This is a genomic window from Chryseobacterium sp. WG14 (assembly GCF_024586945.1).
Taxonomy (GTDB): domain Bacteria; phylum Bacteroidota; class Bacteroidia; order Flavobacteriales; family Weeksellaceae; genus Chryseobacterium.
Genome location: NZ_JALCZD010000010.1, coordinates 115,343 through 173,013 on the forward strand (window position 1 = coordinate 115,343; position 57,671 = coordinate 173,013).

The 57,671-nt window shown below is 36.0% G+C and carries 40 protein-coding genes (2 of these 40 running past the window's edge); 14 read left to right on the top strand and 26 right to left on the bottom strand.

What is annotated here, in order from left to right:
- Window positions 1-83, top strand: partial view of a hypothetical protein gene (locus MP478_RS16490; RefSeq protein ID WP_257201047.1) — the 3' portion only. Its footprint begins 73 nt before the window's first position; 83 of the gene's 156 nt are visible here — the last part of the coding sequence; the start codon falls outside the window, past its left edge; it ends in the stop codon at window positions 81-83.
- Between the two features lie 4 nt (window positions 84-87).
- The gene (locus tag MP478_RS16495) at window positions 88-471 is read left to right on the top strand and encodes a hypothetical protein (RefSeq protein ID WP_257201048.1); all 384 of its coding nucleotides are present in this window, start codon (window positions 88-90) and stop codon (window positions 469-471) included.
- Here the strand turns inward: MP478_RS16495 and MP478_RS16500 are convergent.
- The gene (locus MP478_RS16500) at window positions 448-798 is read right to left on the bottom strand and encodes a hypothetical protein (RefSeq protein ID WP_257201049.1); all 351 of its coding nucleotides are present in this window, start codon (window positions 796-798) and stop codon (window positions 448-450) included. The genes MP478_RS16495 and MP478_RS16500 overlap by 24 nt on opposite strands.
- 417 nt (window positions 799-1,215) lie before the next feature.
- On the opposite strand from MP478_RS16500, the gene MP478_RS16505 reads away from it, so the two are divergent.
- Window positions 1,216-2,604, top strand: a complete 1,389-nt coding sequence (locus MP478_RS16505; RefSeq protein ID WP_257201050.1) for a hypothetical protein — start codon at window positions 1,216-1,218, stop codon at window positions 2,602-2,604.
- Between the two features lie 12 nt (window positions 2,605-2,616).
- Here the strand turns inward: MP478_RS16505 and MP478_RS16510 are convergent, their stop codons facing one another.
- The 4 genes from MP478_RS16510 to MP478_RS16525 form a co-directional block, all read right to left on the bottom strand.
- A complete protein-coding gene (locus tag MP478_RS16510; protein WP_257201052.1) occupies window positions 2,617-3,072 on the bottom strand; it encodes an HAD domain-containing protein in 456 nt (151 codons plus the stop codon).
- A 3-nt stretch (window positions 3,073-3,075) separates the two neighbouring features.
- The gene (locus MP478_RS16515; RefSeq protein ID WP_257201053.1) at window positions 3,076-3,501 is read right to left on the bottom strand and encodes a hypothetical protein; all 426 of its coding nucleotides are present in this window, start codon (window positions 3,499-3,501) and stop codon (window positions 3,076-3,078) included.
- Window positions 3,502-3,665: 164 nt separating this feature from the next.
- Window positions 3,666-4,622 (bottom strand): IS1595 family transposase, encoded by a 957-nt coding sequence (locus MP478_RS16520; protein WP_373691720.1) that lies wholly within the window; start codon window positions 4,620-4,622, stop codon window positions 3,666-3,668.
- Between the two features lie 114 nt (window positions 4,623-4,736).
- A complete protein-coding gene (locus tag MP478_RS16525) occupies window positions 4,737-5,039 on the bottom strand; it encodes a hypothetical protein (RefSeq protein WP_257201054.1) in 303 nt (100 codons plus the stop codon).
- A gap of 181 nt (window positions 5,040-5,220) precedes the next feature.
- Here MP478_RS16525 and MP478_RS16530 point away from each other — a divergent pair, with 181 nt between their 5' ends.
- The gene (locus MP478_RS16530) at window positions 5,221-5,433 is read left to right on the top strand and encodes a hypothetical protein (RefSeq protein WP_257201055.1); all 213 of its coding nucleotides are present in this window, start codon (window positions 5,221-5,223) and stop codon (window positions 5,431-5,433) included.
- Between the two features lie 42 nt (window positions 5,434-5,475).
- On the opposite strand, the gene MP478_RS16535 is transcribed toward MP478_RS16530, so the two are convergent.
- On the bottom strand, window positions 5,476-5,781 hold the full coding sequence (locus MP478_RS16535; RefSeq protein ID WP_257201056.1) for a hypothetical protein: 306 nt from the start codon (window positions 5,779-5,781) through the stop codon (window positions 5,476-5,478).
- A 236-nt stretch (window positions 5,782-6,017) separates the two neighbouring features.
- Between MP478_RS16535 and MP478_RS16540 the strand changes: the two genes are divergently transcribed.
- From MP478_RS16540 to MP478_RS16565, 6 genes are all read left to right on the top strand, one after another.
- Window positions 6,018-7,418 carry a glycoside hydrolase family 28 protein gene (locus tag MP478_RS16540; protein WP_257201057.1) on the top strand — a complete coding sequence of 467 codons (1,401 nt, stop codon included), beginning with the start codon at window positions 6,018-6,020 and terminating at the stop codon, window positions 7,416-7,418.
- Between the two features lies 1 nt (window position 7,419).
- The gene (locus MP478_RS16545; protein WP_257201058.1) at window positions 7,420-11,022 is read left to right on the top strand and encodes a DUF4450 domain-containing protein; all 3,603 of its coding nucleotides are present in this window, start codon (window positions 7,420-7,422) and stop codon (window positions 11,020-11,022) included.
- Between the two features lie 106 nt (window positions 11,023-11,128).
- Window positions 11,129-13,264, top strand: a complete 2,136-nt coding sequence (locus MP478_RS16550) for a hypothetical protein (protein WP_257201059.1) — start codon at window positions 11,129-11,131, stop codon at window positions 13,262-13,264.
- Between the two features lie 184 nt (window positions 13,265-13,448).
- The gene (locus tag MP478_RS16555; RefSeq protein WP_257201060.1) at window positions 13,449-14,537 is read left to right on the top strand and encodes a twin-arginine translocation signal domain-containing protein; all 1,089 of its coding nucleotides are present in this window, start codon (window positions 13,449-13,451) and stop codon (window positions 14,535-14,537) included.
- Window positions 14,538-14,835: 298 nt separating this feature from the next.
- The gene (locus tag MP478_RS16560; RefSeq protein ID WP_230038362.1) at window positions 14,836-15,882 is read left to right on the top strand and encodes a GntR family transcriptional regulator; all 1,047 of its coding nucleotides are present in this window, start codon (window positions 14,836-14,838) and stop codon (window positions 15,880-15,882) included.
- Between the two features lie 80 nt (window positions 15,883-15,962).
- A complete protein-coding gene (locus MP478_RS16565; protein ID WP_257201061.1) occupies window positions 15,963-16,406 on the top strand; it encodes a nuclear transport factor 2 family protein in 444 nt (147 codons plus the stop codon).
- Between the two features lie 393 nt (window positions 16,407-16,799).
- On the opposite strand, the gene MP478_RS16570 is transcribed toward MP478_RS16565, so the two are convergent.
- The 14 genes from MP478_RS16570 to MP478_RS16635 form a co-directional block, all read right to left on the bottom strand.
- On the bottom strand, window positions 16,800-17,951 hold the full coding sequence (locus MP478_RS16570; protein ID WP_257201062.1) for an alpha-hydroxy acid oxidase: 1,152 nt from the start codon (window positions 17,949-17,951) through the stop codon (window positions 16,800-16,802).
- Between the two features lie 3 nt (window positions 17,952-17,954).
- On the bottom strand, window positions 17,955-19,343 hold the full coding sequence (locus MP478_RS16575; RefSeq protein ID WP_257191307.1) for an FGGY-family carbohydrate kinase: 1,389 nt from the start codon (window positions 19,341-19,343) through the stop codon (window positions 17,955-17,957).
- Window positions 19,344-19,779: 436 nt separating this feature from the next.
- The gene (locus MP478_RS16580; protein ID WP_257201063.1) at window positions 19,780-21,060 is read right to left on the bottom strand and encodes a sugar isomerase; all 1,281 of its coding nucleotides are present in this window, start codon (window positions 21,058-21,060) and stop codon (window positions 19,780-19,782) included.
- Between the two features lie 182 nt (window positions 21,061-21,242).
- Complete coding sequence (locus tag MP478_RS16585) at window positions 21,243-23,345, bottom strand: bifunctional aldolase/short-chain dehydrogenase (RefSeq protein WP_257201064.1); 2,103 nt, start codon at window positions 23,343-23,345, stop codon at window positions 21,243-21,245.
- Window positions 23,346-23,654: 309 nt separating this feature from the next.
- Entirely contained in the window at window positions 23,655-25,733 is a 2,079-nt protein-coding gene (locus MP478_RS16590; protein ID WP_257191304.1) for a RagB/SusD family nutrient uptake outer membrane protein, read from the bottom strand.
- Window positions 25,734-25,746: 13 nt separating this feature from the next.
- The gene (locus MP478_RS16595; RefSeq protein WP_257201065.1) at window positions 25,747-28,785 is read right to left on the bottom strand and encodes a TonB-dependent receptor; all 3,039 of its coding nucleotides are present in this window, start codon (window positions 28,783-28,785) and stop codon (window positions 25,747-25,749) included.
- Between the two features lie 338 nt (window positions 28,786-29,123).
- A complete protein-coding gene (gene rhaT, locus MP478_RS16600) occupies window positions 29,124-30,212 on the bottom strand; it encodes an L-rhamnose/proton symporter RhaT (protein WP_257201066.1) in 1,089 nt (362 codons plus the stop codon).
- A gap of 425 nt (window positions 30,213-30,637) precedes the next feature.
- Complete coding sequence (locus MP478_RS16605; protein ID WP_257201067.1) at window positions 30,638-31,801, bottom strand: glycoside hydrolase family 88 protein; 1,164 nt, start codon at window positions 31,799-31,801, stop codon at window positions 30,638-30,640.
- A gap of 218 nt (window positions 31,802-32,019) precedes the next feature.
- The gene (locus MP478_RS16610) at window positions 32,020-33,894 is read right to left on the bottom strand and encodes a rhamnogalacturonan lyase (protein ID WP_257201068.1); all 1,875 of its coding nucleotides are present in this window, start codon (window positions 33,892-33,894) and stop codon (window positions 32,020-32,022) included.
- Window positions 33,895-34,196: 302 nt separating this feature from the next.
- On the bottom strand, window positions 34,197-35,000 hold the full coding sequence (locus MP478_RS16615) for a hypothetical protein (RefSeq protein ID WP_257201069.1): 804 nt from the start codon (window positions 34,998-35,000) through the stop codon (window positions 34,197-34,199).
- A gap of 11 nt (window positions 35,001-35,011) precedes the next feature.
- Entirely contained in the window at window positions 35,012-37,789 is a 2,778-nt protein-coding gene (locus tag MP478_RS16620) for a glycosyl hydrolase (RefSeq protein ID WP_257201070.1), read from the bottom strand.
- Window positions 37,790-37,899: 110 nt separating this feature from the next.
- On the bottom strand, window positions 37,900-39,222 hold the full coding sequence (locus tag MP478_RS16625; RefSeq protein WP_257201071.1) for a rhamnogalacturonan acetylesterase: 1,323 nt from the start codon (window positions 39,220-39,222) through the stop codon (window positions 37,900-37,902).
- Between the two features lie 2 nt (window positions 39,223-39,224).
- Entirely contained in the window at window positions 39,225-42,080 is a 2,856-nt protein-coding gene (locus MP478_RS16630; protein ID WP_257201073.1) for a glycoside hydrolase family 2 TIM barrel-domain containing protein, read from the bottom strand.
- On the bottom strand, window positions 42,077-43,456 hold the full coding sequence (locus MP478_RS16635) for a glycoside hydrolase family 28 protein (protein WP_257201074.1): 1,380 nt from the start codon (window positions 43,454-43,456) through the stop codon (window positions 42,077-42,079). Before MP478_RS16635 ends, MP478_RS16630 begins: the two co-directional genes overlap by 4 nt.
- A gap of 504 nt (window positions 43,457-43,960) precedes the next feature.
- On the opposite strand from MP478_RS16635, the gene MP478_RS16640 reads away from it, so the two are divergent.
- The 4 genes from MP478_RS16640 to MP478_RS16655 all read left to right on the top strand — a co-directional run bounded on the left by MP478_RS16640 (window position 43,961) and on the right by MP478_RS16655 (window position 49,794).
- Complete coding sequence (locus MP478_RS16640; RefSeq protein WP_257201075.1) at window positions 43,961-45,448, top strand: xylulokinase; 1,488 nt, start codon at window positions 43,961-43,963, stop codon at window positions 45,446-45,448.
- A 67-nt stretch (window positions 45,449-45,515) separates the two neighbouring features.
- Window positions 45,516-46,844, top strand: coding sequence for a xylose isomerase (gene xylA, locus MP478_RS16645; RefSeq protein ID WP_257201076.1), 1,329 nt, complete (start codon window positions 45,516-45,518; stop codon window positions 46,842-46,844).
- Window positions 46,845-47,032: 188 nt separating this feature from the next.
- Entirely contained in the window at window positions 47,033-48,454 is a 1,422-nt protein-coding gene (gene xylE, locus MP478_RS16650) for a D-xylose transporter XylE (RefSeq protein ID WP_257201077.1), read from the top strand.
- A gap of 311 nt (window positions 48,455-48,765) precedes the next feature.
- Complete coding sequence (locus MP478_RS16655; protein WP_257191292.1) at window positions 48,766-49,794, top strand: LacI family DNA-binding transcriptional regulator; 1,029 nt, start codon at window positions 48,766-48,768, stop codon at window positions 49,792-49,794.
- A 321-nt stretch (window positions 49,795-50,115) separates the two neighbouring features.
- On the opposite strand, the gene MP478_RS16660 is transcribed toward MP478_RS16655, so the two are convergent.
- The 6 genes from MP478_RS16660 to uxaC all read right to left on the bottom strand — a co-directional run.
- Complete coding sequence (locus MP478_RS16660; RefSeq protein WP_257191416.1) at window positions 50,116-51,729, bottom strand: UxaA family hydrolase; 1,614 nt, start codon at window positions 51,727-51,729, stop codon at window positions 50,116-50,118.
- A gap of 5 nt (window positions 51,730-51,734) precedes the next feature.
- Complete coding sequence (locus tag MP478_RS16665) at window positions 51,735-53,198, bottom strand: tagaturonate reductase (protein WP_257201078.1); 1,464 nt, start codon at window positions 53,196-53,198, stop codon at window positions 51,735-51,737.
- 182 nt (window positions 53,199-53,380) lie between these two features.
- On the bottom strand, window positions 53,381-54,910 hold the full coding sequence (locus MP478_RS16670) for an MFS transporter (RefSeq protein WP_257201080.1): 1,530 nt from the start codon (window positions 54,908-54,910) through the stop codon (window positions 53,381-53,383).
- Between the two features lie 170 nt (window positions 54,911-55,080).
- Window positions 55,081-55,740 (bottom strand): bifunctional 4-hydroxy-2-oxoglutarate aldolase/2-dehydro-3-deoxy-phosphogluconate aldolase, encoded by a 660-nt coding sequence (locus MP478_RS16675; protein WP_257201081.1) that lies wholly within the window; start codon window positions 55,738-55,740, stop codon window positions 55,081-55,083.
- Between the two features lie 236 nt (window positions 55,741-55,976).
- Complete coding sequence (locus MP478_RS16680) at window positions 55,977-56,984, bottom strand: sugar kinase (RefSeq protein ID WP_257201082.1); 1,008 nt, start codon at window positions 56,982-56,984, stop codon at window positions 55,977-55,979.
- Between the two features lie 179 nt (window positions 56,985-57,163).
- On the bottom strand, window positions 57,164-57,671 hold the 3' portion of the coding sequence (gene uxaC / locus MP478_RS16685; protein WP_257201083.1) for a glucuronate isomerase. 890 nt of this gene lie beyond the right edge of the window; 508 of the gene's 1,398 nt are visible here — the last part of the coding sequence; the start codon falls outside the window, past its right edge; the stop codon is at window positions 57,164-57,166.

Consider the following 57,671-nt stretch of genomic DNA (forward strand, 5'->3'; position numbering starts at 1 on the left):
AAAAACAAGTTGACGAAAATAACAACCTAGAAGAGGGACAAGAAGAAACTAAGTCCAATGAAGAACTAGCTAAAGAAAACTAATGCTATGAGTTTACAAATAAAGCAAAAGCATCAGTTTTTCTCAAAAGAGTATGATGTAAATTTAGATGTTCTTGAAATGTCAAATGGTGAAATGTATTTAAATCTTGAACAAGTAGAATCATTATTTCAAGAAAGATTTGAAGATTATATGATTGACCAATGCAAGAATACTACTTATAGAACTACTTATCCAAAGGCATGTCAATATTTTGATATTTATGGATATGCAAGTCCAGAAGATTTTGAAAAAGATATGATATTAGAAATTGAAAATGCTAAATGGTATTCATTTTCTTATTTATGTCCATATATTGCTAAGCATAATGATGCATTCAGTGAAAACTTATGTGAGTTTTATAGAACATCAATAATCATATTTCATATCTAATATCTCCTTATTTTCTTCATATAACTGTAAATATTTTTCAAAAGAATATTTATCAATTGTATGGTTCTTCAAACATTGTAAGATTTCAAAGTTTCCAGATGCCATGTCATAGGAAGTTAATTTTTTTTGTTGACTTGTTGCATCTTTAATTATTTCAGTATAATCATAATCCGTAAAATCTACATCTTTAGGCCACCTAACAAATTTTTCAATTTCTATACCAGAATAATTCATCATTGGAGATATGTCAAGATGAATAGAAGTATTTTGTATTGCTAATATAATGTTTAATCTGCTTAATAGAGCTAATTTATCAATTTCTGTCATTCATTATTTTTTGCTAAAGTAACACTATAATTGCCTATAAACAATCCGTATTTTTACGGAAAACCATATTCAAATTAAATATTTTCTAATATAGCAAACCCTCTATTTAAGAGGGTTTATCCTTTTCAGCCTTAACAATTTTTATTATATTTGTGGTAATAAAGTATCATTCTTTAAGAATGTGAAAATAAATCGTGCTTAATTGCATTATTGTCAACCTAAAATTACCACAACGAAGTTTTTAACTTCACCATAGAAAAGACAAATAATGTATATAAGGTACGCCTGTATTGGCGTGGCTTTGTATCATTGTTTTTTAGGGTGTGGTAATCCTAAGGTTGCGTGGTACATTGTCCACGCTTTATTTTTCATTCCTCTTTAGGAATGTTTTTATGTTAAACCTTAAATTACCACACAATGAAATTTGAATTATCTACATTCAAAGCTATAACATCATGTTCAATATTGATATTTGCAAACCTATCAGCACAAGCAACTTTTAGTATCAATTCCGAGGTTATCAGCAAACTTAAAGCTGAACAAAGCATGGTTTATCCTATTACAACAAAAGAAGTAGAATATCACCCTTTTGTTAAAGGGAAAGTTCCTACAAATCAATATCAACAATTGATAGACCTTAAAGAATTAAGAGAAAAAGAATACGATGAATATATGACCGTTAAAAATCTAGATTCGTCTTATTATGATAAAGCAAATTCGATTATCGAAAGCCTTTTGGATTATATTAAGACTAATGATAAGAACCTACTTAATAAGGCTAATGCCTTAGTAAAAGAATTGAAAATACCCGAATCGACTTTTTCAATACCTGATAGTTCATACAATCCATCACCAAGACCAAAACTAAATATTCAATTATTTCTTATTGATGAAAAAGGTAAATCAGCATCTAAGCAAACAATCAAGTTATATATTAAAGAACTAAGAAGTTATATTCGTCTTAAGAAGAATGGTGAATACAATGCTTATATACCATCAGTTGTGACTGAATATCCTGAATTAGTAGAAGAACTTAAAAACTTTCCTGAAGAAGAAAAGTACACTGATGGACTCGTAAAATCAAATATGATAGCAAAAAGAAATGCATATATGATTGATATGGAAAAACCTTTGGTGAACCTCGAGGAATTGAAAGGTAACTATAAAGAAATATCAAGCACTATGCTTATTTCAGCAGATGATGTTGAAAACCGATTTTTAAAGAATGAATTGTCGGATGATTTACGTAGTTACTTAGGGTATCCATCAGGTAAATCTAATACTTTGATAGAAAACATTGAAACAGGTAAATTCTATATGTTACTTTATGATACATTTCAAAATATCCTTGTAATAAATGATACCGTAAACGTTGAGAAGTTATTAACCTCTATAGGTTATAAAACTTCCGAGCAAAATGGTCATAAGTACATTATCACAAAACATTATAAAGTTCCATGTGATGCTATTTTATACAATACCTTGAAAAAGGATAATCAATATCTAAAGAAAATAGATACATGGTTTGATCAAATGCAAGGATTAAGAAAACAAGCATTGTTATATAATCCCAAGTTTGATAATTATATCAGAATATATAGATTACAAAGAAACCGAATGTCAAAAGCTGATATTTCAGCCTGGACAACCTTAACTAAATCAGCAATGGATTTGAACAAACAATTCGTTGCTTTGAATGATAAGTTATGGGGAGTTGATTATGAAACTTTAGATAAAAGCTACTTGAAGAATTCTAATGAGTTTGATAATTATCTGGGTGCTTCTATGGGAGTGCTTGGGTTGTAAAATGAAAAGGAGCTATTTATAAGCTCCTTTTTCTAATATTTTTTTTATTTCATTATCATCATCCAATCCTCTGTATGGACTTGTTAAAACAACTCTATCTTTTAGATGTTTAGGTAGAGCATTTAAAGATTTATCATCATCAATAATAATAATCTCATTAACGCTATAATGTTTAAATTCTACCCACTTTTCAATTTCTTCTCGTCTTGAAATTTTATAGGAATTTTCAGTTTCAATTATAGAAATAGATATAAAGTGAACACCTCGTTTTACAAACATTTTTTCCCAAATATTAATTGTAAATCTATGTCTGTGAGATGTTGATAAAATAATCTCAGCATTTTCAATAGAATTAATAGCAGATATTGCCTTATATGCAAATCTGTAAAATCCATCATCCTCTAACTCTACTTTTCTATGAGGATTAGCATGAACCATTACTCCATCTATGTCTAAAAATACTTTCATTATTTAATCTCTATCGAAATCTTTTAAAAAGTCGTCATTACAAAACTTTCTTGTATGAGGGTGACCCATGTCCCAATCAACCTCATAATCAACCTCAAATGTTTTAATATCTCTATATGGTGGTTTGTCACAATGATTCTTATTTTGTGGAATAATTTCATAATCGAAACCAGCCATTTCATATGCTATATATCTATGATTGCCATCTATAATTAAATTCTCTTCTATATTCACTTTTACACCACCAAAATGTCGACCATATCCTAGCTTAACTCTCCTATATATTCTTTCTATAACATGAACACAAACTAATGATTGAATTGTTTTATATTTATGTTCGGCATTAGCTAAAAAGTCATCTAATTGTTTATGAAATTCAGGTTTTATATAATTATCCTCATTAGATAATTCACTTTCATTAGTTATCAAGGCTATTAATTTTCAACAAAAGTAATCACAACCATCTAATAATCAAAACATTTATAGTGAAAATTTATAAATGTTGCTATATTTTACATATACTACAATATTTATACCTAATATATAACTATGTCATTCTGTCATTATTTTATTAATATAACAACTTTCAAAACCTAACCAATCAACTCTTCGTAAGTAAGCCTTTCAGTAGCAGTAAGCAATGCAAGGTTAAACCTATCTCCCTCTTTGTAATTTTTTGTATTATATCTGAAAGCAAATTCATCACAATATTTTTGTAGATGTTTAGGACTAACAGAATGATAGATGCCTAAAATACCTCGTTTTAACAAACTCCAAAATCCTTCAATGCTATTTGTATGAAAGTTATCTTTCACATATAATCCCTCATTATGGGGAATCTTTTTATGAATGAAATTTTTATAAAGTTTTGAATATCCAACCCAACCATCACTAACTACAATTGAGCCTTCTTCAACCATATTTTTGATAACATTAATTAAAGTTTTTCCTTTTGTATTTGGAACAATTTCGGTTGTTACAATTCCATTACTCAAAAGACCAAATACAACAGTTTTTGTTTTAGTGCTACGACCTTGAGTATTTTCTGTTCTATTTTTCTTTGACTTCTTTTGGTTCTTTCCTCCAACGAATGTTTCATCAACTTGAGTAATACCATCAAATTTTCCCAATTTATCAGCTTTAAAGGCATTTCTTATTCTTGATAGCATAAACCAAGCGGTTTTCTGAGTCACATCAATATCCTTAGCTAATTGATGACTACTAATTCCTTTTTTGTGGGAAGCAAATATATAGATTGCTAGAAACCATTTTTTGAATTTAATATTTGAATCTTCAAACATAGTTCCAACCCTTACAGTAAAACGTTCTCTGCAATCCTTGCATTTATAAAGACCTTTAAATTTTCCTGCCTGTTTTAGCTTGTAATGGTTTTCTCTGACGCTTCCACAATGAGGGCAAACTGGTTCTCCATTCCAACGTAATTCTTCAAGATATTCTCTGCATTTATGTTCGGTATCTAAGACCTCTATCATTTTAATTAGAGAATTGAATTCTGTATTGTTAAATTCTGATTTTGAATAACTTAACATCTTTGTTTTATTAAAATTATAAAAATTTGGTGAGGCTGAACAATGCAGCAAAACTTATTTTTAGAAAGTTTTACTGCATGAATTTCAGCTAGTTGTAAATCGAAAGTTGTTTAATTAAACATTAAGAATTTGAGTGATACTTAATTTAATAAATAGTAGAAAGCTGATAAAAGCTGGTTCTTTTAGATAACAGCAAAAAGATATTAAACCTTCTACTTTAAGAATTAAATTAAGTGGCTTGTTAAAAAATGAAAAATATCTTGAAAAACTAATTGATGAAAGTGTAGGAGCTTGTTCAATAGTTTTAAATTCAGTATAACTTTCATTTTGTATTTCTTCAATTAAATAGCCCTGAGAAGAGAAAGTTCTGTTAGTTGTTCTACTATAACTTTTGGTTGAATTAATGAAATTTTTCATAATGCTATAATTTAAAATTTCTTGAATTCAACTAACTTTAAAAAACTAAAGCACTTACTTTCTCAAGTTAAAAAACGAGCATTGTACAATGCTCGTTTTCAACCATTTGCATTTAATGGGGTTGAGGCATCAAAAACAGAAAGTTGTTATATTAAACTTTAATCATTAAAATTTTAAAATTATGACAACAGAAAAATTAACTAACAGAGAGTTATTCAATGAATTGAAAAATAGGGGATTTTTTGTTTTTCCAGAAGAAATTAAAGAGAATAAAATTCCAAATTGTGTTGTTGTCTCGGTAGAAAAACCAGACAAAGATATTTATATTACATGGCAAGCAAATTGGGAAGAAGATCGAGATGGTTCTAATGCACATACAAATTCTGAAGAATAGAAAAAACATCTCCTACATGAGATTTTATGTAGGAGATATAAATTAATTCTTTATTCTGAGATTGTGCCATTTCAAAGCATCTGTTCTGCTTGTTATAGCTCTAAATGACTTATTAGTTTTATTAGCTGCTTTAATAGCTTTGTTTAAAACTGCATCAAAATCTTTTTCATAAGCATTAATATGAATAGGTTTATCATAAAAATATTCACCATCAGGTAAATGAAATTTTTGACCATCATCACCTATAATAGTTTTTTCAAATCCTTCTTTTTCCATTTCTGCATGAAGTTTTTCATAATCATCAGAATCAGCATATTGTAATTCTATACGAGTAATAAATTTTGCCATAAATAAAATATTAAATTAGTTATAAAAATAAATTAATATTTTAAGGTTGCTTTACGGAAATCCGTAGTTTGTTAAATTTAAAGGAAATAGATTGGTACATTTAAGTATATCATTATCTTAAAAAATTTAATACCGACAGTGCAGGATAATTTTTAATCATAATTATTTTAGATTGCGATAAAGAAAGAGATTCTTACTATTGATGTGCTTTCTTAAATTAATATTTCTCTAACATTATGAAAAAATATGCTTTAATACTTTTCGCATTCATTATATCAATTCCCGCTTCGGCGCAATACAAACCGTGGACTTCCTCAGAACAACCTTTAAAGGAAATTGAGGCACTTAAAAAACAAATGGTAAAGCCAAATTTCAGAAATAAGGATTATCTTATTACAGATTTTGGAGCCATTGGTGATGGAAAAACAAAAAATACGGAAGCATTTAGAAAAGCTATTGAAAAGTGTAATGCAGAAGGCGGCGGAAGAGTTGTTGTTCCAAACGGAATATTTTTAACCGGGGCTATTTATTTAAAAAGCAATGTTAATCTTCATTTAAGCGACGGATCTACTATTTTATTCAGCCAGGACAGCAATGACTACCCTATCGTTTTCACAAGATGGGAAGGCATGGAGTGTATGAATTATTCATCTTTAATCTACGCTTACGAAGAAGAAAATATTGCCGTAACAGGAAAAGGAACATTAGATGGGAATTCTGATAACGACCATTGGTGGTTTTGGTGCGGTGCAACAAAATATGGATATAACGAATCCCGTCCGGGAAGACAAAATCCTGCCCGCGCAAAACTTCACGAGTATATGGCTCAGAGAAAACCTGCCCGAGAAAGAATTTTTGGAGACGGATATTATTTAAGACCCAATTTCGTTCAGCCTTATAAAAGTAAAAATTTCTATATGGCGGATGTTTTGGTTAAAAATTCTCCCATGTGGAATTTGAATCCTGTGCTGTGTGAAAATGTTTTGATTGAAAGAGTAAAAGTAATCAGCCACGGTCCTAATAATGATGGTTTCGATCCTGAAGCTTGTAAAAATGTGTGGATCAAAGATTCATATTTTGATACAGGAGATGACTGTATTGCCATCAAATCCGGAAGAGATGAAGACGGAAGGGATATCGGCAAACCAGCAGAGAACCACATCATCGAAAACTGTGAAATGAAAGACGGACACGGCGGTGTTGTGATCGGAAGCGAAATCGCAGGCGGAGCAAAAAATATTTACGCCATTGGAAATGTGATGGACAGTAAGAATCTTGATAGAGCCTTAAGGATTAAAACAAGCTCAAGCCGCGGCGGAATCATTGAAAATGTATTTTTTTACAACACAAAAGTGGGCGCTTATAAAGAAGCTGCGGTACGTTTCAATATGCATTACGAAAAACCTGGAAATTATATTCCGATCATCAGAAATATTTGGGTAGAAAATTTAACCGTAGAAAAAGGCGGAAAATATGCCGTTCTTTCCGATGCTTACGAAACTTCTCCGGTAACGGGTTTCACCATGATCAATGCAAAAATGAACGGCGTTGAAATTCCATATAAAGTTGATTTCTTAAAAAATGTAACGCTGAAAAACGTAACCGTAAACGGAAAGCCTTTAACTGAATTAAAATAAAATGCGAAAAAAAACCATTTTAGCCGGACTGATTGTTTTATCATTCTATTCTTTTTCCCAGTCTAAACATTGGCAAGGAAACGAAAGAGAACTGCATTATAAAGAAGACAAAGGCGATTTTTTGTTGGTCAACGGAAAATACAGATTCAACCGTGCTTTGTATGGAGACAATCGTGCTTCGCGGGTGGAAGCCGGAGATTTACCTGAATTTGCATTATATCTTCCGGGTATGGGAGGAAATCTTCAGTTCGTTATTCAGAAAGGAAACTCAATTAAAAAATTAATTCAAGCCGATAAAATTGAAACCCGCCATCGTCCCGGATCGATGCTTTATACCATTAAAGATCCGATTCTTGGAAATGGGAGCTTAAAATTAACCGTTTTAGCTCAATCAAAAGAAGAAGGTTTGGTTTTAAAAATGGAAACCGAAAACGTAGATTCTTCAACTAAAATTTATGCCGTTTATGGCGGTGCAAGCGGAACGACATTCAGCAGAAATGGAGACATCGGTGCCGATCCGGAGTCAGGATTTTATCTGCTTCCTGAATATTGTGAAGGCAATCAGTTTCAAATCAATAAAAACCAGTTTGAGCTTACTTATTTAAACAAGAAAAAAGAAAATCAGCTTATCAACGGAAGTTTTTCAAATGCTAATTCATTACAATTGACAGATGCGAAAACGTTGGAAAAACTGTCTGATTTTACACAAAATAAAGCAGAGCAATCTCCAATAATTTACGCAACTTATTCTGCACAGAAAAATCCTGTTTACATTCAAATTAAAAAAGGTAAATCAGATAAAAATTTTTCAGACGACCAACTTGCAACTATTTTTAAAGAAGCCGAACAATCCCGATTAAATTTAATCAATAGAATTCAGCTAAAAACTCCAGATGCAGATTTGAATAATTTCGGAGCAACATTGGCGGTTGCCGCAGACGGAATCTGGGAAAGCCCGACCTTTATGCACGGCGCCATTGCCTGGAGGATGAGATTAAATGCGTGGCGGGGAGCTTATGCAGCTGATGTTCTCAGTTGGCACGACCGCGCAAAAGAACATTTTGAAAGCTATGCAAATTCTCAGGTTTTGAAGCCGGATTCTGCGCCCGTTGAAATGGATACACTCTTGCATTTGGCAAGACATAAAGAGAAAATGGGAACTTCGGTGTTTTCCAGCGGATATATTTCAAGAAACCCAAATGACAATTCAAAACCACATCATTATGATATGAATCTGGTGTTTTTTGACCAGATGTTTTCGCATTTCAATTACACCGGAGATAAAGAATTTCTGAAGAAAATGTGGCCAACAATGGTTCGTCACATGGATTGGGAAAAAAGAAATTTCAAACGGGGCGACCTTTATGATGCTTATGCTGCAATTTGGGCAAGTGACGCATTGCAATATTCGGGTGGAAAGGTGACACATACTTCCGCCTATAACTACAGAGCCAATCGTGAAATGGCGAAACTGGCGAAATTGATTGGTGAAGATTCTACTCCTTACGAAAAAGAAGCTGAATCTATTTTAAATGCTATGAAAAACCAGCTTTGGATCAAAAAGAACGGTTATTTCGCTGAATTTAAAGATGCTTTGGGCAATCAAATTCTTCATGACAAGCCAGGAATCTGGTCAATTTATCATGTTTCGGATGCTTATATTTTAAATGAATTTGAAGATTATCAAAACACACAATATATTAATAATTACATCCCGAAGATTCCGGTAACGGTAAAGGGAGAAGCTGATAAAAACTATTATACACTTTCGACAACAAACTGGCAGCCTTACGATTGGTCACTCAATAATGTTGCTTTAGCAGAAAACTTACAGACGGCTTTAGCCTATTGGCAATCAGGGAGAAACGAAGATGCCTTCCGACTTTGGAAGGGAAATATTGCCGAAAGTATGTACTACGGAATCAGTCCGGGAAATTTCGAACAGTTATCGCATTATGATGCTTTTCGCGGAGAATTGTATAGAGATTTTGCCGATCCGATCGGTGTTGCTGCAAGAACTTTAACGGAAGGACTTTTTGGAGTTTATCCAAAATTATTAGAAAATAAAGTTAACATAAAACCTGGATTTCCAAAAGACTGGAATTTTGCAGAACTGAAAATTCCGGATTGGGAATTTAAACTTAAAAGAAATTCTAAAAAAACGAATTACTGGTTTAAATCAAAATTTACAAATCCTGTTTCACTTGAATTGTTGATTCCGGTAAACCATTCTCAGATAAAATCAGTAACGGTAAACGGTAAAAAAGTGAAATGGGCGATACAGCCTAATTCTATTCTACAGCCTTTTGTAAAACTGGAAACAGAAAAAGGGAAAGAATTTACCATTGAAATCACCTATTCTGGGGAAGAATTAACAGCTGAAAAGGCAGATTATATAAATTATATTTCTGAAAATCTTCAATTGAATTTAGATCCAAAAAAGAAAATCACCCAAATCTACGATCCACAAGAGCTGATTAAAAATTCCCCTCCTCTGGAAGGGTGGATTCGACCGAAGAGAGAAGACGGGGTGGTTAACCACAAGTTTGAATTAAATCAACAGGAAAGAAAGGGAACTTTTTTCGTTCAATTAGAACAAAACGGAACGAAATGGTGGCAACCTATAAATGTTGATATTCAATATCCTTTACAAATTAAATGGGTGAATAAAAAGTTCCAGATTCAATCCAAATCATCAAACCCGATTAATGGAAAATTGATTATTAATGGTTTTGTTGATCCTTTTTCTGTTAAAAAAGATGAAATGAAATTCATTGAGATTCCAACAAGTTCTTTAAGTAAAGGAACCAATTCTATTGAACTTGAATATAATGGAATCAAGCAAAATGTAGAAATCACAGACTGGAAAATTGAAACTCAAGGTGAATTTAATCCTGTTTCGTTACAGTCAAAATATAATGAAAAAGTTACCCAAATTTTTAATCAAAAATATCTTTCACCAAGACTCAGCGTCCCTACTCTACAGCTTCCGTGGCAGGGAATCGGGAATTGGTGTTATCCGTTGATCACTGCTCAGATTGACGACAGTGGATTGATGAATAAGAGAAAAAACGGTAAAGTTGATTTTCTCGGAATTCCTTTTTTAATTGATAATGCAGATAAAAATATTGTCTTTACCAGCCAGTGGGATAATTTCCCGAAATCAGTTGAAATTCCGTTGAAAGGAAAAGGGAAAAAAATCTATTTTCTGATGGCGGGTTCTACCAATCCGATGCAGTCACAGATTACCAACGGAACAATTACCGTTCAATATGCTGACGGTTCACACACAGATTTAGAATTAAAAAATCCGGTAAACTGGTGGCCTATTGAGCAGGATTTACTGGATGATAATTTCGCTTTTGAAATTCCGGATGATAAAATTCCGTACCGGGTAAAATTGAAGACCGGAGAATTATACAAAGGAGGAAGCTTAACCAAATATTCGGGCATCAAAGGATTCACAGACCGTGCTGTAGAAGGTGGTGCTGCAACTATTCTTGATTTGCCGATTGATCCGAATAAAGAATTAAAATCAATACAATTAACAGCAGTAAGCAACGATGTCGTCATCGGATTGATGAGTGCCACTGTCCTTAAATAAATATAAAATATCAATAGAGACGTTATACATAACAAAAATATCAAGGCTTTAGCCGAAACTTATTTCAAGTTCGACAACGCCTGATTCAATAAAATAAATTAAAAAAATGAAGAAATTAGTCATATATCTGAGCCTTTTTTGCATTGGATTTTCTTCTCTCAATGCTCAAAAAATTGACCGTAAAAAAGTCGTTCAGCGACATAATATCGTCAACACAAAAGCTGATACTTTATCTTCTTTAACGGTTGGTAACGGGAAATTTGCGTATACGGTCGACATTACCGGAATGCAGTCGTTTCCTCAATATTACAAGAAAGGTGTTTCTCTCGGAACTCAGTCTGAATGGGGTTGGAACAGCTTTCCAAACACTCAGAATTATACATTTGATGAAACATTAAAAGCTTATGATTTTAATAATGACGGGCGCAAAGCATTGTATAGTGTTCAATTAAAAGAACCGGAGCGAAACAAAGGCGCTGTAGAATATTTCCGCGTGAATCAACACCGTTTGCAATTAGGAAATATTGGTCTTGAATTGATTAAAAAAGACGGTCAGAAAGCGAAGATTTCAGATTTAACAAACATTAATCAAAAAATTGATCTTTGGACAGGAATTATCACGAGTGAATTTTCTCTGGACGGAATTCCAGTAAAAGTCTGGACTGCTTCTTTTCAAAATTCCGATAAAATTGGAGTTAAAATTGAGTCGGATTTAATTTCTCAAAACAGATTGAAAGTTTTTGCACGTTACCCTTCTCCGACAGGACAATTTTTGGATGACGCTGCTTTTTACGGAAATGAAAATGATCATTCAACAAAAATTATTTCATCAAATCAAACTCAGGGATTGATTGAACACCAATTGCAGAGTTCTGATTATTATACTCAATTTTATTTCACAGATGGAAAACTACGGGAAACGGGGAAACATTATTTCGTATACGAACCTTCTTCTAAAAATAAAACAATAGAATTAAGTGTTGAATTTTCATATAAGAATCCAAAAAGCAGTAAAACACTATTTGCTGATGCAGAAAAAGAAAGCACTTCAGGATGGGAATCTTTCTGGAAGAGCGGTGCTGCCGTTGATTTTGAAGGAAGTACAGATCCAAGAGCGACTGAACTGGAACGCAGAGTTGTGTTGTCAGAATATTTAACAAAAGTTCAATGCGGAGGAAGCAATCCGCCACAGGAAACGGGGTTGACATTCAACAGCTGGTACGGAAAACCGCATACAGAAATGCATTGGTGGCACGGTGTTCATTACGCTTTATGGGGAAGACCTGAAATTTTGGAAAAACAACTAGATTATTATTTCAGATCGTTTGACAAAGCAAAAAAACTAGCCGAAAGACAAGGTTACAAAGGCGTTAGATGGATTAAAATGTCTGATAATGATGGAAATGAAAGTCCTTCTTCTGTTGCTGCATTTTTGATCTGGGAACAACCGCATCTTATTTATATGACCGAACTTTTGTACCGTGACAAGCAGGATAAGAAAGTTTTGGAAAAATATAAGGACCTGATTTTTGCAACAGCAGATTTTATGGCAGATTTTGCTACTTATGACAAAGAGAAAAACCGTTATAATCTAGGTAAAGGAGTCATTCCTGCACAGGAAGTTTTCCCTGCAAAAGATACTTACAATCCGACTTATGAAGTGGCCTATTGGGATTGGGCACTGAAAACAGCGCAACAATGGAAGGAAAGATTGGGACAGCCGAGAGATAAGAAATGGGATGACGTGATTTCAAAATTAGCTCCACTCCCGGTTCAGGATGGTGTTTATCTGTCTACCGAATCGGCAAAAGACTCTTTTACATTTCCAAAATGGATGACCGATCACCCTGCGGTTCTCGGTGCGTTGGGAATGGTTCCTGAATCTCCGAAACTGGATAAAAAAATTATGAAAAACACGTTGGACATCGTTTGGGAAAGATGGAATTGGGAGCATACCTGGGGTTGGGATTTTCCGATGACAGCGATGAATGCTGCAAGACTTGGACTTCCAAATAAAGCTCTGGATGCGCTTTTTATGAACATTCAGACAAATACGTATCTGAAAAACGGACATAATTTTCAGGATGGTCGCTTGAGAATTTACCTTCCGGGAAATGGCGGCGTTTTAACAACCGTTGCCATGATGCTTAAAGGTTGGGACAATTCTAAAGGTGAATTTCCAGGTTTTCCAAAAGACGGTTCATGGAAAATAAAAGCGGAAGGTTTCAAGAAAATGCCTTAAAAAATTTCACATTCATATAGTTGAAGTCTGCTGAAAGGCAGACTTTTTTATGCCCTGACTTTAAATTTTCAAAATCAAACCAAATAAAGATAGAATAGATATAAGTTCAGATTAAAGAATTCACCGAAAGTACAGGACAGTCTGCTTATATGTTTATGCTAAATTAGCAGTAAATCGATATAAGATGGACAAGCCAAGACACTTTACACGCAGAGATTTTTTACAGACTTCAGCCCTTGGGATCACAGCTGCGGTTCTGGGGTTGTCATTTACAGGTTCATCTTCCGACAAACCTTATTTCAACCTAAAACCAATCGGGCGAACCTTTTCATTAGAGAACTATTACATTTGGTGTAATTCTCCGATTTGGGGCGAAGACGGTAAGGTTCATCTTTTTTATTCCAGATGGGAAAAAGAAAAAGGAATGGGTGGCTGGCTTAACGGTTCTGAGATTTGCCGTGCAGAAGCCGAGTCCCCTTATGGAGAATTCAAGCATAAACAAGTTATTCTCGCTCCCAGAGGTGGCGAATTTTGGGATGCCACCACTTGTCATAATCCTTTAATTACCAAAGTAGAAGACGAATATTATCTTTTCTACATGGGCAACCAAAATGGAAAAACAAATACCAAAAGAATAGGCCTTGCCACTTCAAAAACCCTTGACGGAGATTGGATAAGGCCTGAAAAACCGCTGCTTCTTCCCGGAGAAAAAGGCTCGTGGGATGACCATTGTACTACAAACCCAGCTTTTATAAAAGGAAATGACGGCAAATTCTGGCTTTTTTATAAATCATGGAACACTGAAGAATATGAAAATCAGAAAGGTCCGGTAAGGGGAAACCGAAAATATGGACTGGCAAAGGCTGATCACCCTTCAGGTCCGTATGAGAAAATAAAGGAAAATCCTATCATTGATTTTTCATTGCTGCCCGGCAATGCCCAGCTGGAAGATGCCTTTATCTGGAAACAAAACGGGAAATTCCATATAGTGGCCCGTGATATGGGATTTTTTAATCATGAATACGGTTTACATCTAACTTCCAGGAACGGTCTTCAATGGTCCCAACCGGAAATCGCTTATCTTAATATGAAAACTTATATTAAGGAGCCTGCACCACCTAATCATTTAAAACGATTCGGGAGATTAGAACGCCCCATGATTTTAATGGACAAAGACGGTAAGACCCCTAAATTTCTATTCGGAGCCACGCAGGGAGGAAAGTTCGAAACGTCTACCTCTTTTGTCTTTGAAATTATAAACACTAAAATTTAATTCCAAAATCCATTTTTGTGTTTTTTTGCTTTACAGGAAATAAACTTCAGATTAAGTATAATCAAACGGCTTTATTATAGTAAGCTATACTTAAGTTTTTACACCTTTATATACTAAAATTGTATTTTTCCGTTATATTATATACCGGGATAGTCACAATTATAATAAATATGTAAACATTTACAATCATTAAAAGCATATCAAAAAAGTTATTATAAAATTTTTGTAACTTGCCTTACACCGTTCGTAACTTTTGAATTATTTTTAAACTGAAACAAATATCTCCTATCTTAATATCATGTCAGAAACATTTGAAATAATAATCAATGAGCATTCCCGAGTTCCTAAATACAAACAGATTGTAGATTCTATCCTTAATGGAATTGACAGTGGGGAGATCAAAATTGGGGAAAAGATTCCTTCTATAAATGAACTCAGCGAATCCTGCTTTCTTTCAAGAGATACTGTAGAAAAAGCTTATAAAGAGCTCCGGAAAAGGCAAATTATAGAATCTGTAAAGGGAAAAGGTTATTATATCTCCCGTATTAATAAAAATGATGTCATCAATATTTTCTTTCTAATCAATAAGCCGAGCACTTATAAAATGATGATCTATAATTATTTCGTCAATGCAATCGGTACCAAAGGCAATGTTGAGATGTATATTTATCATTGTGACGAAACACTTTTCATTAATTCCTTAAAAAAGAACCTGGGCGGATTCGATTATTATGTGATCATGCCCCATTTTAGGGATGAACAGTCTAAGCACACCAGCTCCACACAGCAGGTGTTGGATATGATTGAACAAATACCGAAAAATAAATTACTATTGCTGGATAATACCAAGCCTAATATTTCCGGGGAATACGGCTCTATTTTTCAGGATTTCGAACATGATATCTACAACGCTTTAAAAGAAGGTTTAGATAAAATAAAGAAATATGAAAAAATAATTTTAGTGTATCCCGATAAATCCATTCACCCCTATCCTTTCCGTATTGTGCGTGGTTTTGAGAAGTTTTGTAAGGATTTTAAGCTTGATTATGAAATTCTTGACGAAATTTATCCCGACATGGAACTGCAGGATAAGGATATTTTCATCACCATTCGGGAACGTGATCTGGTGAATTTAGTTAAACAAATCAGACAGAAAAATCTGAAATTGGGTGAAGACATCGGCATTATTTCCTACAACGAAACTCCGCTTAAAGAATTGCTTGGAATTACTGTGATTACTACAGATTTTAAAGCCATGGGAGAATCCGCAGCCTATATGATTTTAAAAAATAAAAAGGAATCTGTAAATAATGTTTTTAAATTTATTCAAAGGGATTCTTTGTAGATTTTTTTTAAAATTAAAAGCGCAATCGATTGCATTTTAATACCTACTATATAAGCTTACTACTTAAATATTGCTTAATTATGATTAAAAAATTAATTTTTGCCACGACTTTTTTAATGGCACTTTCTGTATTCGGACAGAAAAAGAATGATAAAGACGCGGTTTCTGATGCTGCTGAAAAATTAAGATCAGCAATGATAAGCGGTGAAAAATCGGCCTTAGAATCTTTGATTTTACCGGAATTAACGTATGGGCATTCAGGAGGTCACATAGACGACTCAGCAGAATTTGTCGATAAATTAGTCAGTAAAAAATCAGATTTTGTAACCATTGATATTACCGATCAAACGATCAATATTGTCGGCAATACAGCAATTGTTCGCCACCATTTTTATGCAACGACTGCTGATTCTGGAAAAGCTCTAGGTGATGTAACATTAGATGTATTGTTGGTTTGGGCAAAAATGAAAAACGACTGGAAATTGTTGGCAAGACAGGCTGTGAAATCTGAGAAGAAGAAATAAACTTCTAAATTGTAATAAACAAAATTCGCAAGGTTGTCTTTGCGAATTTTTATTTTGCCCTGCTTAGTTTTTTGACGCAAAGTTTTATTTAAGATCCTGAATATTTTAAGTTAGCAAAAAATGGAATCAATAAATTGATTCTTACGAAGCTAGCTTCATCAGCGACTTTGTCGCCTTACTTTGCTTCTTAAAATTATGTGTTCTTAAAACTAATCTTTGCGTTTAAAATATTTTGAAACCAGCAACAGAATGATAAGTTTTGGCTAAAGCCAATCAGAATTTTTTACAATGAAAAACGGGCTAAAGCACATTTCTATTGATAAATTTATTCTATAAACTTTAAACTTCCGACTTCCATCTTCCATCTTCCATCTTCCATCTTCATATCAAAAATTACTTCACTCTGAAGTTTTGTAAATCCTCCGGTTTTTCGCAACAAACCTGTTCCATCACCTGTCTGAACTGCATTTTAAGCATTTCAATAATATGATCCCCTCCTTTATCGCCTAAGGCACCAACTGCATACATAAATGTTCTTCCCATAAAGGTAAATTCTGCGCCGCAGCTCAAAGCGCGGGCAACATCCGGACCGGTTCTTACGCCGCTGTCCATCATTATTTTGATTTGACCTTTGTATTTTTCACTGATGTCTTTCACAACAGCAATCGTAGATTCTCCTGCATCCAATTGTCTTCCGCCATGGTTTGAAATAATCATTCCGTCGAACCCTAAACGAACAGCTTCTGCAGCATCTTCATCTGATGCAACGCCTTTAATGACCAATTTCCCTTTCCATTTATCACGGATAGCTTTTATTCTGTCTGAATTTAATCTACCGGAAAAAGTGGAATTCATGAACTGTCCCAATTGCTTCACACCCATATTTTTATCCATGTATTTTTCCATGGTCTTAAAACCGGGAACGCCATGTTTCAGTATTTCCAGACACCATTCCGGTTTTGCCAACGCCTGGGAAACGTTTCTGAAATTCAATTGAGGCGGCATTGCCAAACCATTTCTGATTTCCTTTGCTCTGTATCCGAAAGTTGGAACATCAGATAACACGCACAACACGTCATATCCTGAAGCTTCGCAACGGTCGAGAATATCGTCACGCAGCCATTCTTCTCTCGGATGGTATAATTGATACCAGGCTTTTCCTTCCGTTAATTCAGAAATCCGCTCAAGACTGCTTGTCGTAACCGTACTTAAAATGAAAGGAATATTATGTTTGAAAGCTGCTTTTGCTAAAATTTCGGGTGCATTGGGCCACATCAAACCTTGCAAACCAACCGGAGAAATTCCAAAAGGTGCGGAATATTTAACTCCAAACAATTCGGTTTCCATATTGGCTTCCGCATAATTATTATTTAGATATCGCGGACGAAGCAAAACTTCCCGCAATTCGCTTGTATTCCTGTCTCTGTTAATGTTTTCATTACAGCCGCCATCGAGATATTCGAACGCGAAGCGGGGCATTCTTTTTTTTGCTTTTTTAATCAACAATTCAAGCGAAGCATAACGGGTATCAAATGGAAATGACATGATTTATAAATTAAGAATTAACGGTTGAAGCACTTTCATCTGATAATGCTGCTGTAAAAAAGTTTCGTCTATTTTCTTGTTGGAAATCACCATGGAAGCTCCCAACGCAGAACCTAACGGAGAATGTGTAGACATCACATTATAATGCTGAAAATGGTGAGACATCAGTTTCATAAATACATCATTATCGGTGAATCCCCCATCAATGTAAATATTTGTAATTTCTGAATTTCCAATGGCATTTGTGATCGTATGAATCTGTAAATCCATCAGTTCGATCATCAATTGATGATAGGCTTCTTCAAAAGTTGCAAATGAATTTAAATCTGTTGCGGTAATCATTTTCCGTTTTAAAATAATTCCTTCAAAGCGAAAATAGATATTTTTATTTTTCATTAAACGCAGATACAAATCCTGATCAAACTGCACTTCTCTGTGGAAACCATATTCTTTTCCGTAATACGCACATAATTTTTCAACCTGAATTTTATATTCATTTCCCATGAAAAAACGGGAGGCTTTTACGCGTTTTCCATCGATGCGCATATAATTCAGGCAATTGTTTTCTATATCTTCATCGGTAAGACTTTCATCATTAAATGGATTTAAAGAAATACTCCATGTTCCTGTTGAAACTAATAAAAAAGGTTCTTTTTTGCTTAAAATATAAGGTAATAACGCTGAAGAACTGTCGTGAATTCCAACACCGATTTTAATTTTTTTGTTTCGGTAAGAAGTATTGATGCTCGCAGAAGTCGGTACAATTGGCGGCAATAAAGCATCTATTTCTTCCTCATACACCCAGTCGTGGTAATCAGCTTTGTCGTAATCCCACAAATTCGTGTGGCAGCCTATTGAAGTAAATTCCGACACACAAATCCCGGTAAACAAATACGATAAATACTGGGGTAAATGTAGACTGTAACGGATTTTTCTGAATATTTCCGGATGCTTGTATTTCAACCAGAATAATTGCAGGCCAGAATTCAGCATTCCTGCTTGAGGTGATGCTGTTTCGCGGGCAATTTTCAGTTTGCTTCCATGCTTTTCATAAAATAGATCAAGAATTTCATCATCCATCGGCTTGGTGTAATTGTACAAAGGTGTCAGAACATTTCCTTTCTGATCCAGATGCACAAAACTCGCTCCATACGTGGAAAAATTGATGGCTTTTACTTCGTATTTTTCATTGTCAAGAATGGCATTAAAATTATCTTTTATCCAGTTTTGAAGGGCTGCAAGATCTTCCGTAGGATAACCATCTTCATCAGTTGTGAGCGGTAATTCTGTATATTCACGAACAACTTCTTTATAGTTTTTATCAAATAAAAAGAACTTTTTATTGGTTTTTCCAATATCAAATACTATGGTTACCTTCTTTTTTTTAGACATTCTTGTGATGAATTTATTTTTTGTCATTGCGAACAGACTGAAGGTCTGCGAACACAGTTCATAAGCGACGAAGCAATCTCTTCATCTAAACACAAATTAGCGAAATTTTTCACTAACACTTATCTGTTTTTTATAACGCAAAGTTCGCAAAGATTTTTTGACTACTATACGTTTTTAAGATCGCAAGGCGTTTCACTTAGCAAAGTAATACAATTAATTGTAATTAGATTTTCATTTAAATATTATTTTCAACCATTAAGGAGTGTTCAGATTGTAAGATGCAACAAGAAAAAATCCACTCATTTCTTAAAGCAGCAATGCCTAAAATCCTACTCATCTAAACACTTTCAACCTTAATGATAAAAATATAAGGATACATATAATAAAAACTTTCGATTGCACTCAAAAGCTGAATTATCAATTTTAAAACAGGATTTTATAATCCGGTTGCTTTGGTTTCTAATCCTCTTTCGGTAATTAAATTTTCTCTTACCTTTAAGCTTCTGTAAGCTGCGATTGGATCTAAAGCCGCTCCTGTCTGCAATCTTGCTGCTCTTAGTAACGGACGAACATCTGTTCTGTACGCATTCTGCAAAATATCCTGCGCTGCAACGACATCGTTGTTTAATTGCGCCATTTTTAATGCTTTTTGATCAACCAAAAGTGCCTGAGCATAAGCAATTAAAATAGCTTCCAGAGACTGTAATAGGTCTTCCAACGGATCTTTGATGTTGTGGCTTGCATCGATCATCCAGGCTGGATAAGGATTGTTTGGATTGTTTTCCATCCCGTACACCAACTCATTAAAAATCAAGAATAAAGCATAAGGTTTAATAGAACCCACCGTTAAATCATCATCTCCATATTTGCTGTCGTTGAAGTGGAATCCACCCAATTTTCCTTTGTACATTAAGGTGGCAACAATTTGCTCAATATTGGTATTTGGTAAATGATGACCCAAATCTACCAACGTGTAAGCTCTTTCTCCACAAGCATTGGCCAGCATAAACGATGTTCCCCAATCCTGGATGGTTGTTGAATAGAAATTGGGTTCATAAGGTTTATATTCAATGAAAAGCTTCCAGTCTTCAGGCATTCCTGCGTAGATTTCTTGTAAGCTTTTTTCAGTATTTGACAAAGCCGTTTGGAAATTCAACTGCCCCGGAAAACTTGCTCCGTCTGCCAACCAAACGGTTAAGCTCTTTGAGCCTAATTCTTTTCCTATTCTGATTACTTCTTTGTTGTGTTCTACAGCGTAAGCTCTTGAATCTTCATTAACAGCGTTCAAAGAACCGAATTTGTAGGAATGTTTTGCTCCGGCCTGATCCTGGAATGTGTTAGAATTCATGGCGTCAAAAACTAGTCCATGAGACGCAGCTTTTTCTTTAATCGCTTTCACATCACCCGGAATATCCCAAGGTATGTGCAAAGAAACAGCTCCCGCAGAATGTGTTAAAGCGTGAATTAATCCAACGTCATCTAATTTTTGTTCTAAAGAAGAAGGTTCGCCACCGTAAGAAAATCTTCCAAAACGGGTTCCTCCCGCTCCTAAAGCCCAACTCGGAATAGCTACCTGGAAATCAGCAATTTTGTTGACAATCTCCGCAACATTGGCGCCTGATTTTGTTAGTTTATTTTGTAGAAAATCGAAATCTGTTGTAAAGTTTTCAATTTCGCTTTTATTGTATTGTTCAATGATATCTTTTCCTATAATCATGGTTTGATTTTTAAATTTATTTTACCACAAAAGTCACAAAAGCTTTTATTTAATATTACGTACAAAAGTTCAAAAAAGGAAAAGAAAAATGAAATATTGCCTAAGCTTTTTTGATCTTTTCTAGAATTCCTTTCAATTACCTGTGAACTTTTGTGACTTTTGTGGTTAAATTTTTTAATATATTATCTTGGGAAGGCATTTGCCATTCCTCCATCTACATTGATGATGTTTCCTGTTGTTTTATCTAAGATTGCAACACAAGCGAAAACGCCGTTGGCGATGTCTTCAGGAAGAATAATTTCATTTAATAAATTTCTTTTTGCGTAAAATGCTGGGAGTTCTTCAACAGAAATTCCGTTTGCTTTTGCGCGGCCTTCTGCCCAGGCTCCTTCCCAGATTTTGCTTCCCACAATCACTCCGTCAGGATTTACTACATTAACACGGATTTTATCTGCGGCCAATTCAGCGGCCAATAATCTTGTCATGTGCTGTTGAGCTGCTTTTGCAGTTCCATAAGCAACATTGTTTGGTCCGGCAACCAAGCCGTTTTTACTGGCTATATTTACGATATCTCCGCCTAAATTTTGCTTTTTCATGATCTCCACTCCATTTTTCGCGATCAAAAACTGACCTTTTACCAAAACATCCTCTAATAAATCCCAGTCTTTTGTTGTGGTGTCTTCCAATGATTTAGAAATCGCTAAACCTGCAGAATGAACCAGAATATCTACTCCACCAAATGCTAAAACAGTTTCTTTAAAAGCATTTGCAATGGCATCTTCACTGGTCACGTCACAAGTAACGGCTACCGCCTGATCTTTGCTGTATTTTTCCGTGACAGTATCTAAAGCTTCCTGATTTAAATCTGTAAAAACGACAACTGCCCCTTCCTGAACCATTTTGTCAGCAATGGCTTGTCCGATTCCGCCTCCTGCTCCGGTTACGATCGCTATTTTTCTTGAAAGCGGTTTTTCTTTCGGCATTCTCTGCAGCTTTGCTTCTTCAAGCAGCCAATATTCGATGTCAAAAGCTTCCTGTCTTGGCAAAGATGTATATTCCGAAATGGCTTCTGCTCCACGCATTACGTTGATTGCATTGACATAAAATTCACTGGCAACACGCGTTGTCTGCTTATCTTTTGAAAAACTGAACATTCCTACCCCCGGATAAATGATGATTACCGGATTCGGATCACGCATTGCTGGGCTGTTTGAATGTTTACAAGTTTCGTAATATTCTTTGTATTCCTGTCTGTACTGTTCGAAAAGAGGGTTTAATTTATCTAAAATAGCTTTAGAATCGCTTACATCTTCATTTTTATCTAAAGTCAACACTAACGGTTGAATTTTTGTTCTTAAAAAGTGATCAGGACAAGAAGTTCCTAGTGGCGCTAAACGCTCAAGATCATTGCTGTTGATATATTCCATCACCACATCGCTATCGGTAAAATGACCAACCATTCTGCTTTCAGAAGATGCTAACCCTCTCAACAAAGGCATCAATTGTGCTGCTTTGTTTTTACGTTCTTCAGCAGGAAGAGATTCCACTTTTTGTCCGCCAAAAACCTGTCCGTTTTCTTCGATTTTTTTTGCGATATATTCAGAGGCTGTTTCGATAACTTCCAAACTGTTGATGTAACATTCGTAAGAAGTATCTCCCCAGGTGAATAGTCCGTGGCTTCCTAAAACAATTCCTCTGATTCCAGGATTATCGTTTAAACATTTTTCCAATTGTAATCCTAAATCAAAGCCCGGACGCTGCCAGGGAACCCAACCCATGGTGTCGCCCCAGATTTCTTTGGTAATTTTTTCACTGTCTTTTGCCGCAGCTACCGCAATTAAGGCATCGGGATGAAGATGATCGATATGTTTGAATGGAAGTAAACCATGTAAAGGCGTATCAATAGAAGGCGCTTTGCTTTCCAGATCAAAAATACAGTGATTGAATAAGCCTACCATTCTGTCTTCATCTGCTAAGCCTTGGTACACATTTTTCAGGTTTCTTAATCTTTGTGTGTATAATCCGGCAATTCCTTTTCTTGTCAGAGTTCCGATGTCACCACCTGAACCTTTTACCCACATCACCTCAACTTCTTCGTTGGTTAGCGGATCTTTTTCGATGGTTTTGCAACTTGTATTACCTCCTCCATAATTCGTGATTCTTAAATCTGCCCCTAATATATTTGAGCGGTATAAAAATAAAGCCACCTGGTCATTTCCTAAAGATGCTGCTTTGTTTTCGTCCCATAAATAGTCTACGTATTTGAATGTTTTAACTTTTTCCATTTGTTTACTTATATTTCTGAATTTCTATCCAAAATTAGACTGTAATATCTTTTACAGCATCCCGTACTATACTGGTAAATACTGTATTTAAAGATAAATTAACGTTTAAGTATAATTATCTTATATCAATCTGATTCAGATTATTTTGATTAATAATTTTGTGCTAATAGTTGTTTTTATTTTAAACATTAAGAAATTTAAAAGGTTCAGATCTATTAAGGAACATCCAAGATGTTTTTAAAGCATACTATTTTAGCTTAACCTTTAAATCATATCTATTAAATTTCTTAATGGTAAATTTTATTTGAATTAATATCCGGGTAATTGACTCAGATTTGGGTTATCTACTAACGGATGACCTGCAGACTGCGCAGCAAAAGGCAACAATTCTGTTTTATTTGGTACGAATCCATAGAAAAGACCGTCTCCTCCCCCTTCTATCCAATTCGGATATGTTCCTCCGTTTTCTGCTGAACCTGTTGGCTTGGTATAGATGATACTGCCGATCTGAAGCTGGCCTGCAGCACCTCCTAAAAATCCGGCTGTCTTTTTCGCATTGCTGTTAAATGTACTGTTGTAAGCCTGGAACATATTCGTAGGATACCATTTATCATCTATTGCTGTGGCTTGCCCGTGTGCTGCTACAATAGCTCTTAATGCAATCTGATAATTGTCGAAATCTGCAGAACCCGTTGGAACATTAGTAATGACTGCAATTTCTGCGGGGCTCGTTATATCAATATATTTTAATGCCAAAAACGGATCACCATAGATCTGTGCATTTTTTTCGAGTTTATAGAGTCGGTAAACAGGTGTATTTGCATAGGCTCCCGTTTTGTTTGACAAGTTTTTCATCGCCTGTTTTGTTGCCTCAATTTCGCTTGCCAAACGATTCATTCTGATCAAATCTGTACGAAGGTTAAACTCTCCCGCAAATTCCCATTTACGCTCCTGAACAATAGCGGCTTCAAATGCCTGCTGGCCGGAAGGAACCGGTACACTTCCGATTCCGGCACGGTTTCTTACCTGCATAAAAGCAGAAGTTCCCGCAGCAGTAGGGCCTCCGTTTAAGTAATTTTGAGTTTCTGCATACATTAATAAAACATCTGCATATCTTAAAACAGGAATATTTAAATTTCGTGCATCTGCCGCCTGAGGCGCAATACACCATCCCATCCTGAATTTACCTGACAGGATGCAGGAATAGGTAGTTCCGGCATTCACCCAGGTATCACCTGCATTACCATTATTTAAGAAATAGACACTGTAAGAAGTACAAGAAACGTCTCTACGGCTATCTCCCTGATTAAAAGATAAATAATAACTTGGAAGAATGAATTGTAATGTCTTTCTCGATCCATATGCTCCTCCACGGGAACCTTCATTGGCATATACTCCAAAAGATGAATTTGTATTTGCTCCGTATTCAGCAACCTGCCAAAGGATTTCTGAGTTTGTCACTGAAAATTTTCTCTGGCAGAAATTGAACCATAACGCTTCGAAACCACTTTTGCCGCCCTGAGCCTGTACCAAAGAGTTTGTTCCTCCGTTAATAATAGCAGCACACGCATTATCCGCAATCTGGTATAACTGCTGAATCCTGCTGTTATCACTGCGGCGCGACATCATCGCCCCACTTCCGGTATTCAGGTCCCAACGAAGGGAATACCCTGCGGCATAGAGAGCGATTCTCGCCAATAAGGCATTAGCTCCCTGTTTTGTTAAACGCTCTGTTGTTGCATAGCCACTTTGACCAAAATTTGGAATGTTACCTACAGATTCCTGAAGATCAGTAATGATGCGATCGTAAATTTCGTCTCTTGAAGTACGTTTTGGATATAATGTATTCGGATCATTAGGATCCATCTCATCCAAAGGTTTAAAAACGGAAGGAACATCTCCGTACACCCGAATTAAATTATAATAACAAAATGCACGAATAGCCTTAACCTCAGCCAGTAAAGCATCACGTTTTGTGCTGGCTTCCATTTTGCTTAACCCGCTCACGGCAATATTTGTTCTTTCAATAACGGCATACATCGCAGCGTAAATTCCTGTTACCGTATTCGGAGTATAGGCATCATACTTGTAATTGGCAATATTATACTTGGAATTATTGGTAGAGCCATCTTCTGAAGAGTGGGTTACGGTGTCTCCCGCTCCCAGCTGATAATACATTTCAGTTGGAACTATACCTCTGTAACAACCCAGAACAAACATCTCTGCAGTATCTATATTCTTAAATACAGATTCTGTATCCAATGAATTGTAGGCAGGCTGATCCAGAAAATCGTCACTGCATGAATTCATCGCTAAAACGGCGACGAAAATTGAGGGAAGAATGACCAGTTTTCTTAGCAATACGGGAGTTTTATGTATATTTTTCATGATTTAAATAGTATTAGAAAGTTAAGTTAAGACCAAGAACATAGCTTCGTGAACGAGGATATGTAGAGCTGTCATATCCAGGTGTCACAGTTACCCCGCTTGCCGCCGAAACTTCAGGATCATACCCTGAGTACCCTGTAATTGTCGCCAGATTATTAACGGTAAAATAGATACGGGCATTGGTTAGCATCACTTTATTTAAAAATTCTCTAGGAAAAGAGTATCCTAATGTTACCTGGGCAATTCTCAGATAAGAACCGTCTTCTACATAATACGATGATGGGTAGGCAATATTTGCAGTATTTGTATTGCTTAAGCTCCACAGTCTTGAACCTTCATCAGGATTCAGCTCTTTAAGCCTAACCAAATTTGTTGTTGCCTGTCCCGTATTAGGATCAATCAAATGATAATAATTGTTTCCGAATTCTGAAGGAGCATTCTGGAACATGGCGTATGGACTTAAACTTTGCTTGGTTGCGTTATAAATATCATTACCAACGCTAAATTTCATAAACACAGCCAGGTCAAAGCCTTTGTAGGAGAAGTTATTGCTGATTCCCCCGATAAAATCCGGAGTACCGTTTCCTATCTTCTGCATTTTTCTTGTAAACTGATCACCCGCTTCATTATCAGCAGCAAATTTCATATCTCCCGGTTTAGGAGTTCCGTTGGCAGGCTTTACAACACCTGGGTTTAAGGTTAATGATCCATCTGGATTTTGGGTAAAATCATCAGTCGTGTAAACTCCCTGATAAACATATCCGTACATATCACCCAATTCTTCTCCCACAGTTGCATAATAGGTTACCATTCCCGTTCTGCTTCCTCCGACACTGAACGTTTTATTCAGTTGTCCGTTTTCAAGAGAAAGAACTTTAGATTTATTGAAAGAAATATTAAGGTCTGTTGTCCATCTGAAATTTTCTGATTTTAAATTGATGGTATTTAATGTGAATTCCATTCCTCTGTTTCTCATAGAACCAATATTCTGATATTGTCTTGAATAGCCTGAGGAAACGGGAAGTACACTTTCAAAAAGCATTTTGCTGACGTTATTATTATACCATTCGGAAGTTAATTTAATTCTGTTACTAAAAAGAGCCAAATCTATCCCAATATTGGTTGTTCTCAGTTCTTCCCACTGAAGATATGGATTTCCCCAGTTTGTGCTTGTAACATAGGCAGGATATCCCTGGATATTGTTCATCGGGTAATCTGTAAGCAGAACATTGGTTCTCCATAAATGATTAGCAACCCCGTTATTACCAGTGGCCCCGTATTCCACTCTTAATTTAAAATCATTAACAAAATTATTGATCTTATGATCTTTCCAGAAGTTTTCCTGAGAAACGCGCCAAGCACCTGCTATTGATGGAAAATATCCCCAACGAATATCCTTCGCAAATTTTGAAGAACCGTCCGCACGTATTGTTCCTGTAATTAAATAACGATTATCATAATTGTAATTCGCACGGGCAAAATAGGAAAGTAAGCTCATACTTGATCGGTCTGTATTTTTATCAGCTACCGTTGCGTTGGCAATATCATCTAATCCGAAATTAGGATATGGGAATTTTGTAAGTTTCATGCTGCTTCCTTCGGATTCTTCATACCAGATTTCGTTCCCGATTAAAGCATTTACTTTATGTTTTTCACCAAAAGTTTTATTATAATTTAAAGTATTGGTAATCTGATAACGGAATGTTTCCGCATTGGCGATATTTCCGTTAATCCCTGTGTTGACAGGATCTGTAAGAAAGGCACGGGAATTCTGATCTGAAAAAGATGTTGATTTACTGTTTGTCCAGCTATATTGTCCGGCAGTTCTCCATGTAAAGTTTTTCAGGAAATCAAATTCGACCCCTGCATTGGCTACGAATGTTCTTGTACGCTTGTTGGAAGTAGATGCCTGATTTTCTATGAATGGATTTTCTGTATCGAAACCGGAATCTAACGCTGAAAAATCCGGAAAAGTCTGATTGTTGAACAGCTGATCCTGAGTAAACAATGTACCTCCGGTGATAGGCTGAAGAAGAATTTTTTTCATCCCGGAATAGGCTCCTCCCCCGTTTACAGAATTGTTCGTAAACATGGTATTGAAATCTACTCTTACTCCTTTATACAATTCCGAAGTGATATTGGCACGTAATGAATTTCTTGTTTCGTTAAAATTTTGAAGCAGACCCTCCTGCTTATTGTAATTATAACTAATGAATGCCTGTGTTTTATCATTTCCTGCAGAAATATTTATGTTGTGGTTCTGAGTTACTCCCGTTCCGCCCAACATTTTCTCCTGCCAGTCTAATGCAGAAGCAGACCCGTAGCGATTGGCAATTCTCTGATAGGCTCCGGAATAAAACCCTGGTGAATCTGTCCCCAAATTATTATCAAAAACATTACTCCACGCTGATGGCTTAGACTGAAGCATTCCCAATTCGTACTGATACTTTACATATTGTTCCGGATTTGAGAGCATATCCAGTTTCTTTGAAAGCATATCAAATGACATGAACGTATTATAGTTGATAACCGTTCTTCCTTTTTTACCACCTTTAGTTTTAATAACAATAATACCGTTGGAACCACGGGCTCCGTAAATGGCAATCGCAGAAGCTCCTTTTAGTACGTCGATACTTTCAATATCATTAGGATTAATCACATTCAAAGCGTTATCCATTTGGAAACCGTCTACAATATAAAGTGGATCAGAACTTTGGGTAATGGAAGAACCTCCCCTGATCGTAACATTGGCGCTGGCTCCCGGGGCACCGCCTGCAGTCACAATATTCAGACCTGCAGCTCTTCCCTGCAGTGCCTGTAAAGCGTTCATTGCCGGTGTAGCTGCTAAATCTTTTGCAGAAACTGAAGAAACAGATCCTGTTAAGTCTGACTTCTTAACTTTACCATAACCGATAACAACTACTTCCTCAATATCTTTTGTGTTTTTCACAGTATCGTTTACCGCCTTTTGCCCCCAGACAAAACTTGTTGAAAGCATAAATGCCGGAAAGACTATTCGCTTTATATTTTTGTGTTTAACTATCAAAGACATATGTTAATTTTTATGTTACCAAAATACACCGTTACAAAAATCCGGGCATCCTGCAATATCCTGTATTGCAATATTCATAATTTACCACAATTAACTGCAAATATTTAAGTTATATTTTAAAATAATCAACAAATCACGTGTAAATTATCAATCATTCAATAAAATACTTAACTAAACCGTGAATTATAAATTCCTATTTCAAACAGATCCCCTTTTTTTAGAGTTAATTGCTTTTAAATAAAAAGACACTGAAACAATCAGTGCCTTATTGAGTTATTTTTTAACTCTGAAACTATATGAATAGATATTGTGAAACCGTCAATGAAACAGGGGGAAGGCTATCTTAAGGAATTGCCATACCCTACCATCAAAATAGAAATAAACATGACGATCATTCCAACAGCAATGGTAGTAATGGTTCTTTTGGAAACTCCTTTCCATTCTTTAATAATGATTCCCCACAAATTAGCAATGAAGATAATAAATGCCATGTGTAAAATCCACGAGCTCGCCCCATTTCCCATTTTACTTTCACCCATACCATAAAAGAAAAACTGTAAAAACCACATGGTTCCGGCAAGCGCACAGAAGATGATATTTTTTGCAACAGGTACATTTCTCTTAGTATAGTCGGTGTAAGATTTATTTTTAAAAGCCAAATACAGACAGCCGATCAGATTGACTGCCATCCCGCCCCAAAGAACAACCACATAGGTTACATTATTTTGAAAAAGAAATTCTCCCTGTCCCGGATTTGCTAGTTTCCAGGCTTCATTGGCTACAATGGCCATTGGCTTTCCTGCCTCCAGTCCGAAATTGAAACATGCACTTAAAACACCGGAAATGATGGAAACTATTATTCCCAACCCGAATTTATATTCCGTTTTTACTTCTACACCATGAGGATCTATTGAACCGGTTTGCAGCTCTTTTTCCTTCATCATCCCTGCTTTTCCGCTGATGACGATTCCAATAACACAAACCAGAAGTCCCAATAACACAAACTGTCCCCAATTGCTGGAAAACAGTAAACCGATATTGTCTTTTCCTGTTTGCGGAGAAAATTCATAATAAATAGAAGGAACCAATGATCCGAATATCATACAAAGTCCCAAAATAATGCTGCTCCCAAGCGCAACACCCAAATATCTGACTCCTAAACCATAAGTAAAACCGCCAATTCCCCACAAAGCACCAAACAAAAACGTCAGTCCCAATATGGAAGAACTTTCACTCTGAATGATTTCCCAAAAATCAGGAATGGTCATAAAGGCAGCCAATGGCGGAACGATGACCCAGGAAAAAACGCCTCCTATCAGCCAATACGTTTCCCATGACCAGCCTTTTACTTTTTTATAGGGCAAATAAAAACTCCCTGAAGAAAAGCCTCCTAAGAAATGAAAAAAAACTCCTAATAATGCATTCATAATTTTATCTTATGGATTGAATTTGAAAATTAATACTATGAAATCGATTGCGCATCTTGTAGTGTCATGTTTACAATAATAATTCTTTTTTTTTTTAATCAATGATTCGATGTAGCCAAACAAAGAATTAAAAGTTCAATACTTGAAATCATCTATTAAAATTAATTCAGTTCTCTAAAAAACATCAATAGAAATGGGCTTTAGCCCATTTACTAAGGTACATTCTATTGTTGGCTTTAGCCAAAACTATAAAATTTGGCTAAAGCCTTAGGTTGATTCTTATTTATAGTAAGCTAAAGTCCGACTTTATTGATTTCCCACAGATTTCTCAGATCTACACAGATGTTTATGCTATACTTTATTTAAGTTGTCAAATTAGACGCAATCAGTTGTGCAAATCTGTGAAATTTATGGTAATAAAAACGTTACTTCAATTTATACACTTCACTGGCAGCAAGTAACAGGCAGCCTAAACCATAATCTTCAAAATCAGGTTCTTTGTCAACAGCAAGTGGCTGACCGTCTTTAGGTTCTTTTCCTGTTCCCTGTACCCAGCCCAGAAATCCATTAGGCTGAACCGAATCTTTTGCAATTGCATTCCAGGCCTTCACAACAATGGGTAAATACGTTTTCTTATCAATTAAACCTTTATTGATTCCATACGCCATTCCATATACAAACAGAGCGGTTCCCGTCATTTCCTTGCCCCCGAAATTGTTTGGGTCATGTAAACTTACATTCCAAAAGCCATCTTCTCTTTGGATGGGCAGCAAAGCTGATAACAAATCTTTATAATCCTGCAAATATTCCTGATAATGTGGGTCGGATTTTGGCGTGTCCTCCAGCGTACGTACCAAAGCAGCAACTACCCAACCGTTTCCGCGGCTCCAGTAGCAATCTTCACCGTTAGGTTCTTTATAAGGCGGAACAAAACTCTTGTCTCGCCACCAAAGTTTATCTTTTGGGTTGTACAAACCATTTCCGCCATGCTTATATTTGGTAAAAGCATACATCTCGTAGTTTTTATCGAAATACTTTTGCTCACCCGTAATTCTGCCCAGTTTTGTAAAAATTGGCATTCCCATCTGAAGTGCATCAATCCACCACCAGTCATCTGATTTTTTGGAGGTGATCATACTGTCCATCGAGGCTTTCACTAATTTTATTCTTTCCGGATTTTTCCTTCCGTCAATCTCGTAAAGGTCTAAATATGTTTGTCCGCAAGCCTGATTGTCGGCATTTCGGGTGTAGGTTCCGCGCATCATGTCCCAATTGTGCTTTTGAGACCAGTCGATGGCGTAATCGTAATATTCTTTTTTAGGATCTACTTTATATAATGCTATTAATCCCTCGTAATAAACAGCCCGCGTCCAAAGATTGCTCGGCCATACTTTTTTGCCGACAACTTCCTTTCCCGGATCCGGCCATTTGTTCATAAAATATTGATTTGCTCTTCGTGAAACTTCCAACACTTCTTTTTTATCCGGAAGATTAACGTTCTTTGCCCTTGTTTCTTTCTGAACTGAACAAGAAGATAAAACTCCAATAATCAACGCATAAAAAGCGCCTTTCATTAATACTTTCTTCATAATTATATATATTTTTTATTATACAATGTATTAGTTTTAAAAACTTCAACATTAAGAAAATTAAAGGGTTAAGATTAATTAAGGAAACATCAAGATATTTTTTAAGCATAACACTTATTATTTTGACTTCGTCAAATCTCTTAATCTTTCTTTTAATTATTAATTATCTATTTTTCTAAACTTCTTAATGTTTAAAATAAATTTAAATTCTATAAATATTAAGGTTTAACGGTATAAATATTTGGCGCAGGAACCTTTGAAACAGATTCATCCAAATAATAATCGGTATGGGGAGGCTGATTGTACCCTACATTTTGCCAGACGATGCTCAAACGGTATTGTGGATTATGCATCAACGTGTACAAACGGTGCTTCGTCGGAATTGTCGAACTGAAAATCCGAAGTTCCTTATTATCTGAGGTTCTGTACATCACTTCTTCCCGCCAATCCCCGAATAAATCGGCGACCAAAGAAGGGTTTTTCTTGGTCCCGTTATTGGATTCACACTGAAAATCTTTAGCATCAAAAATCAAATCCGATTTTTCTTTATTCCAATCCCATTTTGATACGGAGGTCCCGTCTAGAATTTCGCTTAAAAAATCTCCATCCCAATAAATCCCCATATTAACTGATGGATTCTTCTCACTGATTTTTTTTCCTTTCGCATCGTAAAGCCCTTTAACTCCAGCTCCTGCAGCCCAACATTCTGAACCTTCATACCTTGGGTCTATATTTAAAGATAATCCTCGTCCCGGTCCCTGAAATTTGCCTTGTTTACTATAAATTAAAGATGGTAATTTCCATAAAACTTTTCCGGTAGCTCCATCTCTGAAATGTGCACCTGCATCATCAAATCTTTCCTGAATATCAAAAATCTCCAATCCGGGATTAGATGGGTCTAAATCTCCAACGTGCAGCGCATCACCATGGCCAAAACCTGTACTGTTCAGCACTTTCCCATTATCATCAACCGTCATGGCACCGAAGATAATTTCATCTTTTCCGTCATTATCAACATCTGCAATACTCAGGTTATGATTTCCCTGTCCGCGGTATTTTTTATTTTCTTCTGAACTTTCGGTATCAAAAAGCCATCGCAAACTGAGTTTTTTATCTTTATAATCCCAGGCAGCGATTGCCGTTCTGGTGTAATACCCCCTCGACATAATCACACTCGGTGTTTTACCGTCCAGATAAGCAATGGCTCCCAGAAATCTATCGATTCGGTTTCCTTTTGCATCGCCCCAGGTTTCGGTCATTTGTTCGTCGGTTGGATTCAGACTGCCTGCAAATCTTGGAACTTCATAGTTCACAGTATTAATTTCTTCGCCGGTTTCACCATTAAAAACAGTCAGGAACTCCGGTCCGGAAAGGATCATTCCATTTTCATTGACGTAATTTTTTGTCGGGTCTCCTATAAATTTTCCTTTGCTGTCTTTGCTTCCGTCGGCGGTTTTCATTACAATTTCGGCTTTACCGTCCTGATCGAGATCGTATACCAAAAACTGTGTATAATGCGCTCCTTCTCTGATATTTTTTCCCAGATTGATTTCCCATAAAAATGTACCATTCATTTTGTAAGCCTGGATGATGGGTGGATCAGTAATACCTTTCTGACTGTTGTCTTTTGACCTTCCGGTTTGATGCAGAATGATTTCATATTCACCATCACCATCCAAATCTGCCACAGAAGCATCATTCGGGGTATAACCTTGTGGTGTTTTTAAGGGAATGGAAAAATAAGGTTTTTGATTGGCTACATATTTTGCAGAATCATTGTCAACTGATTTATCCTGAGTATTTGACTTAACGAAATAGGTATAATTCTTCGCTTTATCAGCAGTTTTATCTAAGAAATTAGTTCCGTTTAAAAGGAGTTTTTCATTCAGTTTTATAGTTGAATTATTTTCAGTCCGATACAAATCAAAATGGGTATTTTGCTCCTCTGTTCCTAGCAGACGCCAACTCACGAAAACCCCTGATTCTACAGGAATGGCAACAATTCCTCGTTTGAGGTATTCCATTTGTCTCTGTGCAGAAAATAGCTGCGATAGAAAAATGGCAGATGTGATGAGTATATATTTGATTTTCATAAATCTTTGCTTTGTAAGTTTCGGCTAAAGCCAATCTATATTTTCATTATTCGTAAACGGCTTCAGCCTGTTCCTATTGAATTTTATCCTTGTCAAGGTTTAGAACCTTGACAAGGATGTTAAGTTGAATCGCTTGCAGCCTGACCTGAGTGGAGCTATTTTTGCCGGAGCAAAGCGGAGGCAAAAAGCAGGAACGAGGGGCATAAGTGAAAAAAGCGGATGCTTTTAGCTAAATTTACGAACGAAGTTCAAAGCTGCCCAATTATTCCAATACTCAATTTCAATCGATTGCGCTATTGAAATTATTTCTTAGAAGTCTGCTTCAATAACCACTTTACCCACTCCTCAGTTCCCTGATAATTGGTAAAATCTGCGGGTAGTTTTTTGCCGTCAATGTATTCATTATAACACCACGGATCGCCCAATGCAAAGACAGTTCCTTTGCCAATTTTTGCGATGGCGGCGATGTTTTTGCCTTCCGCAGACAGCAATTCTTTCGCCGGACTTTTCACTGAAATCGTCGCCACTTCTTTCATATATAATTTCTGCTCAGAAAAAACTTCATTTCCTGCCGGAACCATTACTTTTCCCTGCTCGAATTCTCTTTTCTGAACACGGTTGTAACTGTCATCGTTGAAATGAATTCCAAATTCTCCCGCCAGTTTGTTGAAATGTTCAAATTCAGAATTACCACTGTCGTTGCTCATTAAAACCAAAACACCACCATTGTTCACCCATTCCACCAAATTTTTGATGCTTGCTGCATCAATCAGATTTGCCTTTCCACCGTAAGCTTCTTTGTCAGTATCCGCATCGACAATGATATAAATACCAGCATTTTTCAAATCTTTTTTGGTCGGAGCAGTTGTCAGCATACTGATTTCTGCGCCTTGTTTTGTGAAAATTTCTCCCAACAAAGAAAACCCGCCGTTGCTGGTGTCATTCCATGTATAATGCCAGGATTCCAGGACTTTGGTTTCTTTATTTTCCTTTTTTTCGTTGTTGAAAAAATTGTCTAAAACGACTTTTGGTTTCTGCTGAGCATTAGAAAAGCTGAATGTCAGCAAAGTTCCTAATGCGAATGTTTTTACTATTTTGTTATTCATTTCTTTTAATTTTATTTTGAATAATGTATTGGAATCAATTTAATTTCGCCATCCAGACCGGAAGGCTGCACTTTCCAGTTAGATGCATCAAAAGGCTTATAGTTGATATTCACAAAATTGATTTCGTGGTAATTACGCCACTGAATTTTATTTTGATCCATATAACGGATTCTGTTCGCCATTAAACTACAAACTTCAATCTGAATGGTATTTTTTCCTTTTTTAAGGTATTTTCCAATGTTGATTTCAAAAGGAATGCTCCAGACAATTCCCGCTTCCTGACCGTTGACAATTACTTTTGCACTTTCATACAGCTTATCAAATTTCAACAGATAATCGTCTGCATTTTTTTTATTCAAATTTAAAGTGGTCGTATACACTCCCGTTCCTGAAAAGCTCTGTGTTGCAATATCTTCTGAGAAATTGGTCCAGGGTTCCAATTTCTTTAATTTTCTTGATTTTGGAAGTTCGGGACCGCCTTCTTTGAAAGTTAATTGCCAGTTTTGATTTAAATTGATAGGAAAATCTGTCTTCTCAACATATTTCCATTTTGAAATTGAACTGTTTATGTTTTCAGAAGCTTTTATAATTAAAGATTCTCCTGATTTCAGCTGTACTCTAACCGAATTATTTTGAATTTCAGCAAGTCCAAAATCTCCGTTTTCAGGATTCATTAGGATAACTTGTTTTCCGACAAAATTTAAAGGAATATTTTGATTAATTTCCTTTGAAGTGTGATTCACGATGTAATAATATTTTCCACCGTCAAACTGTCTTCTCACGAATTTCAATCCGGTGTCAGTCAGTTTTTCTCTTTCTATTTTTAAATATTCCAACGCTTTCGCAATATCCGAACTTAAAATGATTTTACCCTTTCCAAAGCTCGCCGTTTTCAAATTTACAGCCTGGTTTTGAAACTGGATTTGGTTCCATAAAGATTTTAATTGCGCTCTTCTTTTCTCCACTTCAAAATTTCCGGGAATATCTTTCGGCTCATTTTGAAAAATTATGGCAGCTCCGTTTTGAGCCAAATCCAAAATATTTTTTAAAGTAGATTCGGGCAGATAAGTTAATTCGGGAATAATCAAAACCTGATATGTAGAGCCATCTTCCGACACCTGAATCTTCTGGTTTTCAGGCTTCGATTCGCCAATCATTTTGTCCGAAATCATATCTAAGGAATACCCCATTTTACTGAGTTTATTCAGATTTTCATACATTGGAGTGGGCTGTAACCATTTTTCAACATTATGAACTTTGAATGTCACCTCCTTCCCTTTCGGATTGGCCCATTGGTCGTAAATAGGCCAGTACATCAGCAATTCGTTATCCGATTTTCCGCTCTGCAAAACAGATTGCGTACGTTCGATATAAGAATTTAAACCCTTCAAATGGGGCCACAAACTGTTTTCAGGAACAAAATTTACCGACGCATAAAACAGCCATCCCGGAAACGGAACATCCGCCGGTGTATACGTTGTACCATGGTAAAAAACATGATTAATTCCCGATAAAAACACTTGTTCCACTTCTGGTTTTGTCTGTGACCAGGAGGTTTTGAAATGTTCTGTCAGCCATGTAAAAGTTTCGTTTGAAGTTAATTTTTTCCCTGTCACATTCGCTGCCGAAGAAGCAAGTTTCAACATATTAAAATCCGGCATATCTGATTTCTGAATATCCGCAGTATCTCTTTTTAATCCAGGGATTTCAAAAATTGAACTTCCGAAAGTTTCAGATTCAGGAATATCAACTGCTGCATACAAATCCAGCAAATTTCCCGGCGAACCGTGCGCCTGATTAGTATTTTTTGAGTTTTTTGAATGCGCCCAATGGGTAAAATCTTTGGTAAAATTGTTTAAAATCAATTCACTCAGCGTTTCTCTGTAATCTGATTTTACCCGTCCTGCAATTTCATTCTCCTCATTGCTGACCAAATATTTAATGTATGGACTTAGATTGTATCCTCTTCTCTTCTTAAATTCATTTAAAAAATCCGGCGTCCAATCTGCGTTGTAAACCTCATAACTGTCATTGAAAAAAGAACGGATTCCGTAGTTTGAATTTCCAAAAGCTTTATCGAAAGTTTTCAGATAATCTTTGGTTGCCTCCGGTGAAAAATGGTCCAACGTATAGCCTTCTCCACCCGGAGCAGCACGTTTTACTTTTTGCAAAGTTTTACCAGCGAAAACTGCGTAGATTATCCATTTTCCTGACGTTGGTTTCCAATTTAAAGCCCCATCAGCATTAACTTTATCTGTTAAAACCACCGGTTCATTTTTTTCATTGTAAGCCGTTACAATATCCAGTTTTATAGTTTTTAAATTCTTCTTTTTTTCATCTTTCAAAATGATTTTTTCTGCAAATTTTTCACCCGATGAAATCATGTACTTCTGAACAATCATTTTTGTGGCCGCATCCTGTTCGTTAACTTGCGGTCCGCCAATTGGCCAACCTGTTCCGACCGACATATCGACGCCCATGTTCAGGCTTTTTGCTTTGTTTGTAGTGAACTGAAGCATTTTCATCCACTCCGGAGAAAGATAATTGATATACTGATTTTCAAAGCCTTTTGTTCCATAAATCGGGACGATTTCTACCCCTCCAAAACCCGCTTGATTAAGTGTTGTCAGTTGTTTATCTAATCCTTTTTCATTAACTGCATTTCCCATCCACCACCAGCGTGTCCATGGTTTTGCAGTCTCCGTGGGTTTTGGCCACGGATTTTGTGCGGAAAGATTTCCGAACACAAAACAGATGAGACTAAGACTGACTATATTTTTAATTTTCATTTTTAACTTTTAAATTTAGTCACAAAAGATTTTAAACACTTTAGTTACTTTAAGTATGTGATTCTGCTTTTGAGAAGAACACATTAGTTTTAAAAACCATAGATTTTTAATTAATTCCCATCCGGTTTTAAAGCTTCCATAAAGATACTTTCCGGCCAATGGAATTTTCCAACAGGATCAGGTTTATTTAAATCAAAACCTTTATAATTTTTTGAAATAAATTGACTCAAAGGCAGCTTTTGATCAACAATACTTTTAACGACACATTTCGCCAATTCATAAGCACCATACGTATTAAAATGAGTGTCATCTGCCAAAGCATCCGGTTGATTGGGATAAGAATTTGCAGGATAATAGACAAATGCCTTTTTAGAATTTCCCGGTCCCATGGCTTCAAACAGGGTTTTACTCATCACATTTAAATCAATTAAGAAGATATTTTCTTCTTTTGCAATCTCCCGCATCGCATCAGGAAAATCATCCAATGTGTTGACGATTTTATTGTTCTCATCAAAAACACGACGATTCATGGAAGTAATTAAAACAGGAGTTGCTTCCAGTTCTTTGGCTTTTAAAATCCATTCTTTCAACCTTTTCCTGTAACCGGATTTGATGCTGTTCCCTGACTTCTGGTCATTATGTCCAAACTGGATAAACAGATAATCTCCAGGTCTGATTTTATTCCATATTTTATCGATTCTATGGCGGTCTTCAAAGGCTTTCAGCGTTTCCCCGCTTTCGGCGTAATTGGCAATTACAACTTCGTTCGGAACAAAAAAATACGGCAACATTTGTCCCCACGATGCCCAAGGTTCATACTGCGCATCTACTACCGTAGAATCTCCGGTCAGGTAGATTGTTTTGGCGCTTTTATTCGGCTGAATGATTATTGAAGAAACTCCGGGAGCTTTACCATTAAATTCAATCGTCAGCAAGTTGTCCCAATGCAGGTATTTTCTTTCTCTTGGTTTTAATTTTACAATCCCGATTTGAGTTCCGTCCTGATTTCTGATGATACTGTCTTTTACGTGTACCGTGATGCGTTTCTCAACGATTTCGTCTTGTTTTGTTTTGATTTCATTCAGCATCAGACGGCGGTTTTCGACACGAACTGTTGTTTCAGAAGTTCCTTTAGAATCGCCTAGACTTAACTTAATATCATAATTTCCTTCCGGAATTGCCACAGAAAAATAGAAAGGTTTATCGCTGGTGATATAATCTCCCGTCAAAGCATTTCCTCTTCTGTCAATAGATTTCAAGCTGGAAATATCCATAAATCCGTAGCCTGTTTTCTTGTCAAACTTTGAAGTTGAAGTAACAGGAATAAAACCATTCTCGGTTCTGCTTCCTCCAAAATCAAATTTGAAAGAGATTTGTTGCGCAAACAAAAACGAACCTAAAAAAAGCGTTAAAATTTTTATCCAGTTTTTCATCTTTAATCCGTTAAAATGTTTTCTTTCGGCATTGTAAATTGTTTATTTTCATCACCCAAATTCGGTAAGCCGAAATAGAAATACAATGTCCTTTTAAAAGTTCCATGGAGATGATTCAATTCACTTTCCGGTCCTAAAGTTTCGGTTTTATCATTAATACTAAACGCCAAAACAGTTCCCAACGGCGGAATTGCATCCAAAAATGAAATGTTTCCTGTTGGCAATTTCGGATAACCTTCTGCTCCGTAAATTCCATAAAAGTCAAAAAGTCTGACAAACATTTTTTCTTCTTTTGTTCCGATAGTGATTTTTCCTTCCGCAGTATCTAACTGCAGCCACGAAATATCGTCAAAATACCCTTTAAATTCAGGATAAATCCACGGTAAAAAACCAGTTCGCGTTGAGCTCTTCAAATTCTGCCAAACATTATGAGTCTGTCCCTGAGTCCTGTTTTTCCAAACGTGATATGGACCTTTACCCAGCCATTTTGCGCTGATGACATAATTTTCAGGGTAATCAAAACTTACCCCTGAAAAAGCATAATCTCCTGAAAGAGAATATTCATAATTTAGTTCTAAAATTCCATTCGGATTAAGTTTCCAAACCGCTTTTTTTCCGTCTCTGTACAAAACTTCAACAATTTGATTTTTCCCTTCTACAAAAGATTTTATCGAAGATAATTCTGATTTTTCACTCACGAAAACCGGTCCGTTTCGGAAGGTCATTTTTTTGCCTTTTTTATCTAAAATGACTGACTTTAATAATCCATCTTTTTTACCGATTGAAAATTCTTTTTCGTCCGATTTTAAAATAAATAAAGAATCATTTCCTACAACTGAAACCGGAAATTCTTTGAGTAAAGATTCCGAGAATTGTTTTGAAATTTCATCATTAGACGAAATTTTCCAAGTCCATGTATAAATTTCTTTTCCGAAAGTGTCTGTTGCAGTCAGCAATAAACCTTCATTTTCTTTCCAGTTATTTGAAAGATTTAAAATAATATTTCCTTTTTCAGTTGGTTTAATATTCGGGGACTCTGCATTTCCTTTTTGAATCACATCAAAACCAGATTCTGAAGAAAATGGAGTTTTAAATTTAACCAATTTCCATTCAAAATGACATTCATTTAAATTGGTGAAATGATATCGGTTTTCTACAGGAATGATTCCGTTAAAATCATTTGAAATCGTTTTAAGATTAATTTTTACCGGACTATAAATTTCCCGAATCGCATAAAAACTTCCTTCTTTTTCACGATGCGGACCCACAACTCCATCCGGAGCATTAATGGCATTCACATCAATCTGATTATTGAAATCGGTTCTCACCAAACCTTCATCTGCAAATGCCCAAAGAAAACCTCCTGCGCCTTTTTTGGAATTCCAGTGAAGTTCCCAGTAATCGGCCAAAGAAGTTCCGCCACCGCCATCATTTTGGGCGTGTAGAAATTCGGTCGGCATATAAATATTTTCACCTTCAAGTATTTTTTTGGTGCTGTAATAATCTTCATAATGATTGCAGTCTATACCGTTGAAAGCATTTCCTGGCTTGTGATGTGCGTGAATTACGGAACGGTTTGACAAATCGTATTTTGCATATTCTTCATCCAAATTAAAATTATGTCCGCCCTCATTTCCGTTGCTCCAGAAAATAATGGAAGGACGATTGGCATCTCTTGTAACCATCTCTCTGACGATCTTTTTACCTACTTCGGTGCTGTATTTTTTTTGCCAGCCCGCCAGTTCATCCAAAACATATAAACCCAACGAATCACAAATCTGAAGGAACGATTTATTGGGTGGATAATGAGCACAGCGAACAGCATTCATATTCATTTCTTTGATGAGCTGAACGTCCATCAAATCAATGTTTTTGTTAACAGCACGACCCGTTTCCGGCCACCAGACGTGACGGTTGATCCCTTTCATTTTGATTTTGGTACCGTTGATGTAAATTCCATCGCCTTTTCGGATTTCAATCGTTCGGAAGCCGAATTTTTCTTCGCTTTGGAAGATATTTTTTCTGTTTTTATTTAAACTGAATTTAGCTTTGTATAAATTGGGCGTTTCAGCTGTCCAGAGTTTTGGATTTTTAACCGAAAATTGAATCTGTTTTAAAGTATCTCCTTTTCGAATGACAATTTGAGATTCCCCAACGAGAATATTTTTAACATCAAAAATTTTTACATTTAAATTGTTGACCGATTGGATTCCTTTTAAATAAATATTTGAACGAAAACTGCCGTCTGCTTTGGCATCAATGGCTGTCCATGAAATATTTTCTTTTGAATTGGCCTCGAGGTAAACAGGCCTGAAAATTCCTCCCAAAACCCAGTAATCGGCAAGACGTTCTGCACTGTTTACAGATTTATCTGCAGACATTTTAGAAACTTTGACTTCAAGAATATTTTCTTTTCCAAAGATTAATTTGTCTGAAATATCATATTTAAATTCGTAAAAAGCACCCTGATGAATTTTTCCGGCTAATTTTCCGTTGATTTTCACTTCGGTATCAGTCATTGAACCTTCAAAAACAATATTGACCGATTTTCCTTTCCAGGAATGTGGAACTGAAAATTTGTGTTTGTAAAGTCCTACTTCATCATTAAATTTAAAATTCTTTCCGTAGGTAACGTAATCTCGTCCGTAGTTGTAGGAACCAAACCCCTGCTGTTCCCATTGTGACGGAACCTGAATTTTATCCCAGCTTCCTGATTTCCTTCCACCGGTTATCCAAAAGTCCCATTCTTTCGTATGCTCAGAATCTGTCCCGCTCAGGAATTGGATCTCCTTAGATTGAGAATGCAGAAACTGTGAGCAAAAGCATAAAATAACGAATATTTTAGAAAAAAAACTCATTTTGCAGCAATGTCGGAATCATCTTTTTTGTCGTAAGGTTGCGTGATAGAAGCAACTTGCGTAACATTTATATTTTTTTGCTTTAAATTCTGAATATTCTTCAGGTTTTCCATTTCTGGTTTCAAAGCTTTTATTTTCAAATTTTCAAATGTGAAATCATTCAAGCCGTATAAATCTGATTTTTCAATAGAAAAAGCAGTTTCGCAACTGATATTAATGTCTTTTAATGTGATGTTGTTGGCCAATCCTTTTCTCGGTCTTTCTTCACCTTTTAAATCGAAAAACTGATTCCAGCCTTTTACATAGAGGAAGGTTTTTACATTTCCGGTAATATTTTCAACTGTAAGATATTCGTAATGCTGAGGTGTATCGGGACGCATTTTTAAATGTAATAATCTTGAAGCATCTTTCACTTTTGAGTTACGCAAAATCACATTGTAATTGTGAATCGATTCACTGCCGCAGGTCAACACGCTGTGACAAAACCCAAAGCTGTTATCTTCAATAATGATGTTTCTGTTTTCACCATTCTCAAGGGTTTTATCTGCTTTCGGCCCTTTTCCGCCTTTCAAAGCAATTGCATCGTCATTAACTGACATATAGCAGTTTTTAATCAGGAAATTCGTACAAGCATCAATATCAACTGCATCTGTACTTGGTGCTTTTACAGGCTCTTTCGGAGCAAGGATGGTCAGATTTAATAATTTTACAAAATCACATTTATAATAATGCGTGCTCCAGAATGGGGAGTTTTTTATGGTAATCCCTTCAACCTGTACATTTTTAGAATTGGAAACATAGATAATTCTAGGTCTCATTTCATCCATATTAGTACATTTAGGATTCCATTCTCTTCTTTTCCAGAAGGATTTCCAGAAACGAAGTCCGTTTCCGTCAAGTGTTCCTTTTCCTGAAATGGTGAAACCGTTTAATCCGTCAGCGTTAATTAAAGCAGGAAAATATTTTACGGTTTGACCTTCCATTCTTGTGGTAACTACCGGAAAATCATTGATATCATCACTTCCTTTTAATTTTGCACCGCTCTCCAAATGCAAATGTGTTCCCTGCTTAAAGAAAATAGAACTGATAAGGAATGTTCCTTTTGGTACAATGATGACACCGCCACCATTTTTAGCTGCCTGATCAATAACTGCCTGAACCTGTTTTGTCTGCAGAACTGTACTGTCGTTTTTAACGCCGAAATCCGTAAGGATATATTTTTTCCCTAATTTATTAATATCTGTAGGTCTATTTTCTTTAAACCATTTGGGAATTTTGGTTCCGTCAGGAAACTTATCCTGGCTTTTTACTCCTGATGAAAACAAGAAAAGTACAAACAGAGATAATAATAAGTTTAATGTATTTTGAGATTTCATAATTTATTTTTTACTGTATATCCTGATTTCATTAATAAAAATTCGCACTCAAAAGGAAAACAAAATAAAGGAATATCATTTAAATAAAATTATTCCGTTTTTTTCTAGAAAAAATCAGCAACTATTTTTCAACTGTTTAGCGAAAATTACCTTTTTATTTCATTTTCATAAAAATATACATTTTAGGAGCTGGCGGTATCCTGCTCTTTCATGTTGAATAATTTATTATGGCTTATCCCTAGCCTTCAATAGTTAAGTAAATTATCATTTTGCGCAATCGATTGCTCAACATTAGATTATTAAAGCTCATTTTAGTTAAAATTAATTTCTCATTTTGTTTAATTTAATTAGAACTAAAACCTATAAAGACTAATAAATGAGAAATAAACAACTGAATGACAATTATTTAACTTTTAAATATAATTAAAATTTACATATTAACAAAAATCTCTTTTATTATACATAAAATTATTACATTTAAAGCATTACAATTATTAATAATTAATGAAGTTTATAGGTTATGATGTAGGAAGCTCATCGATAAAGGCTTCCATTGTAGATGATCAGGGTAAATTAATTGCCCATTCCAAATATCCGGAACATGAGATGCCAATAGATTCTCCAAAAGCAGGCTGGGCGGAACAAAATCCTGATGAATGGTGGCAAAATCTCAGGATTCTCACTCAAAAAATAATTGCTGAGAGCAAAACCGACAAAAATGAGATTAAAGGAATCGGAATATCCTATCAGATGCACGGATTAGTATTGATCGGAAAAGACAAACAGGCCCTTTGTCCGTCAATCATATGGTGTGACAGCCGGGCTGTTGAAATTGGCAACCGGACTTTTAATGAGATCGGAGAAGAAAAATGTATGAAAGAACTCCTTAATTCTCCGGGAAATTTCACTGCATCCAAGCTGAAATGGGTACAGGAAAACGTCCCCGAAATCTATGAAAAGATCTGGAAATTTATGCTTCCGGGAGATTTCATTGCATTTAAGCTAAGTGGAGAGGCAACAACTTCTGTTACAGGACTTTCAGAAGGTGTGCTTTGGGATTTCGAAAAAAATGAAGTTTCAAAAACGATGCTTCAACATCTGAGAATTGATGAATCCCTTGTTTCTGACATTGTGGAAAATTTCACTGAACAATGCTATGTTTCAAAACAGGGAGCAGAGGAATGTGGTCTTCCCGAGGGAATTCCTATTTATTACCGGGCTGGAGATCAGCCTAATAACGCATTATCCCTTAACGTAATGAATCCGGGGGAAATTGCAGCAACAGGCGGAACTTCCGGAGTTGTTTATGGGGTAACCGATGTTATTAAGTCTAAAGAATCTGTAAGGATTAACAATTTTGCACACATCAACCACACAAAAGAACAACCAAGAATCGGTAAGATGCTTTGCCTGAATGGTGCCGGAATTCAATACAGCTGGCTTCGGCATCAGGTTGACCAAAAAAGGCACAGCTATCACGAGATTAATGATTTAGCTTCCAGAATACCGATAGGTTCTGATGGGGTTATTGTGCTGCCTTTCGGAAATGGTGCAGAAAGAGTCTTACATAATAAAGATATCGGCTCTTCAATTTTTAACCTGAATTTTAACCGACATAAAAGTGAGCATCTTTTCCGGGCAGGATTAGAAGGCATCGCCCATTCTTTTGTTTATGGAACTGATATTCTAATGTCCGACGGTCTTCAGAAAGGTGTTATAAAAGCAGGTGGTGATAATTTATTCCGTTCTCCTTTATTTACGCAGACCATCACTACTCTATTGGATACCGAAATAAGAATTATAGATTCGACAGGTTCGACAGGTGCTGCAAGAGCCGCAGCCATGGGAGCCGGAGCGTTTTCATCACAAAATGAAATCCTGACTGATAAAGACATTTTAAAAAGCTATTATCCGGATACTGAAAATTATGCACAGTACAAGGAAAGCTATGAAAAATGGAAATTAAAATTACTGCAAAATCTAAACAATTAAGAAATTTTTCAATGTATAATGCAATCGATTGCACGACAAATTAATCTAAATTAAAACTAAAAATATAATGGCAATTACAATGGGTAACAAAGAGTATTTTAAAGGAATTGGAAAAATTCAATTTGAAGGAAAAGAATCTGATAATCCTCTGGCTTTTAAATTTTATGACGAGAATAAAATCGTTCGCGGAAAAACAATGAAAGAATATTTCAGGTTTGCGACCGCTTACTGGCATACATTCTGTGCGACAGGAGGAGATCCTTTCGGGGTGGGAACGCAGCATTTTGAGTGGTTAACTGCAACAGACGTTAAGCAAAGAGCAACAGAAAAAATGGATGCTGCTTTTGAATTCTTCACAAAATTAGGTGTTCCTTACTACTGTTTCCACGATTATGATTTAATTGATGAAGCGGATAATTTTAAAGATTCAACAAAAAGAATAGAATTTATAACCGATTATGCCAAAGAAAAACAGGCGGCTTCCGGAATAAAATTACTTTGGGGAACATCAAACTGCTTTTCCAATCCGAGATTCATGAATGGTGCGGCCACGAATCCTTCATTTGATGTGCTGGCTTACGCGGGAGGACAGGTTAAAAATGCTTTAGATGCAACCATTAAGTTAAGCGGAGAAAATTATGTTTTCTGGGGCGGCCGTGAGGGATATATGTCATTGCTGAACACTAATATGAAACGTGAACTTGAGCATATGGCGAAGTTTTTACACATGGCAAAAGATTATGCACGTTCACAAGGCTTCAAAGGGACTTTCTTTATTGAGCCAAAACCTATGGAACCTACAAAACATCAGTATGATTTTGATGCGGCAACCTGCTTAAACTTTCTTCGTCAATATGATTTACTGGATGATTTTAAGCTTAACCTTGAGGTTAACCACGCAACTTTGGCCCAACATACTTTCGAGCATGAATTGCAGGTTGCAGCTGATAACAATGCGTTGGGAAGTATTGATGCCAATCGCGGAGATTACCAGAACGGTTGGGATACAGACCAGTTCCCGGTTGACTTGTATGAAATGACCCAGGCAATGTTAGTGATTATTCAGGCAGGCGGTTTTCAAGGCGGAGGTGTAAATTTTGATGCTAAAATCAGGAGAAATTCTACGGATCTGGAAGATATTTTTATCGCTCATATCAGCGGAATGGACAATTTTGCAAGAGCTTTTCTAGCTGCAGATGCTATTTTAGAAAAATCAAAATATTCTGAGATCAGAGCGAACAGATATTCTTCTTTTGATGAAGGGAAAGGTAAAGATTTTGAAGACGGAAAACTATCTCTTATCGACCTGGCTGTTCATACGGAAGGTCTTGGAGAAGTGGGCAGAGAGAGTGGTAAACAGGAATATCTGGAAAGCTTGATTAATCAGTATTTATAAATTTTTGAATATTTTGTTGGTTAACTACAAAGACGCAAGAAAATCAAAGGTTTTCAGCAGCTCTTGCATTCTAAAATTTATCAAAGATAAAATCCTGGCGCCTTAAGCTGATTAATTAAAATAAATTGCGCCTTTGCGTTCAGCCAACAAAATAATCCAGCTCATAACAATTAAAATTATATTAAACTATGCAAATAATAGATTCGGGTCCGGAATATTCCTCAGAAACAAAGGCGGAAATAAACATGGTATATGTCACCGTCCTTACATTGGTTGCCACTCTGGGTGGGCTTTTGTTCGGATATGATACGGCTGTAATTTCAGGAGCAGAAAAATCCATTCAGGAATATTTAATTATTCCGCTGGGATTGGGTTCCCTGGCTCATGGAGCAACTATTTCCAGTGCGCTGATCGGGTGCATTATCGGAGGTGCGGTGTCCGGGTATTTTTCAACCAGGTTAGGAAGGAAAAAATCATTAATGCTGGCTGCATTTTTATTTTTCATCAGTGCTTTGGGAGCTGCTTATCCGGAATTTTTGTTTTTTAAGCAAGGGGAACATTCAATGGGAGTTTTATGGGCTTTCAATATTTACAGAATTATAGGGGGCATCGGAGTTGGGCTTGCCTCTGCGGTTTGCCCGATGTATATTGGAGAAATAGCACCAGCCGAAGTTCGCGGAAAATTGGTTTCTCTGAATCAGTTTGCCATCATTTTTGGAATGCTGGTTGTATATTTTGTCAATTGGGGAATTGCCGACGGAAAATCTGTAGAATGGATTAACGATATCGGTTGGCGTTATATGTTTTTATCACTGACGATTCCAGCTGCTTTATTCGGGATTTTGCTATTTTTTGTTCCAGAAACTCCACGATACTTAACCCTTATTAAAAAAGATGATGAAGCGCTTAAAATTTTAATCAAAATTAATGGACACCTTCGGGGACATGAGATTTTTCATGAAATCAAAGGTAGTGTTACCCAGCATAAAAGTGAGATTTTTGCATTTGGAAAAACAGTTATCATCATAGGAATTTTACTTTCCGTTTTTCAGCAGTTTGTGGGAATTAATGTAGCTTTATATTACGCTCCGAGGATTTTTGAGAGTATGGGTGTTCATAAAGATGCTTCCATGCTTCAGACAGTGGTTATGGGATTGGTTAACGTAATTTTTACTGTTGTTGCTATTTTCACGGTTGATAAATGGGGCAGAAAACCTTTATTGATTGTTGGCTCCATAGGAATGGCAATTGGAATGTTTGCTATTGCTATTTTCTCTTATTTACATATTATCGGAATTGCAACCTTAGTTTTTATTATTATTTATACGGCATCTTTTATGATGTCCTGGGGACCGATCTGCTGGGTTTTAATCTCTGAGCTTTTCCCCAATAAAATCAGGGGTTCAGCAATTGCTGTCGCCGTTGCCGCACAATGGACCGCCAATTACCTGATCTCTTCCACCTATCCTTTTATGATGGAATTCAGTGGAGCTTTTACCTACGGCTTTTATGGAGTAATGAGTGTTTTATCACTGTTTTTCGTCTGGAGAATGGTTCCTGAAACGAAAGGTAAATCTTTGGAAGAAATTGAAAAGCTTTGGAAAAAATAGTTTAGTTTTTACAATGAAGACATCGGTTTTTGATGTCTTTTTGCTTTACTTAAAGAATTGTTTATTATATAATCAGATTTTCATTGTTCATAAGCTCAATTTCCAATGAGTCCGGCTTTTATTAACCAAAATTAAACCTTACACCCAAATGAATTAAGTAATTCAATATATTATAAGTTTAATCTGATTTTAATCACTCCATAATCTTGTATAAAATCACAATATTTCCTTTTTGATAGCCATAATTTGATTAAATTTACGTCAATAATGTATATCACTTTAATATACAGAAAACTTCAGAAAAAGCATGTATGAATAAAAAAAATGCCACAATATATGACATCTCGAAAAAGCTTAACGTAAGTGTGGCAACTGTTTCCAGAGCATTGAACGACCATCCGAGAATCAGCCAGGCAACGAAAGATTTGGTGAAGAAAACCGCCAAAGAAATGAACTACAAGCAAAATAACCTTGCCAAAGCTCTGAAAAGCGGGGAAACAAAAAACGTAGGAATTATTGTGCCTTACATTAATACCAATTTCTTTTCATCGGTGATCCGGGGAATTGAAGAAGAGCTTTCTCCGCACGGTTACCATGTGATTATCTGCCAGAGCCATGAGGATGTAAATATTGAGAAAAGGCATTTAAACACCCTGCTTAACGCCCAGGTTGACGGAATTTTCATGTCAGTTTCCAAAACGACAATTGATACCGAACATATCCAGAATATTTTGAATACCACCAACACTCCTATTATATTTTTTGACCGTAAAAAAGATATTTCAGGGATCAGTACGGTGACTATCGATGACTACCGGGGTGGGTATATGGCCACTGAACACCTGATTAATGAAGGCTACAGGAATATTTGCCATTTTTCCGGGGACTTAAACCTTGAAATTTACAGAAACCGTCTGAATGGATATAAGCAGGCTTTAATTGATCATAATTTAAGTATAAAAGAGGAAAACATTATCACAACCGGGAGTTCGATTGATGAAGGAATTGATGCGGTTAAGAAACTTTGGGATAAAAAATCCGTTCCGGATGCCATCTTTTCATCCAGTGATTTTGCTGCATTGGGTGCTTGTCAGGAATTGAAAAAACGTAAGATTAAAATTCCACAGGAAGTGGCAATTATAGGCTTTTCCAACGAACCTTTCACCCAATTTATGGAGCTTCCGATGAGTTCTGTGGATCAAACTCCCGTTATCATGGGAAAAATGGCGGGGCAGGTTTTTATTGATAGTGTGAAGGAAAATGGTTCCGGGGTTTCTATTGAGAAGAAGGTGGTGTTGGCACCGCAGCTTTATATTAGGAAATCTTCGAAAAAGAAGTAGTTTTTAACAAAAATAGAACTCGTGCGAATTTGATATTTGTTCGCATTTAAACAGTGGGATTTTCTTAACGTTCACAAAAATATCTTAACACTTCATTTTTCTATGTCGTTATAAAACCACAGCTTTCGGCTTTGTCATCATCTAAACACTTAAGTTTTGGCTAAAGCCAATCTATTGTATATTTATAAAGCGGACTAAAGTCCGCTCCTATTGATCCTGTTTCGTGTTTATTCGTGAAAAATATTGTGTCATTTGTGTTTAATCCAAAAAAAATGCTTTCCACAATGTAGAAAGCATTTTCAATCTAATATATTTAAACAACTATAAAGATACTCCCCGTCTCCAGGGAATAAAATCGTTTTGATTTAAAATTGCGGCTTTTGTTTTTACTTTTCCGCTTGCGACTTCGATGATAAATTCTAAAAGCTCTTCTGCTTTTTCGTCGATTGTTTTTTCGCCTGTAATCACGTCTCCTGTGTTGAAGTCAATAATATCGGGCATTCTTTCTGATAAAGAAGTGTTTGACGAAATTTTTACTACAGGAACAACCGGATTTCCAGTTGGCGTTCCCAAACCTGTCGTAAATAAAACCACATTTGAGCCGGAACCGACCAAAGCGGTTGTACATTCAACGTCATTTCCAGGGGTACACAATAAATTTAAACCAGGTTTTTTGATATATTCTGTAAAATCGAGAACGTCATTTATCGGTGACGAACCACCTTTTTTAGCGGCTCCTGCGGATTTCATGGCATCGGTTATCAGTCCGTCTTTAATATTCCCGGGTGACGGGTTCATATCAAAACCTGAACCTGCAGCAACGACTGATTCTTCAAAATCTTTCATTAACTGTAAAAATCTTTCAGCGTCTTTTTCATTCACACAACGATTTACCAGCTCCTGCTCTACTCCGCATAATTCGGGAAATTCTGAAAGGATGGTCGAGCCACCAATTCCAGCCATTAAATCTGACAATTGGCCTAAAACCGGATTGGCGGAAATTCCTGAAAACCCGTCTGAACCGCCGCATTCCAATCCTAAAACTAACTTAGAAATTGGTGCAGGCTTTCTTTCTATTTCATTGGCTTTTTTGATGGCTTCATAAGAATCTTTGATGATTCCATTCAGCATTTCATCAACTGTTCCCGATTTTTGCTGCTCGTAAACGATGATCGGTTTTTTATTATCAGGACTGATTTTTTCCAACGCATCTTTAAAAATCTGAACCTGTAAATTCTGACAACCCAAGCTCAAAACCGTTGCTCCGGCTACGTTTGGATTATTCACATAACCAGCCAATAACCTTCCCAATGCTTCCGCATCCTGACGAATACCGCCACAACCGCCTTGATGAGTGATGAATTTGACTTCAATATTTTTAAAAACCCGGGAATCCTGTTCTTCTTCAACAACCGTTTCAGTTTCAGAATTATTAATTAATGATCTTAATAAAAGCTGATGTTTTGTTGCTTTTTCAAACAGCAATTCTTTTTCAAAAACATCTTTTAAAATCTCAACATTTCTATTTTCACAAAAAACCAATGGAAAAAATAACCAAACGTTTTCTGTTCCGACCTGCCCGTCTTCTCTGTGATAACCCATGAAAGTTTTATCTTTCCATTTATCAACATTCGGGGCTGTCCAAGCCGTCGTTTCTGTTTTACCTTCCACTTTTGCACTTTGATGCTTAACGTTCTCAGTCGTGATAACCTCTCCTTTCTGGATCGGCTGACTCGCTTTCCCGACTAAAACACCATACATAATAATCTCGTCTCCAATAGCAAGATCTTCGGTCACGAATTTATGTTTCGCTTTTGTGTCTCTTAGAATGTCATACGTAAGATCGCCCAAAGTTACAGTTTCCCCCCGCGTAAGATCAACCAGTGCCACTGCTACATTATCTTTGGGATTTACTTTCAGTACTTTCTTTTGCATCATTTTTAAGAATAAAATTGTATAAAGTTGTGATATGCAGTTACGATATCATTATGGTCAATTTCCCACAATGCTTTTGCTACCGCGGATTTCAAGCCGTTAACCATGGTAAGGTCTGTGTCCCAGAAAGTCGTTTCGCTTAAAACCAATTCTGCAACTTTTTCATAATCATTATTTGTCCAGATTTCTTTGAATCTGTTTACTATTGCTTCTTCGTCATTTAAAGGCAAAGCTTTTCCACCAAAGTTTCCCTGATAAAATCTGATTAAACTTGCCAGTGAAAAGGTTAAGTTAAGCGGTAATTTTTGATTAATTTCAACATATTTTAACAGGCTCGGAAGAATTCTGACCTTAAATTTAGAGACAAAATATAACGCGATACTTGCCTGATAATGCTTAATAAAAGGATTCCTGAATCGGTCGAAAATCTCTTCGGCAAAATCTTTTAATTCATTTTCATCTAAACCTAAAGTCGGGTTCACTTCATTGAATATCGTTTCACTTAAAAATTTACCTAAAAACGGATCGTCAATAGATTCTTTTACCGTTTCTTTTCCTGATAAAATAGCCGGAGCCAACATCAATGTATGACCGCCATTCAAAATCCTTACTTTTCTCAAACGATACGGCTGAATATCATCAACAACCAAAATCTGCTCGTCAATTTTATCGAAAGGAATTCTTTCTTTTAAATTGGCTAAATCCTGAATCACAAAAAGCAGAAACACTTCCGAAACCACCATCATCTGATCTTCATAATCCAGCTGATCTTCATAGGTTTCTGCATCATCTTTAGGATAACCCGGAACGATCCTGTCTACCAATGTATTGTGGAAATAATTGCTTTGTTCAATCCATTGCACAAAGTTAAAATCTAAATTCCAAAGTTGGGCATATTTTAAGATTATTTCTTTTAAAGCAAAAGCATTGTCTTCGATCAATTCACACGGAATAATTCTCAATCCTTTATCTTCTGCTCCGTTGAAATATTTAAATCTTTCGTGTAATAAAACCGTTAGTTTTGCAGGAAAATTCTTGTGCGGACCCTCATAATCATTTTCTGATTCATCATAAGCAATTCCTGTTTCTGTTGTATTGGAGAAGATAAATTCCAATTCTTCTTCTTTTGCCAACGCTAAGAATTCATCGTAATGTGTATAAGGATTGATCGATTTTTGAATTGCAGAAATTACCTGTTTTGTATCAATGATCTCCCCTTTTCTAATTCCTCTTGAAAAAAGCGTGTATACATTATCCTGCTCTTCCAGTTTATGAACCGAACCGCCCGGAGTTGGCTGTACGTTTACAATTCCTGCATTAAATCCTGCTTCTTTATTTAATTTATCAATTACATAATCTGTGAATCCTCTCATGAAATTTCCGCCTCCAAACTGTACAATTCTGATCGGAAGTTTTTCCTTAAAACCTATTAATTCACGATTTAATTTCTGTTTTGTTTGATTTTCCATCTTTTTTTAACTCGATGATTTTATTTTTAACGCAAAGTTTTTTGACTACTAACTGTTTTTAAGTTCGCAAAGGTGTTTCACTTAACTAAGAGTACTATAAAATCTTTGGATCTATTTTCGTTTAATCAAACCTTCAAGATTTTTGAAACCTTGAAGGTTTAGACTGATCTATTTATCTAATATTATTTACTTATCACTTTATATTTTGGAACTAATGCTTTCATTACGGTCCATGCAATTAAATACGCCACTGCACAGATCGAAAAAATAATCATATACCCTTTATCGATTCCGTCTGAAATTACGGCTCCTGATTTTTCTAATTGTTCAAAAAAACCTTCCGGCAAACGTTCGTTGATATATTGCGGATATTTTTCCAACAATGGAATTCCGTCAACCGTTGTCCATGCTTTATGAGCATGATCAAACAATAAGCCAGAAGATTTATTGATTAAAAATGATCCGATTCCACCTGCCATTCCGCCAATTCCTGTGATGGTTGCAATCGCTTTTTTAGGAAACATATCGCCAACCGTCGAGAAAATATTTGCCGACCAAGCCTGGTGCGCTGCTCCTGCAATCCCGATAATCAATACCGGAATCCAATAGGTAACCGATCCTAAAGGCTGTGCTAAAAGTGCCAGTAAAGGGAAAAATGCAAAAATCAACATGGCTTTCATTCTTCCTGTATAGGCGTTCATTCCTCTTTTTTCAACGAAATATTTTGGAAGCCAGCCGCCGATAATCGACAATAAAGTGATCATATAAAGGACGAATAATGGTAATGCACTTTGCGTGGAATCCATTTTGTAAACGGAGCTTAAATAAGCCGGTGTCCAGAATAAAAAGAACCACCAAATCCCGTCGGTCATGAATTTTCCGAACGCAAAAGCCCAGGTCTGTCTGTAGCTGAAACATTCTCTGAAAGTAAATTTCTTCTCCGGAATATTTGAATCTTCATTGGGCAGATCATCCTGATCCTGCTGAATATATGTTAATTCATGTTCGTTAACTTTATGATGTTCGTGAGGCTTTTTATAATAGAAAACCCAAAGTCCCATCCATACAAATCCCAGCGCTCCGATGATGATAAATGCCCACTCCCAACCCATTGATTTTGCAATAAAAGGAATGGTAACCGGTGCTGCCAAAGCTCCAACCGTTGCTCCTGCATTAAAAATACTTGTTGCTAAAGCCCTGTCTTTTTTAGGGAAATATTCTGCTGTCGTTTTAATCGCTGCGGGGAAATTTCCTGCTTCACCAACCGCCAACACGAAACGTGCAAAAATAAATAATGTGACACTCGTACTGATGATTGCGCCAACATTGTCAACTCTACTGATAATTTCTTTAGACTCTACAAAACCTACCAGCCAGTTTCCTGTTAAAACTCCTGAAGTTGCAATTCCGCAAAAAGCATGTAATACCGCACCAACAGACCAAATGGCAATCGCCCAGAGGAAACCTTTTTTGGTATCCATCCAATCCACAAATTTCCCTGCGAAAAGCATACTTACCGCATAGAAAATAGAAAATAATGCCGTGATATTTCCGTAATCGTTATTGTTCCAGTGAAATTCGGGTGCGATGAAATCTTTCCACGTCAATGACAGCACCTGACGATCCATATAATTGATGGTCGTGGCAATGAACAGCAAAAAGCATATCGTCCATCTGAATGTACTCGGTTTAAGAGACTTAACTGAGCTCATATTAATTTTTTAGAATTAGTTATTTTTTGTTGAATATTAAATAATGATGCTTGTTTTTAACGTAAAGTCCGCAAAGATCTTTTTGCAATAATCCCGTTGATTTTAAGTTCGCAAAGGCGTTCCATTCAGCTAAGATCACAAAGTGTTTCCAGCTTTTTTAATCATTATTATTATTTTAAAGACTGAATAATTTCCAGTACTTTTTTAGTTTCATTTTCTATTGTTGCATAGTCTTTAGCAAGCATTAATTCTTTACTTACCAATTTGCTTCCCATTCCCACGGCAGAAACACCGGCTTTGAACCAGCTTTCAATACTTTCTTTTGTCGTATCAACACCACCGGTCGGCATAAATTTCAGGTTCGGAAAAACATCTTTGACCGCACTCATAAATCCGGTTCCTAAAACGTTCCCGGGAAATAATTTAATGAAAGTTACTCCTGCGCTTTCGGCTTCGATAATTTCTGTCGGAGTCATACAACCCGGACTGTACAACAAATCTTTTGGAATTAAAAACTCTGCAACTTCCGCCACAAAACCGGGACTGATAAAGAAATCTGCACCTGCTTTATCATATTCTTCAGCTTGCTGTACATTCTTTATTGTTCCGATTCCCAACAGCATCTCCGGCATTTCTGTGTTACGGTTTTCTACCATTTTTGTAAAATTACTCAACGCTGCTTCGCCACGGCTTGTATATTCTACAGCGCGGATTCCGGCTTTGTAAAGTGATCTCAGTATTTCTAAAGTTACCGTTTCATCAGCATTATAGTACAGAGGTAAAACTCCCTGATTGATGATGGTATTTGTAACTAATTGAATTTTTGTCATTTTAGTTAATTATTTGTTTGAAAATAATCTTTGATAGAATTAAATCCATCCTTTAGTATGCTGTACCTTCAAGACTTTTATCTTCATTTTTAACGCAAAGGGCGCAAAGGTTTTCTTTTTAAAGCTTGCTGCATATTTTAAGTTCGCAAAGACGTTTGACTACGCCGAATCTTCGATTTCACTCAGCCAAGTCCACAATGTTCTAGTTTAGCTATAAGCAAGTTGCTAAAAGCCATTTATCTTTTTATTCTTCCTCCTGAATTTCCGTTCATTACTTCCAGAATATCTTCTGCACTGCAGTAATTGATGTCACCTACAATGGTATGTTTTATGGCGCAAGCTGCGTTGGCAAATTTCAGTGCTTTTTCGTCATCAAAATTAATTAAGCCGTAAATCAGACCTGCTGCAAAAGCATCACCTGTTCCTATTCTATCGACCACAGGATTCACTTCCAAAAGTTCTGTTTCAAAATAATTTTCGTTAATCAAAGCTCTTCCCTGCGTTTGCTGGGAACTTGCGGTAACTCCGATTCTGATTTTGTCGAAAACCTTATGAATAGAAGGAATTTGTTTTTTTAATTCATTACAGGCTTCGATGAAACCCTCTTTATCTGATGAAAACTGAGTTCCGAGAATTTCATTAATCTCATTCACGCCACCGATGAAAATTGTTGAATATGAAACCAGTTCCTTTAAAACTTCGTTCCCGTTTTTACCGTATTTCCAGAGGTTTGAGCGGTAAGCAGGATCGGTTGTAATTTCGATTCCCATTTCACGGGCTGTTTGTAATCCTTCTTTTAAACTTTTATAAGCCAGTTCTGAAATTCCCGGACTGATTCCTGTCCAGTGGAAATATTTGCAGCCTTCAAGAGCTTTCTTCCAGTCGATTTGTTCAGGTTTAATGTTTGCAAAAGAACCGTTTAATCTGTTGTAAGCAATTCTGCTTGCGCGAACGGACGAACCAACTTCTAAAAAATACAAACCTAAAGGATGTTCATTTTTATTGATGAAAGTTGTGTCAATTCCGAAACTTTTGATGAAAGAAACCGCCGATTCACCCACAAAATCATCAGAAACGCTGCTGATATGCCTTACATCACAACCCATTGTTGCCAATGAAGAAGCTACATTAAGCTCCGTTCCGCCGAAAAAAAATTCCATTTCATGGCTTTGCTTCATCGTTCTGTTTCCGGGTGGCGACAATCGCATGATGACTTCTCCGAATGTGACTATTTTGTTACTCATATTTTAATAACCCTCTTTTTTTTCACCACAAAAGACACAAAAGTTTTTTGACACTTTAGTTATTTTGAAGTTTAATACATTGAAAATAAAAGATCACATAAGTTAAAAATCTTCGATTTTTATTCTTAATAATTCTTAACTTCTAAATTGATCTTAATGGTTTAAAAATTTAATTTTATTTAAAAATCAAAATAATTTTTAGCATTATGGTAACAAATATTTGAAATTGTATCCCCAATCAGCTCAATATCATCTGGTAATTCACCGTTTTTCATCTCTTCACCGAAAAGATTACACAATACTCTTCTGAAATATTCATGTCTCGGGTAAGAAAGAAAACTCCTGGAATCCGTCAGCATTCCCACAAAACAGCTGATTAACCCCATGTTTGAAAGAGCATTCATCTGCTTGATCATTCCGTCTTTTTGATCAAGGAACCACCATCCTGAACCGAACTGTACTTTTCCTTTGATGCTGCCATCGTTGAAATTCCCGATCATTGTCGCGAAAATCTCGTTGTCAGAAGGATTTAAGTTATATAAAATGGTTTTCGTTAATTTATCTTTTCCGTCCAGTGTATTTAAAAATTTAGACAGCGTTTCAGCCTGAACGAAGTCACCGATAGAATCCCAGCCCGTGTCCGGGCCAAGAATTCTGTGCATTCTTTCGTTATTATTTCTCAACGCT

Coding starts and splice junctions, on each gene's coding strand:
- MP478_RS16540 (WP_257201057.1), top strand. CDS start 6,018: ATGAAAAAATATGCTTTAATACTTTTCGCATTCATTATATCAATTCCC.
- xylE (WP_257201077.1), top strand. CDS start 47,033: ATGCAAATAATAGATTCGGGTCCGGAATATTCCTCAGAAACAAAGGCG.
- MP478_RS16680 (WP_257201082.1), bottom strand. CDS start 56,984: ATGAGTAACAAAATAGTCACATTCGGAGAAGTCATCATGCGATTGTCG.
- MP478_RS16610 (WP_257201068.1), bottom strand. CDS start 33,894: ATGAAAATCAAATATATACTCATCACATCTGCCATTTTTCTATCGCAG.
- MP478_RS16500 (WP_257201049.1), bottom strand. CDS start 798: ATGACAGAAATTGATAAATTAGCTCTATTAAGCAGATTAAACATTATA.
- MP478_RS16580 (WP_257201063.1), bottom strand. CDS start 21,060: ATGATTATAGGAAAAGATATCATTGAACAATACAATAAAAGCGAAATT.
- MP478_RS16505 (WP_257201050.1), top strand. CDS start 1,216: ATGAAATTTGAATTATCTACATTCAAAGCTATAACATCATGTTCAATA.
- MP478_RS16625 (WP_257201071.1), bottom strand. CDS start 39,222: ATGAAAAACTGGATAAAAATTTTAACGCTTTTTTTAGGTTCGTTTTTG.
- MP478_RS16550 (WP_257201059.1), top strand. CDS start 11,129: ATGAAGAAATTAGTCATATATCTGAGCCTTTTTTGCATTGGATTTTCT.
- MP478_RS16530 (WP_257201055.1), top strand. CDS start 5,221: ATGACAACAGAAAAATTAACTAACAGAGAGTTATTCAATGAATTGAAA.
- rhaT (WP_257201066.1), bottom strand. CDS start 30,212: ATGAATGCATTATTAGGAGTTTTTTTTCATTTCTTAGGAGGCTTTTCT.
- MP478_RS16535 (WP_257201056.1), bottom strand. CDS start 5,781: ATGGCAAAATTTATTACTCGTATAGAATTACAATATGCTGATTCTGAT.
- MP478_RS16590 (WP_257191304.1), bottom strand. CDS start 25,733: ATGAAAAATATACATAAAACTCCCGTATTGCTAAGAAAACTGGTCATT.
- MP478_RS16670 (WP_257201080.1), bottom strand. CDS start 54,910: ATGAGCTCAGTTAAGTCTCTTAAACCGAGTACATTCAGATGGACGATA.
- MP478_RS16635 (WP_257201074.1), bottom strand. CDS start 43,456: ATGAAATCTCAAAATACATTAAACTTATTATTATCTCTGTTTGTACTT.
- MP478_RS16655 (WP_257191292.1), top strand. CDS start 48,766: ATGAATAAAAAAAATGCCACAATATATGACATCTCGAAAAAGCTTAAC.
- MP478_RS16565 (WP_257201061.1), top strand. CDS start 15,963: ATGATTAAAAAATTAATTTTTGCCACGACTTTTTTAATGGCACTTTCT.
- MP478_RS16585 (WP_257201064.1), bottom strand. CDS start 23,345: ATGGAAAAAGTTAAAACATTCAAATACGTAGACTATTTATGGGACGAA.
- xylA (WP_257201076.1), top strand. CDS start 45,516: ATGGCAATTACAATGGGTAACAAAGAGTATTTTAAAGGAATTGGAAAA.
- MP478_RS16510 (WP_257201052.1), bottom strand. CDS start 3,072: ATGAAAGTATTTTTAGACATAGATGGAGTAATGGTTCATGCTAATCCT.
- MP478_RS16660 (WP_257191416.1), bottom strand. CDS start 51,729: ATGCAAAAGAAAGTACTGAAAGTAAATCCCAAAGATAATGTAGCAGTG.
- MP478_RS16605 (WP_257201067.1), bottom strand. CDS start 31,801: ATGAAGAAAGTATTAATGAAAGGCGCTTTTTATGCGTTGATTATTGGA.
- MP478_RS16570 (WP_257201062.1), bottom strand. CDS start 17,951: ATGTCATTTCCATTTGATACCCGTTATGCTTCGCTTGAATTGTTGATT.
- MP478_RS16640 (WP_257201075.1), top strand. CDS start 43,961: ATGAAGTTTATAGGTTATGATGTAGGAAGCTCATCGATAAAGGCTTCC.
- MP478_RS16595 (WP_257201065.1), bottom strand. CDS start 28,785: ATGTCTTTGATAGTTAAACACAAAAATATAAAGCGAATAGTCTTTCCG.
- MP478_RS16630 (WP_257201073.1), bottom strand. CDS start 42,080: ATGAGTTTTTTTTCTAAAATATTCGTTATTTTATGCTTTTGCTCACAG.
- MP478_RS16615 (WP_257201069.1), bottom strand. CDS start 35,000: ATGAATAACAAAATAGTAAAAACATTCGCATTAGGAACTTTGCTGACA.
- MP478_RS16525 (WP_257201054.1), bottom strand. CDS start 5,039: ATGAAAAATTTCATTAATTCAACCAAAAGTTATAGTAGAACAACTAAC.
- MP478_RS16575 (WP_257191307.1), bottom strand. CDS start 19,343: ATGTCTAAAAAAAAGAAGGTAACCATAGTATTTGATATTGGAAAAACC.
- MP478_RS16555 (WP_257201060.1), top strand. CDS start 13,449: ATGGACAAGCCAAGACACTTTACACGCAGAGATTTTTTACAGACTTCA.
- MP478_RS16545 (WP_257201058.1), top strand. CDS start 7,420: ATGCGAAAAAAAACCATTTTAGCCGGACTGATTGTTTTATCATTCTAT.
- MP478_RS16520 (WP_373691720.1), bottom strand. CDS start 4,622: ATGTTAAGTTATTCAAAATCAGAATTTAACAATACAGAATTCAATTCT.
- MP478_RS16665 (WP_257201078.1), bottom strand. CDS start 53,198: ATGGAAAATCAAACAAAACAGAAATTAAATCGTGAATTAATAGGTTTT.
- MP478_RS16620 (WP_257201070.1), bottom strand. CDS start 37,789: ATGAAAATTAAAAATATAGTCAGTCTTAGTCTCATCTGTTTTGTGTTC.
- MP478_RS16560 (WP_230038362.1), top strand. CDS start 14,836: ATGTCAGAAACATTTGAAATAATAATCAATGAGCATTCCCGAGTTCCT.
- MP478_RS16495 (WP_257201048.1), top strand. CDS start 88: ATGAGTTTACAAATAAAGCAAAAGCATCAGTTTTTCTCAAAAGAGTAT.
- MP478_RS16675 (WP_257201081.1), bottom strand. CDS start 55,740: ATGACAAAAATTCAATTAGTTACAAATACCATCATCAATCAGGGAGTT.